Raw genomic sequence first — 57671 nt, 5'->3', positions numbered from 1 at the left:
AGATGAATCTATTTGATAATAATCCCCTATCCATCTAACTGCTCTCCCTTTACTTACTGATTTATTCATAATATCGACCGACTCTTCTCCACTTCTAACGACATATAATTCAGGCACTAATTGAGCAATCAATGGTGTTAACCGATCTAACTCTTCTTCTACTCCTCGAATAGAAAGCTTGATAATCGTTTGTTCTATATCCTTCAATTCGGAAATAATAGAGAAAGGTAGATTCAAAGTGTTAAACTGTTGAATTAAACCTAGATAAGCACCTTCAATCAAAAAGCCTTCCTTCGTTTCTACTAAATATGAAAGCTCCCACTCTTTAATCGTCTCAATAACATGATCGATATCGCATGTACGATATGTATTCTCCACCACAACTTGATTTGTTGCTCGTTCAATAATCGCCGCGCCGTTAAAACAAACCATAAACTTTGATAAGGGGAAAAGACTAGCTATTTCACGAGTCATTACTTGGTGACGCCCTGTAACAAGAACGATTTTATGGCCCTCTTTGGCAAGATGATTAACGACTGTCCTTGTATAATTGGTTACTTTCCCATGACCATTCAACAATGTCCCATCTAAATCAATCGCTATTAACTTCATTTCAATCCCTCTCTCCCTTGAATGTATGGTGAAGAAAGCAGGAGAGAATAATCTCACCTGCTCCTCCACATAATCAATCACACTAATTTGCCGCTTTCGCCGCTACTAGGTCTGTCCGTTTCTTTAAGTAACGTGTTAAAAATTCCATGCTAATAATCATCCCAAAAATCACAAGAGTAACTCCCATCACTTGATCGTATGCCATCACTCGGGACGCTCGGACAAGCTCCCATCCAATTCCTCCAGCACCAACTACACCAAGCACTGCTGCATAGCGAATATTTACATCAAATCTGAACACAGACCACGAAATAAATGCACTCATCATCGTTGGAACAATCCCCTGCATAATCACTTGAAACTGGGAGGCACCAGTTGCCTTTATCGTTTCAATCACGCTCGTATCAATATCCTCAATCGCTTCAGCATATACCTTTACAAGCATTCCCACACTATTAATAGCCAAGGCTAATATCCCGGGTGTTGGTCCAAGACCTACTGCAACGATAAAGAGAATGGCCCAAATTAAAGCCGGCACAGCCCGGACAAATGCAGCAAACCCTTTTACAACATAACTTACAGATATATGAGGAGATAAATTGCGCGCAGCTAGACAAGCTAAGACTGCAGAGAAGATAATGCCTAAAAGGGTTCCCATCACAGCAACATGAAGAGATTCTAATGCAGCTCCGAAAATATCAATGGGGTCATTTAAAGACGGAGGTACCATCCCAAGAATTAAATGCTGACTCCTCTCCCAGCTCTTGATAATACGTTCTGGTAAAATTTCCAATTGTAAAATACTATAGATAAATAGGACAACAGCTCCAAAACCAATAATCCGCTTTGTTAGTTGATCACGTTTTTTCTGATAGTCATTCATAAAATACGCTCCCTTACCTTCGCGGTTGTAAATTCAACGATTAAAATAAGCAGCCAGATAATCAAGATTCCAAGAGCAGCTCGTTGATACTGAAAAAGACTAATTGAGCTTTGCAAAATTGATCCAATACCGCCGGCTCCGATTAATCCAAGTACAGCTGCTTCGCGAATATTCAAATCCATTTTATAAAGAGACCACCCTACAAAACCGGCTTTAAATTGCGGCCAAACAGCTTGACCGACCACTTGAAACCAACTAGCTCCTGTCGCACGCACCGCTTCAATTTGGCCAGGATCAAGCTCTTCTAAAATATCAGCATATGCCTTTGCAAGAATCCCAATTCCAGATAAGCCAAGAGCAACAGTTCCGGCAAAAGGTCCAAGTCCAAAAGATGCAACCATTAATATCCCCCAAACTAATGCTGGTACCGCTCGTAAAAAGGCAATAATCGAGCGACTTATTACACCGATCACTGGGTGGAAAGTAAGATTCTTTGCAGCAAGAAAACCAAAGATTAGGGAAAAGAAAACAGAGAAAATCATTCCCACGTAACTCATCAGCACGGTATCAATTGCAGGTCCAATAAAAATCCCAATTGCTGAAAAGTCAGGAGGTAATAAATCGACCATGATGAAATTAGCAATATTCCCTAGCCCTGAATATAAGGAGGATAATTGAAAGCCTGTTTCATACCATGACCAAATGATAAGAGCCAAGATAACAGATAGAATGAGTAATTGATTGGATCTGACTAACTTTTTTCTTCTTTTAAGATCTTTATAAAGTTCATCTACTGAACGCCAATGTTTTTCTCTCGTTTTTAATTGCAACGGTTGAGCTGCTTCTAGTTTCTTAGCAGGTACACTCACCTTTTAAACCTCCTTTTAACGATATAGCTGTTCAGTCGTATAATCTGTCAGTTCTCTAGGTGTTCCGTCAAAGACAATTTCACCAGCTTTCACCCCAATAATACGATCAGCAAATTCTTTTGCAAAATCGACTTGATGCAAATTAACAATGGTTGTAATTCCGTCCTCTTTTCCGATTGTTTTTAAGTAACTCATGACTTTCTCAGAGGAAGAGGGGTCTAGACTAGCAATAGGCTCATCCGCTAATAAGAGATCTGGATTCTGTGCAATGGCTCTAGCAATTCCAACACGTTGCTGTTGCCCCCCTGAGAGATCTCCTGCCTTTTTAAATGCCTGATCCTCTAAGCCGACTCGCATGAGAATATCAAGCGCTTCCTTTGTATCTTCCTCACTAAAACGACCAAAGCCCCCTTTAAGAGAAGACATATAACCAAGACGTCCATGAAGAACATTTTGTACAGTCGTGGATCGTTTGATTAAGTTATATCCTTGAAAGATCATACCAACTTTACGCCTAATCATTCTGAGCTTTTTTCCTTTTGCCTCACAAATATTTTCACCACCAATGTAGACCGCTCCTGATGTGGGTTCATTTAATCGATTAATCGATCTAAGGAACGTACTCTTTCCTGCACCACTTGGTCCGATTATCGCAATCAATTCACCTTTATGAATGGTCGTATTAATCTCCTTTAAACCTACAGTGCCATCAGGATACACTTTCTTTAGATTCTCAATTTTCAATATTGCTTCAGCCACTGTTCTTTCCTCCTTGTGAATAGTTATAAAAGAAGAGGTGATGAAACACTTTCATGCTCATCACCTAGTCATTACATTTATTGCAAAAGATCCTCAGCACTCATTTCTAGAGCTTCCGCTGTTTCACGTATGACATCGTACATGCTATCATCGGCAGGCATATAATCAGAGTAACCACTTTCTTCTAAAAACTCTTTTGCATTAGGGTCATCTTTCATTTCATGAAATGCTGTGATGACAGCTTCACGTAGACTTTCTGGTAAATCCATATTAATTGCTTGTGGCCCGCGTGGAATAGGCTCTGACTCAGCAATAACTTTCAATTTATCAAATTTGGGGTGATCTTCTACTCGCTCATATACACGTTCAATACATACATCGCATACACCAGCTACTAGAACATCTCCATTTAAAATAGAATAGAGCGAGGCTTCGTGGCTACCAGAAAATGTGACGTATTCAAAATGATCATCAACTGTATCCATTGTTAAACCAAGGTGGTTAATCACCATTCCTTTAGGAAAAATATGGCCAGATGCAGAAGCTGGATCAGCATAAGCAATGGTTGTTCCTTCTAGATCATCAAGCGACTCAATTCCACTGTCTTCAAGTGTAATAAAAGTAGAGTGATACGTTGCAGAGTCCTCATCCTCCACTCCCATAGCAAAAGCTTCAGCGTTTGCGCGGTCATGAGCAAGCATGTATGAAAATGGTCCAAAGCCAGATGCATGCAGGTGGCCATTTCTCATTGCTTCAATTAAAGCGTTATAGTCATTCCCCACAAATAATTCAAATTCAATACCAAGTCGATTTTCCATATATTCGATCATCGGCTCAAATTGTCTAGTGAGTTCTCCTTGATCTTCTGTAGGTAAAATTCCATATACAAACTTTTCAGGCCAATCTGTTCGGTCAATACCATCAGATGCTTCCACCTCAGAAGATCCTGTCTGCGATTGACTGGTTTCTTCGCTCCCACCACATGCTGCCATAAAGGCAAGCGAGACTGCTGTAACTGACATACCTAACCATTTCCAAGCTCTCTTCATGATTCACCCTCCAACCAAAGTTTTCTTACAAGCCTTATGTTACAGATTGAAAATGAAGGGAGAATGAAGACAATGTTCTAGCTAAGTAAATAATATTCGAATTATTTTAACAATATAAAGAGATGGTAAATATTATGGTTTGTATACGTTTAACCCTTTACATTTATTTCAACTATTTACAATCTGTTTACTAGAAGATAAGTCACCTTATAAGAGCATAAAAAATACTCTATCAAAATCTGATAGAGTACTCTTCTACTTAACCTAATGTTTTCATATAATCATGCAGTTGATGAATAATCGTCGCTAATGTATCAAGTGTTTCTGCCACATTTTTAACTAAAGTCGTTTGTTCAGTCGTTAACCCTCTAATCGTAGATAAACTCTTAATCATTTGTCCGAGATTGTCTTTAATGACGGTAATGGATTGATTAATCTTATCTGAAGACTCTGCGGTTTCTTTAGAGATCGTTCTCACTTCATTTGCTACAACCGAAAACCCTTTACCTGCTTCTCCTGCACGCGCTGCTTCTATATTGGCATTTAACCCTAAAATATTTGTCTGCCTCGAGATCTTATTCATTAATTCGAGGATATGATTGACCTCTTCGGAATTTTCCTTCGATTTCTCAGATAGGTCATATAGCTGTTGATTAGTCGTTTGGAGTTGGCTAGCTTGTGAAATAATCTGCTCGATTAACTGTTGAATGCTAGCAGTAATTTCATTTAGTTTTTCAACATTTTTCTCCATCTTCATGAGTACTTCAATGTTATAAGCCATACCAATAGCGCCAATAACACGGCCCTCATTCATAATGGGTGTCGTTTTACCAAAGAAATGCATGCCGTATACCTCAAATGGAGGTCTCCCCATTCCACCTTTTCCATTCAATGCACTTTGGATGACCGGATCATCATTTGATACAGGATCTCCTGTTTTATTCCCAAGTACTAGGTTGGGATGGTCCAGCTGTAATAACCATTTATCATGATCACATATAGAAATCGCAATTTCTTCTTTAGCCGCTTCTTGGATATAAGGTGCTGCTGTTACGATCGCCTCTAAAATCTCTTCATCTGTTTTTCTCGCATTCAATTCCTCACCCCGTCTAAACAATCCCTACACACCGAAAGATATAGGTAAAAAGTTTTATATCTCTATTGATATCATTTCTAGCGAGGAAGTACAAGAAATAGCTCTAATCACTTTTAATTCTTTTGTTCGCTGTAAGGTGCCTGGACTACTTTATCTCGTTTTTTTATTGCAATTAATGAAATCATCTCAAAAGCAACTGCACTTGCTAAATAAGCCGTAATATCACCATGATCATAGGCTGGTAAGACTTCAACTAAATCAAATCCAACAATATTAAAGTTCGTTAAACTCCTCACGTACTCTAACGCTTCATGACTTGTTGGACCAGCTACTTCAGGCGTTCCTGTACCTGGAGCGTAGGCTGGATCAACAAAATCAATATCAAAAGTCACGAAAACTGGACGATTAGAACTCCCAACGCGGCTTTGAATTCTCTCAATCACATTCTCTTGGCCAAGTTTTCTCATCTCACGCATTGGAATAACTTCAAACCCTATGTCTCGTGCATCTTCAATACAAGTTGGACCATATAGTGGTCCACGCATCCCTACCTGAATTGAGTGCTCAACATCTATTAACCCTTCTTCAACAGCTCGCCTAAAAGGAGTACCATGCATATATTTCTCACCATAATAATGGTCCCAGGTATCACCATGTGAATCAAAGTGAACAAGGGATATTGGTCCATATACTTGAGCCATAGCACGTAAGTGGGCTAGTGAAATTGAATGATCGCCACCAATCATAATCGGGATGATTCCTTTTTGAAGAAGTGGAATGATTCCCTCTACAATTCGGTCATACGTTCTATGAATATTGCCTGGAATAACATCAATATCTCCGTAATCAACACCCGAACAATGTTCGAAAATATTAATTTCTTGGTCTGGATTGTATGGTCGCAATAAGACTGATGCATTTCTGACATGATCAGGGCCATAGCGTGCTCCGACTCGATTAGAAGCAGCCGTATCAAAAGGCACCCCTACAATAGCAAAATCGATGTCATCTGTTGTTTTAATATGCTCTAATCTCATAAATGTTCTTATCCCACAAAAGCGTGGGGATTGGGAGGAATCTTTCGGTTGATACTTCATTTTTTAAGCTCCTTACCGATTATTTAATGGTTGATGCTTTTCTTCAAGATAAGTGACAATCGCTTTTTCAAGCATGTTTAAGCCCTCGTCAACCTGTTGTTTTGTCACACTTAAAGGCGGTATCATCCGTATTACTTCTCCTTCATTTCCACAAAGGTAGAACAATACGCCTTCTTTTAAGGCCAAATCTAATATACGGAGCACAGCTTCCCCATCTGCTTTATTTGTCTTTTCATTAATAATTTCAATCCCAATCATTAAACCAACACTACGAACACTTCCAATCATTTCGTACTGTTTCTTCATTTCATCTAGTCTTTCTCTTGCAAAGGCCCCTACCACTTTTGCATTATCTAATAAGTGTTCTTCTTTCATGACCTCAACGGTTGCAAGAGCTGCTGAACATGCGATTGGGTTTCCCCCAAATGTCGTGCCATGACTCCCTAAAGGCCACTGTTGCATTAATGTATGGTTTGCCACTGTAGCGCTAAGTGGCAAACCGGAGGCAATCCCTTTGGCAATTGCCATGATATCCGGTGTCACACCAAATGTTTGAGCAGCAAACCATTCTCCCGTTCTCCCAAATCCAGTTTGTACTTCATCAAAGATGAGTAACATCTGATGGCGATCACAAATTTCTCTTATCTTTTTTAACCACGAAGCAGGAGGAATAATATAACCACCTTCACCAAGAACGGGCTCCAAAATAATGGCCGCTACTTCCTCAGGAGAGACATGATACTTAAAGAGCTTGGTAAAGTCTTCTTCTAGTAGATCAATTGCTTTTGCTTCAACCACTATTCCGCTCTCATCTAGTATTCTCGGATCATATGGATTAAAGTATGGAATTTGGTAAGTTAGCCCGTTCGGTTGAAGAAATTTGCGGTACTTACTCTTTGAAGTGCTTACACTAAGTGCACCTTGTGTTCTGCCATGAAAACACCCCGTAAAGGAAACGACATACGGTCGTTTCGTCACAAATTTAGCTAGTTTCAGTGCACCTTCAATCGCTTCTGTTCCACTATTAGCAAAAAAGAAACAATCAAGATCACCAGGAAGTACCTCAGCAAGCTCATCTGCTAAACGTAAAATAGATTCATATTGTATGACTCCAATTGGTCCGTGTGTAAGTGAATCAGCGGCTTCTTTGATTGCTTCAACAACTTTAGGATGACGGTGTCCAACATTTGTTACCGCAATGCCCGAGGTGAAATCTAAATACTTTCTTCCATCGACCCCGTAGTAATAACACCCTTCTTCTTTCACAACGGGCAGGTTCGGATGATCTTTTGCCATACTTGGAGCTAGACGTGTTGCTAGCTTTTCTCTAAGTTGACTCCAATCTTGAGACATCCTCTTCACTCCTTCTTTGTTTATAAATAGGTTTAAAAGAATAGAAAATGCGCCATGAGAACAATGATCGGCAACGTGATAATCGTGCGTTGAAAAAATACGATCACTAAATCTAGAAAACTTAAAGGTATTTTTGAACGAAGTAATAAGATCCCAATTTCAGACATGTATACAAGCTGTGTAAGAGATACAGCCGCAATGACAAATCTTGTTAACTCACTTTCAATGCCACTTCCAACTACTGCTGGTAAGAACATATCTGCAAAACCAACTAATAAAGCCGGAGCAGCTGCTTGCGCTTCTGGAATTCTCATTAACTCTAGGATTGGCACGAATGGATAAGACATATATACGAAAATCGATGTGTATTCAACAATTACTAGTGCAACCGTTCCAAGGGCCATAACAAGAGGGATCAATCCAAACCAAATATCTAATACATTTTGAAATCCTTTCCTCGCTACACCCGAAACACCTTTAACTTGTGACGCTTTAGCTACCGCCCTTTCTAATGCCCACTGTCTACTTGTCTTGCCTTTGGGGACATCCTCTGAGATTTGCTTGCCTACCTCTTCATAATACGTATCTTGCTTTCTTGAAAGTGGGGGAATCCTTGGACAGATAATTGCCGCAATTAGACCCGCTACCATAACCGTCACATAAAATTGAACAAACATATGATCAAGCCCAATGAAGCTAATAACCACTAGACTAAAAGCAATCGAAGCAACGGAAAAGTTAGTAGCAATGACAGCTGCCTCACGCTTTGTATAGTAACCTTCTTCATATTGTTTGGTTGTAATTAATACACCCACTGTTCCACTTCCCATCCACGAAGCAACCGCATCGATAGACGATCTACCTGGCAGGCGAAACAAAGGTCTCATAATATTTCTTAGTGATGTTCCGATAAATTCCATTAAACCAAATTCTAATAATAAAGGCATAAGTAGTCCTGCAAATAAAAACCACATTGTTAGAACAGGTACGAGTTCATAGAGCACGGTTCCACCAGTGAAATCATTCCAAATAAATGTCGGACCAACTTTCAGAATTACCATAACAGCAAAGCTCGCACCAGCAATCCTCATGACGAGCCAGAAACCACTAACATGAAATAAACCTTTTAAAAAGTCTGATTTCATTACCCATCTTGGTTCGGCAAATCTTGCTACCAGAGTTAACAAAACCGATAAAACAAGCACTCCTACCATAAAGCCAGGAAGGTAATCAGCCGTTAGGCCTTGAGCAGACTCAGCTAATATCCCTACCCCTATTGTCCACTTCCCTCCATAATTGATCGGGATTAAGAATAAGAATAGACCAAGCAAAGATGGCACAATGAATTTCATTTTATTCGCGGTAGTCATCGTTTCCTTTGGTTCAACTTCTGAAATCAAAAATTCCTTCTTCTCTAACTCCATACTCAACACCTCACCTTATCAGTATTTTTATTTTCATCCAGCTACGATCTAGTTGATGATCTAATAATGATTAATGCAATAAACATACCAATTCGTTAGTTAATTTTGTATTTATTGAGTTTTCTGACTACTGTAGGTTGACTAATCCCTAGATTCTTTGACATCCTAACGGTTGTTTTATATTTATTTTTGGCTTCTTGCAGCACTTCCTTTTCTACTTGCTCGATTATTTCCGGTAGAGTTTTTTCTTTATGAATAAAATCTTGTCCATAAGTTAAGTAATAGGTCTCTGGTAAATCTTTAATCGTTATAATTTCCGAAGTAGAAACGACGACCAACCTCTCAATCAAATTTATTAATTCTCTGATATTACCTGGCCATGGTTGTTTAAACAATTGTTGCTTCACAGCGTCATCTAAAATGCGACTTCGTTTGTACTTACTAGCAAATTCATTTACAAAATGGTCGATTAAAGGGAGTATATCTGTTGTTCTTTCTCTTAAAGGTGGAATACGAATAGGAACGACATTCAAACGAAAATAGAGATCCTCACGAAACTTTTTTTCTTTAACCAACTGTTCTAAAGGCTGATTCGTAGCAGCAATCAACCTGAAATCAACACTTCTTGGTTTTGTTCCTCCAACACGATAAAATTGTTTATCTTGAATAAAACGGAGCACCTTCACTTGCAGTGGTAGAGAAAGCTCTCCTATTTCATCTAGGAAAAGGGTACCTCCTTCTGCTAACTCAGCTAAACCGAGCTTTCCTTTTTTATTTGCACTAGTAAAAGAACCTGCTTCATACCCAAAGAATTCTGATTCAAATAGACTTTCAGGAATTGCCCCGCAGTTCACTTCAATAAAAGGTTTGTCCTTCCGTTCGCTCTCGCGATGGATTAACTTTGCTAAGTGAGTCTTCCCAACTCCTGATTCACCTAGTATTAATACATTTACATCTACTTCAGCCACTTGTTTCGCTACTGATAAACACTTCTTCATTTCATAAGAACTACCCACAAAACCGGTATTTTTCATCTGTTGATTCCTTAATATTTCTAATTCATTTCGAACTCGCTCCATCTCATCTTGCATTTCAGATAGAAAGTGCTTCATATTCACCATTTCTGTAATGTCATGAGAATAAGAAGCAACTCTGTGAACCTCTCCTTTCCCATCAAAAACTGGTACACCTGTAATAAGCAGTTTTCTCCCTTTATTCGTTGTTTGAATAACATTAACACGTTCTTTTTTCTTCAGTACCAGTGGAGTTACAATCGGTGTGAAGACCCCTTGTTTCTCTAATTCATAAACTGAAGCACCAATGATTTTTTGACCTTCAACCCCATATAAAGCCTTCGTTATGTCGCTAACATATATAATCCTCCCATCTCTATCTGTAACTAATAAATCATCCTTCAAAGCTTTTAATATTTCTTCACTCTCATTTACTTCTTCAAAAAACATCATGTTTCTCTCCTCTCATTATTCAATATTGAATAGAATGCATGTATATTTATCCTTATTTTCTGACTTTTATTTATCATACACCACATTATTCAAATATGAATAATAATTCTCATTTGAATAATGCGCACAAAAAACCCTTCCACGTTTAGTGAAAGAGTAACTCCTACACGTCATAATTTTCTAGAATTCCTCTCCTTATCATTTTCCATGATAGAATCTATTCGCTTCATCGACCTATCAATTCCAATTTTTGTAATCTTAGAGCAGGCACTTCTACAGTTTCTTTAATAACATAACTCCAATACAAATTGCGGATTTTTCCCTTTTACATGTCTTCAGTCTATGCAACTTCTTAATTTTTACGTACACTGTATTATTCTTGACGAAAAGGAGAGACGTTAAGAAGACACAACATTATCTTTTATCTTATTCTTCATTGTTGTTGTGTACATTTAACTCTCCACCAAACCCGTCATAACCTCCTATTTTTAGCGTCCTCATCAGGGCGCTTTTTTTGTTTTCAAAAAAGACCACTCCTCATAGCCGAGAAGTGGTCTTCATGATCATTGGTTAAATAAGCTTAAATTCCAACGGTCTGAGATTTTCTTTAATAAACGGATACCTGCAATACTATTATTATGTCGGTTAAGATCTGGTCCTAACACACCAATTCCCATTCTACCTGGGATTGAAGCAAAGATCCCCCCTGAAATTCCACTTTTGGCAGGTATCCCCACATCAACAGCAAATGCACCTGATTGATCATACATTCCACATGTCACCATAAATGTCTTCAATACTTTCACAACTTCTCGTGGTATAAGCTGCTCTCCTGTATCAAGGTCCACTCCGTAATTAGCAATCACTGCCGCAACGCGAGAAAGCTCTTCAATTGTCATCTCAATCGAAGTCATTCTCCAGTAAATCGGTAGTACATCCTCAAGCTCGCCATCGACATATCCACCATAGCGATTATAGTAGAAGAGGGCGCGGTTCAAGTCATGCCCTTCCGCTTGTACAATTTCAGGATTATAATCGATCTCTTCATTTCCAGCTAAATTCCTTGTTAAATCAAGAATTCTACTAAACTTATCATCAACTGATTTCCCTTTTATTTGACCAACCACTGCAATAGCACCTGCATTTACCATTGGATTTAATGGGCCACCATCTTCCTGCAACTCCATCTTACTTAATGAGTGATAAGGGTCACCTGTCGGCTCTTTACCCACATGCTGAAATAACTTTTCTTCTCCTTGATCCATTAAAGCAACAGCAAGTGAAATGACTTTAGACATGCTCTGGATCGAAAATCTACCTTCATCATCACCAGCCTTGATGCATCTTCCATCAAGCCCGGTGATCGCCATAGAAATAGCCCCATGATCCTCATTATCTACTTTCTCAATATAATCAGGGATTTTCCCATCCCTTGCGACTTGCTTTTCTTCTTTAATAATTTTCTCTAAATAATCTTTTATATCATCTTTTATTTGATTCATAACCAGTCCTCCCCTGTATACTTTCATTGATTCCCTGAACAGACCAGGCTTAACCAATTTTTTCAGGAAAAAGTCAGACATAATTCCGTTGTAAAAAATAGAACACCATCTATTTATAAGACTTTTTACTCATTTAAAGCTTGATAGGTTTATAGAATTTAAAAGTTGGCAAATATATAGGTAACAAAACAAAAAACAAATACAAAATATAAAACACTACATAAACAAGGAGGAGATATTCATGAGTTTAAAAGAGTACATTCAGTCGATTAATAATATGTTAGAGGATGCGAAGAAAGAGGTTGTTTCTACACAGAAGTAATCGAGAAACATAAAAAAGCCAAGAGATCCACTTTTGACTAAAGTTGATCTTTGGGCTTTTTTTTGTACTTACACCTTAACCCCGTACTTAATTGGTGCAATACTTTTTTTGGCATACCTACGAACGATTAGGAGGTGGTCTCTATAAAACAACTAGTAAAGAAAGACTTACACCAGCCTGATTTATGATTATATAAAAAGAAACTAAAAAAGCATTCAGATGAAAATCCTCTGAATGCTTTTTGTTTTTATTCACTTGTCTGTTTAGCAACTACGGCTACTCCTTGAACTATCGCATTCCATTCATCTGTAGACTCTAGCTTCACTTGAACTGGCAGCTCTTCGCCTTCACGATAACTTACTATCCAAATTCCTTCCTTACCAGGCAAGAAAAACGTAATGTTCTCAAGAAAAGGATCCTCATCAATTGATGGAATATGAAAGAAAGAAATATTGTGGAGAGTCCATGCATGATGATCTAGATCCGTTAAGAATGCTTGGAAGTGCATTTCTTCTTCTGGTGCTAGATCTGCGAGCATCTGTACCTTTTTTACCTGATCTCGGATACTGAGTAAGTCAAACGCCTCTTCAGATAGAGAAAACGTCCTTTGAACGTCTGGATTCTTCTCGCTAAATGCATAATAATCTTTGATCACCTGAGGCATTTCATCTACCGTCATATAAGCAAATTCATGAATAATATCGCGGTCGATTGAGTGAAGCAGCCATGTATCCCCTTTGATATGATGCAAGATTGCAGCATGTTGATTTGGCGCATCCGGAACACGAACCATATATTTTGACTCAACATAGGATTTGATAAAGGTCTGCATTTCCTCGCTTAATGGAATTTCCCCGCTCCGTTCAGCTTCTTCTACCCAAAGTTCTTTTACCATTAATTGATGAGCTGTAGCTTCCATCACAGCATCCCACTCTTGTTGAGTTTTTGTCCCTAATCCTGCCTCTAGAATTCCTTTTGCCACATTCGGAAATCCGGTTAATGATACAAGCAGCGCCAGCTCCTCAGTCGAACACTTCATTACAAAATTCATTTGCCTATAACACATCCTTTGGTATTGCTTTAAATTTCGATGTACTCAATCATTTGATTAGACACCATATAAGTATAGGATTTTTGCAGTTAACCAGTTATGTTACTAATAACGTTGATAAAAATAAGGACCTAATCCAAATAAGCTTTTCATTATTCCATTTGTGAGCTTTTGAAACCATGTCTCAGCCGGCCTAAAAACTCCCCACTCATAGTAATCAACCATAATAAAACCCAAAATAAAAACAAGTGTAGCATATGCTACTTGGGATAGAATGAATATCATCATGATGTTCTCTATCAAAGTGATGGTATCTTCAGTTAACATCTTCATCTCTTTTCTAAACTAACCTAACAAAATATTAATGATCCACGTCAATATATAATAAAGTACGATGCTTGTTAGCCCCATAAAGATTAATGTTATTGCAAATAGAAGTTTAGTAATGATCCAAGGATATTTAATGAGTCTTGCATAGAAATAAGGACCTGCTCCTATTGTTCCCTTCATAAAGAGATTAGTCGATTTCTGAAACCAATTGGTTGCTGGACGAAAAATCCCCCATTCATAGTACTCCATCATGACTTTTCCAAGCACCAATAAGGCAATACCAAAGCCAAACTGAGCTACAAAAACCATTGCAATAAATATTTCGATGTACTCAATTATTTGATCTGATAACATTTGTATTCTTCTCTCTTAATAAAACCTTAATTTTTTTCTTTCTAAGAACAATAGATTCTAAACCAAAGAAAACAGGTGAAGTACAAACATAACTATGATTCTTACAATATTAAACGCAATCAAAGCAACTATGCACATTCCGATAAAAGTAATCGCATATAGAACTTTTGCCGTTAACCATTTATACTTACTGTACTTATGATAAAAATAAAAACCTGCTCCGAACATACCTTTCATAATAAAGTTCGTGAACTTTTGGAACTTAGTTTCAGCCGGCCTAAAAACTCCCCATTCATAATACTCCACTATGACAGACCCTAAAATTAAAACTAAAAACGCATAACTAATCTGTGTGAGAATAGGCGAGGCAATAATAATGATTAAGTTTGATACTTCTGATTCCGTCATGATACTCTTCCTCGAAAGAATTCTAGAATATCTTTTCTTTCTTTATTAGTACAACTCAATCCCTAGCAATTTGACTAATGTTCTTAGAATCAGCCAAAGTAATCCGTATGCAACAAAGGCCCCTATACATATGCCGATAAAAGTAAAAAAGTATAGGACTTTCGCTGTTAACCAATTATGTTTCTTATAACGCTTATAAAAGTAGGGACCTGTACCAAAGAAGCCTTTCATAAAAACATTTGTGAGCTTTTGAAACCATGTCTCAGCCGGCCTAAAGACTCCCCACTCATAATAATCAACAATGACAAAGCCCAAAATTAACACTAAAAATGCAAAAGCAATTTGCGCTAGCACTGGAGATAAAAGGATAAACTCAATATTTTCTAAAGTCTGTTCTGACATCACTAGCGATAATCTCCTTTATAGAATTGTATAGCTTATTTAAACCAACTTCCAACCGTACTTGACTTAAAGGAATTTCCTATAGAATTCATACCAGATCCTATAGACTTCCCAATACTTCCGCCAAAATCTTTTACTTTATCTCCAGCGAAACTACTAGCTACCCCTCCAACAAGCCCTCCTACGGTTCCGCCCACGATAACACCTACCGGACCTCCAACACTGCCAATAACTGCACCAGCCTTAGCACCTACTGCAATTGCTCCGGTATCTGCAGCAATACCAGCAAGTACTCTTCCTGTTTTCTCAGATCTAGACTTATCTGCATTATTAGGATCGACCGCATCGGCTACATTAGCTGCAATGGAAACAGCCCCTCCAACAATCGGAATCCTTCTCCCTACACTTTGCAGCCCTTTGGCATCAAACACCTGCTTCACAACCTCTTTCGTTCCGGTTGTCATCCTTGATTGGAAGCTGGTTTGCAGAGTTGAACCTACAATGGAGCCGGTGTGGTTTTTCGGGAATCCAGCTAGGTGACTGAGCATATGCGATGGGCTGTTGTAGCTTGCTGCAAACCGCTGCAGCCCCTGGGCCATTGAATTCGTTGGCTGTGACCTTGAAAAGTCCAATAAAAATTTTGCCGTTTTTGAGCTGTGCTTGCTTTTACTCGTCCACGACTCATGCGCTCCTACTGAAAAGCGGTAATCACCTTTTAATCTTTGCATAAGAGGCGGTGTTTTTTTCGGGAGATAGCCAACCTCTAGCTTTCTAGTTAAAAATATCGTTGAAGTCGTCATTGCTGCTTGAGATCCTACTACAGCTAAATCTGAGAAACCGATTGTTCGATTAGCCGTATTAAAATAGTCTAGCACTTTTCCTACCCAGGAAGGTGATTCGTCTGTTTGTTGTAAACTTTGTTCAATGCTTTGGCCAGTTTTAGATAAGAGAGCCTCGTTAACCATTTTATAACTAGCATCATCCTTTAATTGACCAGATATAAAGGATGAAATCGTAAACCCTTGGTGTGCAAACATATTTGAGATAGTCATCAGGTATTGAGACATCATTCTTAAACTTTGTTCAACAGCCTGCAAGGAGTTGGTTTGTTCATAGTCGAAATGCATAATGTTCTCACTTGTCTCAGTGACATGTCTTTTCGTCTGATCAACATGCATCAGCACATCATCATCACTTAACCGGGGCAGTTGCACAATATCAGACACACGCTGCATAATTGAATTTGCTTGATCTGTGAGATACATCGTTGTGCTTCTAGTTTGCTCTAACCCTTGGTTTAATTCATCATCTAAAAATTGTTGATGAATGAAGCCATTCGGCGCTGGTTCAAAGGAATACATTGCTCCTTTGATCTGATCAAGAATTGTTGAATACTCATCAATGACCGCTTGAAATAACAGTAAAAATGGCTGGTGACATTCTTCGTAAAACGAACGAATAGCATCAGCACCGCTCCCTTTAAATGAATCTTGAAGTGATGTGAATGATTTTATTGCTTGTTCTATTTGTTGGATTTGCTCGCTTTGCTTCATTAGAGTGCGTTTTGTTTCTTCTATTGCTAAATCAAGTGCACTCACATCTAATACTTTCATTTCACACATCACCCACTTAAGATTTTTAAAAGAAGCGTTCTTTTAAACAATTTACAATTTATTTATAGATTTTCCCTTACATTCTATTTCTTTAGAAACCGTTAATTTTTCACCTTTTTAGCATCTTTTTAACTATAGCACGCTCAATTTATAAACCAATGGGTTAAATGGATTAAATTGTATAGAGAGGATATGACCATAGAACCAATTCATTTAAAGGACACGGAATATAGCACAAGTGTTCCGTACTTATTTGCTCACTTATTCGTTTTTGCTCGCTTAGACGTAAAAAAAGAGAGCCACCCGACTCCCTCTTTTCGTACGTTTACTTTATAGATTTTATTGATATGCCTTCATTAACTATAGTCTCTCTCAAATTTTGAGCAAAAGCCAAAGCATTTTCTCCGTCACCGTGAATGCAAACAGTATCCGCTTTTATAGAGATGGTGGAGCCATCTACAGCTGTTACTGTTCCTGTTTGTACCATTTGCAACACTTGCTCAATCGCTTTGTTCGTATCGTGAATTAAGGCATTTGTTTGCGTTCGGGGAGTTAACGTCCCGTCAGGTTGATAGGTGCGATCAGCAAATACTTCATTCGCAACGTCTAAGCCAAGCTTTGTCCCTTGCTTTGTTAATTCACTACCTGATAAGCCAAATAACACGAGAGATGGATCAGTATCATATACCGCTTTCGCAATTGCTTCTGCCATAACCGGATCTTTCGCAGCCATGTTAAACAGTGCTCCGTGTGGCTTCACATGCTTCATTGGTACATTATGGAGATGACAGAATCCTTTTAAGGCATTAATTTGATAAATAATGAAATGATAAATATCTTCTGGACTCGTTTGGATAGCTCGTCTACCAAACCCCATTAAATCTTGAAAACCAGGATGAGCTCCGATGCTCACCTTTTTTTCCTTTGCCATCTTAACTGTTTCAGCCATCACATTGTGGTCACCAGCATGATAGCCACAAGCTACATTGGCCGAAGAGATATAGTCTAAGATTAATTCATCCTGACCAATTTTATAAGCTCCAAAACTCTCCCCTAAATCGCAGTTCAAATCAACTCGTTTCATCCTCTCACTCCTATTCTTTCTTGATTATTGGAATAATTGTGGAATCATTTGAGTTAACGTATGGATTCCTAAATACGTCGTTAACAATACGATAATTGCACCAAATATCGTCATCCAAATTGGATGTTTGTAATCGCCGACGATCTTTGAACGATGTGCTGCTAGTAATACACATGAAAGTGTTAATGGAAGAATTAAGCCATTAAATGCTCCAGCTAAAATAAGTAATGTAACAGGACGGCCAATTAGTGCAAAAACAATTGTTGAGAACACAATAAATCCAATCGTCCAGTAATTTTTATTCTTTTCAATGCTTGAATGAAACGTCGTTAAAAAAGATACAGATGTGTAAGCAGCTCCGATAACAGATGTGATACCAGCAGCCCACAATACTAAACCAAAAATACGATAGCCTACTTCACCAGCTGCAATTTGGAAAACAGAAGCAGTAGGATTATCAGCATTCAACGCAAAGCCAGCTGAAACCACACCTAGTACAGCTAAAAATAAAATAAAACGCATAACAGAAGCAACAACAATCCCTGATACGGCAGTCTTTGTCACATGGCTAATATTTTCTTTCCCGGAAATACCCGCTTCAAGCAGACGGTGACCTCCAGCGAATGTAATATATCCACCTACCGTTCCTCCTACCACCGTAATCAATGCTAAGAAATCCAATTCAAGTGGAACAACTGTACGAAGTGCTGCCTCAGCGTATGGAGGGTTACTAACAAACATCACATACAATGTTAGTAAAATCATTAAAGCCCCAAGATAACGAACGATCTTATCCATCGCCACATTTGCTTCTTTTAAGGAGAAGATAAGGATACAAATAACTCCAGTCATAATGGCACCAACGGTTGTATCAAGCCCCATTAAAGCATTGACCCCAAGGCCACCGCCGGCTACATTTCCGATATTAAAGGCAAGTCCACCTAATACAATAAAAAAGGCTACAACGTACCCAAGACCGGGGAGAACAGCATTAGCGATTTCTTGACCTCGCATTCTTGAGACGGCAATAATTCTCCAAATATTCATCTGAGCTCCAATATCTAAAATAATGGAAGCAAGAATGATGAAGGCAAAGCTTGCAAGCAATTGTTCCGTGAATACGGCTGTTTGTGTTAGAAATCCAGGTCCAATGGCTGAAGTTGCCATTAAAAAGGCAGCCCCCATCATCGCACTTAATCGTTGTTTAGCTGTCATGTTTTCTTGTTGTTCTTCAATTGGATTTTGCTTCATTTTTTTCACCCTTTCATTTTCTTATTTGAAATAGCTCACTTCATTCTCAGATGTAGACAGCTACGAACTCGTTTAATACAATAAATAAAATAGATAACCCATAAATAAAGGAGCGTTTCTTTTGCAAAATATTAATAAAACCGTCGTAAAATCCATGAAGCTCCTAGATCTTTTTCGTACTCGTTCGTCGCTTACTCTAAATGAAATGGTTGAGTTAACCGGTCTTCCTAAAACTTCTACCCACCGTATGATTGTCTCTCTTGAAGAAGTAGGCTTGCTTCAAAAAGATCATACCGGAACGTATTCATTAGGCATGATTTTTCTTGAATTTGGTCAGCTTGTTTCTGATCGTATTGATTTAAGACAACTTGCTCTCCCAATAATGAAAGACCTACGTGATGAGATTGGTGAAGCCGTTAATTTAACCATTAAAGATCGAGCAGAAGCGCTATACATTGAAAAGCTTGACACATCGCATCCGGTTAGACTGTTCACAAAAGTCGGAAGACGTTCCCCTTTATATGCAGGTGCTTGTTCGCGAATTATCCTAGCTCATTTGTCCGAAGAAGAGATGGAGAATTATTTAAAAGGACAAGCCTTACTCTCTTATGGAGAAGGTACAATTACAGACCCGACTTTACTTCGTGAAGTATTAAACACCTCACGACTAGAAGGCTATACAGTGAGCCATTCCGAGCTTGAGAATGGAACAACTGCTCTGGCAGCTCCTATTTTTGATTACAAAGGGCAAATTGCAGGTGGACTTAGTATTGCAGGTCCTTCTGATCGTTTTGATGAACAACAACTTGCTAAGATGATTCAAAAGGTAAAAGCTTCAGCTGCGAAAATCTCGCATGCGCTTGGCTACAGATAACCCCCGTTTTACGGGGTCTTTTCATGTCTCTTTACTAACATTCCTACCCTAACGTCATTTAATTCCTTTTCAAGACCGATGTACAGTTCTTCTGCTTCCATTAAGCTTATTTTTTTAAACGCAATGGTATCACCGGGCTTTAATTGTGCGAGAAGCGGGATGTCTACATTAATGACTTGTCCCATTCTAGGGTAACCTCCCGTTGTTTGGCGATCAGCTAAAAGGATGATAGGGTTTCCATCTGCAGGTACTTGAACAGTCCCTAATGCTACCGCTTCGGATAGGACTTCAAATGTCTCATCTAGCTTCAATTCGGGACCTCGTAATCGATAACCCATCCGATCAGACTGAGGAGAGATCGTAAACGTTTTCGTGAAAAATTGCTCTTGTGAGTCTGAGTCGAATTGTGTATAGTGCGTTCCAGTGAGAACACGAATAACCGTTTCTTTCTTTTGTGGCTGAATTGAAGTTCTCACCCGCCAAGCCGGCGCATAAAATGATTTTTTTGTATCCCTCGAAAAAAGTGCTGTAAAGTGATCGGCAAGTGGTGATGTTTGGTTATTTAAAGATAGGATGTCTCCTTCTTTTAAGGTACGACCTTTATAGCCACCAATTTCCGCACGCAAATAAGTGCTTTGGCTTCCCATTACCTTCTCGGTATTAAATCCTCCAGCAAATGCTAGGTATGACCGGCACCCACTTATACATTTGCCGAACCTAATGACACTACCTTTTTTCACAAAAACCGGTCGCCATGAAGGTAGTTGATAATTCCCAATACTTGGTGAAAGTTGTCCTCCGGTAACCGCTAATAACGTATCTTGTTGAACCTCAAGTGTAGGACCAGCCATTGTGATCTCAAGAGCTGCCATTGTTTCGCTGTTTCCAACTAAGAGATTTGCCATTCGCAGTGCGTAAGCGTCCATCGCCCCGCTAACGATCACACCATATTTTTGATAGCCAACTCTTCCTAAATCTTGAATCGTCGTAAGTAGTCCAGGGCGAAGTACTTTTATACTCATGTAATCTTCTCCTTGTACTCGTTATATTCTGCTAAAGTGATTGGTTTGAACTGAATCTTATCACCCGGTTTCAATAAAGTAGGTGGATTATCATTGGGACGAAAAAGTTCTAATGGTGTGCGTCCTATAATCTGCCAGCCACCTGGTGTATCTAGTGAATAAACTCCCGTCTGCTCTCCTGCGATACCAACTGATCCCCTTGGAATAGACGTTCTAGGATTTGATCTACGAGGGGTTGCAATTTCCTTAGACATCCCGCCTAAGTATGGGAATCCCGGGGCAAATCCAATCATGTAGACAAGATAGTCACCTTTTGAATGGATATTAATGACCGCATCGGTAGTTAGATTATTATGTCTTGCAACTACCTCTAGATCTTCTCCATATTCTCCCCCATAACAAACTGGGATCTCAATCTCTCTAGTCTTTTGCACGACATCTCGTTCCATCTGATTCAGACCATGCTCTACAAAAGAATGCACGATTTCGTATGCAGAACGAAACTCAGCATCCCCTCTATTTTCTCGAACTATTATTGGGTCATAAAAAATGGTTACGCTTGTAAACGCAGACACATACTCAATAAATCCTTTAAAAGGAAATTGATCAAGATAATGATTAAATGCCTGCACTTCATTATGTATCGAAGAGTTAATCTCCCTTCCAAAGGTCACGATAATCGATGTATCACTTAACGGTTCAATCGTTCTATTTTGTTGTATGCCTCCCATATCAACCCTCCTATTCCACTATTCGGAACAACCATTCCATATTAATCATTTTAATTATTATAATTGTTTGACAATATAAAAGCAAATGCTTGAGGAACCACTACATTATCCCCTGTCTATTCATCCCCTATGTAGCTTTCATGCAAACAAAAAAGCCTTTCGATAGGTGAAAGACTCTATTCTTCAAGATATTGCTTCATTAAATAAAAAATTTGGTCTCTTAGTTGTTGATGTTCATTCATTAACTGGTGATTAGCCCCGCTTACTAAGATAATGTTACTTTCAGGAAGCTTTTGGTGTATAAATGCGCAGTTAAATCTCCAGTCGACTGTTCGATCCTCATCCCCTTGGATTACTAGAACGCTTTGGTCAGACTTTGAATACACCTTTACTTTCTGATTCCATAAAAAGAGCGCATTTAACCATTTGAGAGAGACTTGATGATGTTGCAATGGATCCTGTTTAACAAATGAGTGATACTCTCTATTGGAGGTGTTTTTTCGATAATACCGTTTCGTATGTTTAATAAATGAAGGGATCATTTTCTTCCCTACTATCGAAGCATGCCAGGCGTAAGAACGAATTAATGGAGCGAGCATCACAACTTTATTAAAGGTATGAGGTTGTTGCGTGAGGATATTCAATGAGATTGCAGCTCCTGTACTGTGTGCAACCAAGTAGGTTGGATGGTATTCGTTCATGACATACTTTTCACTAACTTCAACCAAAACTTCTTGGTAATATGAAAAATCATCAATGGAGATACGTTCACCACCAGAAAGTCCATGGCCAGTTAAATCATAGCTCCAGACATGATAGCCATTAGTGGTCAAAAAATTGATTAGGTGACTCATTGATCCTGTATGATCAAAATAACCATGAACAAGTAATATAGTCGCTTGATGTCTCTTTGGTTTAAAAGATTGCAGAAAAACTCTATGCTGATTAATCATTACATAGCCATAAGAGTGCTTAATATCGGTTAGCTTGACTCCGTAAAATGTTGTATATGTATCCATTGCTTCTTCCAATGCATCTTCTTGACAAGGAAAGGAAATTTCCGTTTGTTGGATGGTAGCTAATGCTTTTTCAATCGGCCTCATACCTATCCCCTCACTTAATCGCCTGTAATTGCTTAAGGCTCACTAAGACATGATCAATAAATTCCGGCAATTGCTCCATTTGTTCTTCATTAATTTTTGTTGGAAATGTAATAATAACCGTATTATGATAACTTGACCCTTGCTCCTGATAGTAAAATTCAAGCTTTTGTTTGATAGATTGCTCTAGCTCTGGTTTCCAGATTTCAGTTAATGTTTCTTCAATTTCTCGACACTGACGATCCACATCTTCCACTTCCAAGAAAAACTTCACCTTTAATTCACAGCCAATTGTTTGGTCATCCGACTCAAGAATCTCTGCCGCTAAATCCTTCACAGATGCCACTAAGTTAATTTCCACTTGTAGTTTGGAGCGTTCCCTAAGCGAGAATCGTAGCGCAAACTCCCGAGCCATCACAGCCATTTCAAGTCGATCAACTCTATTATGAATTTGAATTATTTGATCTAGGTTATCTAAGTCATAAATATGGTTTTCAATTGCCACTTTCAAGTTTTCAAAAATCGTTGGATCATACATCCATTTCCCTCAATTCTAGAAGTTTGTTCAAATCTTACCATAGTCGCTATAGGATTTCACCTTCGTTAAATAAACGTTTAATTAACGTAAAAATAGGTACTTACTCTCGACATAAGAGCAGTACCCGTTTAATCTACTTTGAAATATGTTGATTAAATTCCCTTAGAATGTCTTCTTTGATCTGATCTACTTTATTGAAATCCATCGCTTTAATATAAATGGCTTCAAGCTGATCTCTTAACATTTTGGCGTTTGCTAAATAGGTGATAGCTTCTTTCATTTTGTCCTTATACGATTTAGTCGTTCTTGCTATTTCCTCTGCGTACAACTCATCAGTACCTGGAGTGATACACTGTTCATATACGTCAACGATATGATCCCCCTCACGCTCCGGGAAGTATTCATGTGGGGCCGTGCTATCAAAGATTGCAATGCTTTTCTCTCTAATAATGACCATATCAAGACTATTTGGATCAAATCCACAGTGATAGACTTCAACATCAAATCCTTTTTCCTCACCAGCGGCTGCAATTTTCTTTAACATCGTTGATTTCCCAGAGCCTGCCCGCCCTTTAATAAAGTAACGATCTTGAATATCAGCTGTTAAGTTTTGAATATGATCTACTGCCCCTACTGGTGTAGCTGCACCTAGGAATCGATGTTTCACATTAGCATCTTTCCCTAGATTGTCGTCTCCGTAAAACAGATTGATTAGTTCTGTGGCGAGTTGATCAGCTTTGGCAAAATCCATATTGCTTATATATATGTCTTCAATATCATCGTGAGCTCGTAAGGAAGCAGCAAATGTATCATAAGCTGTATGGAAAGCATGAGAGATGTCGGCATTCAAGGTGAGAATCTCTTCTTTATGAGGCATTAATTTATCTGTATCCCACGCAACACCTAAATTCACATATTCTTCTACTACACCAGGCGCCTTCGGTTCAATCACATGTGGGGCCGTGCCATCAACTATTCCAATTCCGTATTTAGGCACAATGACACCATCGATTGAATTGGTATCAGAGGAGCAGTGTAAAAATTCAATATCAAATCCTTTATCGACCATTTCTTGGCCGATTGCCTTCATTAACGTTGACTTCCCAGTACCTGGACCACCCTTTAAAATAAACAATCGATCCAGTCCATCAATAGCCGAATCATAAAGGCTATAGAACCCCTTAGCTGTGTTCCCCCCAGCATAATAGTTCCGAATTGATCCCTTCACCAAATCACCCTCTCATAATCTTTTAATCAGTTTATGTAGGTGATCTAACAAAGGTTAATGCCTATTTGAGTGAATTTCGGTCTAATAACTTAAAAAGCACCTACACGCTAAGTGCAGGTGCCAAATTGCTTATTCTTCTACAGGGAACCAGCCAGGAGTGTTCATAATCGCACTCCAAAGAACATCCGGCACAACTAATTTTTCTTGATCATTCTTTGTTACGGTAGTCTTAATTTCAGACTCTCTGCCTGCTTGTACTTTTTCGACCCATTTAGGTTCCATAATTAACTCTCTTCCTAAGCTCACAAATGGCACTCCCGAATCTAGAGCTTCTTTTACTTCGTCTGGGGTTTTAAGCAATCCAACTCCGATAATTGGTACCTTGTCACCTACACGTTTCGAAATGAGGGTAACACGCGACTCCTTATCCTCTTCATCTCGAATCGAGCCTTGCCAGAAATCTTGAACAGAGATATGAAGATAATCAAGGTCCTGATCTGCTAATACATCCACAAATGTTAATGTATCCTCCATTGTAATCCCAGGGTTCTCCATTTCCTCAGGAGAAATTCTGTATCCTATAATAAACGGCTCTCTGGCATGAGTCGCTACTGTTTCTTTTACTGTCTCAATGACAGCAAGAGGAAACGTCATTCGACTCTCTACACTTCCTCCCCACTTATCGTTGCGACGGTTTGAGTGAGGTGAGAAGAATTGTTGAATGAGATACGTATTGGCACCGTGAATCTCTACTCCATCAAATCCAGCTTCAATAGCACGGCGAGTTGCACCTCCGAAAGCTTGAATAATCGTTTCGACCTCCGAATTTGTTAGTTCTCTTGGTGTAATCGCACCTGGTCGCAGAGCAGCCACGTCACTTGCACTTACAGGCTGATCTCCTACAAGTTCTTCTTTAGGAGCCATTCTTCCCGCATGGAAAATTTGCAGAATAGCTTTCGCTCCTTCTCCTTTAATCGTATCTGCTAATCTCTTTAAGCTTTGAATCATTTCATCTGAATCGGCACTAATTTCATTTTGAAATCCTTTTCCATCACGTGTTACGTAAGCAACAGCCGTAATAACCGCTCCTACACCACCTGAACGTTCTCTATAGTAATCTAATTCAGCATCAGTTACCTTTCCCTGTTCATCTGAAGCAAAGTTCGTCATAGGGGCCATCATTACTCTATTTTTCAGCTCTACCCCGCGTTTAAATGTATAGTTAGTAAACAAAGATTTATATTGTTCATTCATCTTACATTCCTCCTAACGATTAAAACCTTTTACGGTTTGTTCTATCATAAAGAGGTTTTATCTTACTTTCAAATATTTTGCTTAGCGAAATAAAACCAAAGAGATAACAAAAAATTCAAATAATTAGTGTAAAATGATCTAACATAGTTTATAATAGGCAATACATTATCAATTCAACGCTTTTAAGTGTTAAAGATTTAGTAGGGGGAGAGAAGATGAAAAAGAGAAAAATCTTATCAATCGTATCAACAGCTACTTGTTTACTATGGTTAACTGCGTGTGGGGGCGCAGATAGTGCTACATCTGAAGCAGAAGCTGCAGAAAACACCGCATCTGATGACGTGATTACTTTAAAAGTAGGACATATTGCACCACCTGAGGAAGCTTATTCCCTTGGTTTTGAGGAATATGCAGAAGCCGTTGAAGAAGCAACAGATGGCCAGGTACAATTTGAGATTTATGGAAACGGGGCGCTTGGTGGAGAGCGTGAATTACTCGAAGGCGTACAATTACAGAATCTAGATATGAGTGTCATCACAACGGGAGTCGTGACAAACTTTGTACCGGATGTCACTGCCATTGAATTCCCGTTTTTATTTAGAGATTTAGAGCATGCTTACAACACTCTAGACGGAGAAATTGGTCAAGAGTTGCTTGATAAAATGAGTGATGCCGGATTAAAGGGGATTGCTTTCTGGGAAAACGGGCAACGTCATATTGCCAACAATAAACATCCAGTACTTACACCAGAAGATCTTAAAGGCTTAAAAATGCGCACCATTGAAAGTGATATTTTACTAGATACATATAGCGCACTTGGAACGAATGCAACACCAATGGCTTTTCCGGAAGTATACGGAGGATTGCAACAGGGCGTTATAGACGGATCAGATTTCTCATACGGTGTGATTTGGAGTACGAATGTTTATGAGCAGGTCGACCACCTTACAGAAGCGGGTCTTTACTACGCATCTGCTACTCTTTTGATGAATGATGACTTATACACATCACTACCCGAAGACATCCAGGAAACGATTATTACTCTCGGGAAAGAGTTCGCCCAAACTCAAAGAGAGATTTCTCAAGGACTTGAGGAAGACCAAAAACAACAATTACTAGATAACGGAATTGAGATTGTTTCAGCTGAGGAACTAGATTTAGAGGCCTTCCGCCAACAAGTTGAGCCTGTGTATGAAAAATACGAAGAACAATACGGTGACATTTTAGAGAGGATTGCAAACGTAGAATAAGAAAAACGCCCCGTCTGACATGAGCTCAGGACGGGGCGTTTTTCTCGTTTCATTTCTAATTATCTTCAACAACTCTAGCTACAATCTTTTAACGTATAGTTTACAATCGTAGTAACGCCACATTTACTACAAAAGACATTTTCTATTAGTTGTTTCTGAAAGTCCTTTGGTATTTTCGCCCATTTTTGAGCGGCTTTAAAATCAATGACTGACATATTTTTCACCTTACTTCCTACCTAATGATCGTCAAAACACTCGACCACTATCCAAAAATATTTTGAATGAAGATTCGAACTACATCGGCCCCACCAATAATCGTACCGAGTGTACTACCTAAATTCGTTAACACAACAACGAGTAAAATACGGGTAACATTGTTTCGCCAGAATCCTTTTACAGTAAAGACATCATCCGATAAGCTCTCAAAATCTCCCACTTTAGGCTTTCGTATATAGGCTTCCACAATCCCAGCAAACCAACCGGCTGCAAGCAACGGATACAATGAGGTCAGCGGAGCTAAAACGAGTGCCGTTACAATCGTCAATGGATGACCAAACGCAACAGCTGCTCCAATAGCTGCAAAAGCACTATTCCATAGCACCCAACTTAAGGTTAGATTGGTTCCTACTTCAGGATTGGTATAAAAAGCATATCCAATCATACCTAGTATGAGCAGTGGAATCATCCAAGCAACAATGGTCGGAGCTACTGACTTTTTAGGTCTTTCATTTAATTTATCTAGATCATGGTCTTTCTTAATTTCTTCTTTAATTCCCGGAACATGGGCAGCCCCTAGAACGGCAACGACTTTATCCCCTGGTGCTTCTTTAATCTTTTGAGCAAGATACTGATCTCGTTCATCAATTAACGGCTTTTTAAGTCTCGGGAATGAGACCGTTAGATCATGTAGCATCGTGTTCAGCATATCTTCTGTCTTCAGACGCTCAAGCTCTTCTTCTGAAATCTCTTCATTGTTAAAAACACTATAAACGATCGACATTAGAAGCTTCGCACGGCCCCATAACCCGACCCCATGCCAAATTCTCGAGAAGGTAATTTGAATATTACGATCTGCAAGCACAAGATCTGCCCCTACCTCTTTTGCTGACTCAATACCCTGAATCATTTCTTGCCCTGGCTTAATATCAAATTGCTTAGCCATTCGTTTTTGGAAAGATGAGATAAATAGGTTCATTAAAAGGAGAGTCGCTTTCTTTTCCTTAATCACCTTAAAAATGTCCATATCTTTCCATTTACTGCCAGCTGTAACCGATTGATAACGCTGTTCATCCAATTCAATACATACCGAATCCGGTTGTTCAGCCTCAATGACTTGCTTTACTTCCTCAGCACTTTGCTTAGATACATGAGCTGTACCAATTAAGATAAGCTCCTTACCTTCTAAGTTTATCCTTGTAATATTCTGCTCGGACATATGTACCTTCCTTTTTATCCAATTCTACCAATTTGTTATTGCTTTATTATCTCAGATTCAAGGAGGAACTACAATTATTCAATTATGTACAACTGCAGAACTTCAACCTGAAAATAATAATTTACATTCCTAAACATAATTAGGTAGAGGTCTTTTTGGCATTCAAAGAGCCTTTACCAGTTTTGGTAAAGGCTTTTTTATACCTACGGAGGAAACAATGGATAATCAAAAACGAAACTATTCTTTTTCTCCTAAATACCTTCCATACACAAACATAATAACTGTAAAGAGTCCGAAGCTAATAATCAACACCGTTCCTCCTACAATGTAGAAGATGAGGCTGAATGTTTCTGGTGCCCATTCAGGCTTAAAGTAGTGCATCCACATGCCAAATGTCAATCCAAAGCTTCCGATCAATGCGGTCCAGACGTGTGCTGCGGCAAGCTTAGAATGCTTTGGAATAGCAAATACGGCATAGAAGATCGCAAAGGCAAATAATGAAAGCCAGCCCACTAGCAAAATGTGGGCATGAATGGCTCTAAATAACATGGAACCTGCTCCTGCCATATGACTTCCTAAAAATGTTCCAATTAACGCGTAAAGGGCTGAAAATCTTAGTAATACTTTCGTTTTATTCATTTTGACACCTCTTTTGTTTGTTCTTTTTTAGCCTTAGACGGCCACCAATTCCATTGTTTTAACAAGGTCACAAGCGCTGGAACAAGCATGCCTCGTACTAAAAAGGCATCAAGCAATATACCGATTGAGACAATAAAGCCAAACATAAATAACTCTAAAATAGGCTGCGTCATTAATACACCAAACGTTGCTGCTAGTATTAACCCGGCTGATGAGATTACACCGCCTGTTAACGCTACTCCACGTTTCGTTGCTTCTCTTATACTATAGCTTCTGTTCTCCTCCCGAATTCTTGAAATAAGCATGATGTTGTAATCGACTCCTAGTGCGACTAGGAAAACGAATGCATAGAGCGGAATCCGGTAGCTCATCCCCTCATACCCAAAAATAGTTTCAAAGAAAAACCAGCTTAGTCCTAAGGCTGAAGCATATGACAGTAGGATCGTCGCCATCATATACAATGGTGCAACTAGTGATCTAGTATGGAAAATAAGCATGACAAAAATAACAAGCGTGACCGTAACGATAATAACGAACGTATCCCAATTACTTAGTGCTCGGATGTCAGCTGATTTAGCTGTTTCGCCGCCTATATAGAGTTCATACTCGGCACCAAGTTCGCTTTCAAGGAGCAGCTCACCTCTCCTATCAATTAATTCATCCACTACATCAAGTGACGCCTGATCATAAGGGTTCATCCTTATGATCATATCAAACTTCAATGCTTCTCCTGTTTCATTTAGTACACTTCCTCCATGTTCACTCCCTTCTCTTATTTGCTCTCTATCAGGCAGAGAAGTCGAATCTACCCCATCAATTAGGAGGAGCTGTTCATTTAAAGCTTCAATGGAGTCAAGCTCTGCATCTGTTAATGAAAACCCTTGTTCTGCTTCTATTAAAATAGAGATCGGTGCCAGCTCTCCAGGAGGGAAACGTTCTTCTAGCTGTTCAAACCCTATTCTTGACTTCATATCTTCAGGGAACGATTGAATAATATTAAATGAGTACTGAGCATTAAACACATTAGACGCATTCACTAATAAGAAAATAAGCACTAAGCCACCTGCTAACAGAGGCTTTTTAGTCACAAAGGATCCGATCGCTGTCCAGAAGCGATTTTTCTCTAAAGTCTCTTCTCCTACTTTCGGAATAAAAGGCCAGAATGAACGGCGGCCGACGATCGTGAAGAGAGCCGGAATTAAGGTTAATCCTGCAAGCAGAACAATAGCAATCGTAATGGCAAAGATAAGCGAAAAGTTTTGATAAGGCCCATATTGAGCTAGTAACAAAACAAGCATCGCAGCAAATACCGTTCCTCCGCTAAAGAAGATCGGCTCGGCCACTTCTTTGACAGCAGCATTCATTGCTTCATGTTTATTTTCTCGCTTTCTTAGCTCTTCACGAAAACGTGAAAAGACAAATAAACTGTAGTCTGTCGTTGCTCCAAATAGGAGGATCATGACAATCGATAAGGATTGTGATTCAATCGTAAGTGCTCCTTGGGCAGCTAACATACCGAGCACTCGATCCACCACCTGATACACAACCGCAACAGCCACTAACGGAATAATAGCAAGCAATGGTGAACGATAGATCATAATTAACAAGATCAGAACTAATACAATGGTTGAAAATAATAAAACGAGATCGGCATTCGAGAAAATAGCAATTGTGTCTGAAGCAATTCCTGCTGGTCCAGTGATCATCAGCTTCCCATTATCAAGAACAGTTGAACTGTACTCTTCTATAGCTATGACAGTCTCATTGATTTCATCCATCTCAAGTTGTTCTGCAAGCATTAAAGGAAGGACAAGCGTCGTACCATCTTCTGATAAGAACATCTCCTTCGCATGAGCTGGAAACTGATGAAATGGTATAGCAGACTCTAACCGTTCTTCGGGGATTTCTTCGCCAATCCACTCACTTACTTGATCGACCTCTGTGAACGTAGATTCATCAAACCCGGATTCATTTTGAAAAACGAGTAAGCCGAGCATTCCCTTATCCTCAGGAAAATAGTGGTTAATTTTCTCTTTCGCAATTACCGATTGGGCCTCTTTTGGAAGGTCATTTTCACCAGTATTTACCGTGTAGTCTTTCGCAGAAGGTGCGAGACTCAGCACTCCCGCAATAATGACCCAGGCAAGTAAAATGATCCACACCCCTTTTCGGTTCGAGGCAAATGTAGCAATCGTTTTCATGTATTCTCCTCTTTTCTTTCAGCAAATTTCAAGCTTGTATAGTTTCTAGCTTCCTAACTTCAAATATAGATTATCATTCTAATATGAACACAAGATGAACAAAAAAAGGCCAGCTATAAAGCCAACCTTTTTCTATACTCCATCTTTCTTATTCGATTGCGGCAATGTAAACGTGAAGGTCGTTCCTAATCCAACCTCACTTTTAACATGAATGGAAGACTGGTGAAGCTCAATTATCGATTTAACGATGGACAATCCTACTCCCGTCCCGACTTTTTTGGAGCGAGCTTTATCAGATTTATAAAACCTCTCCCAAATGTAGGAGAGATCCTCCTTTTTAATGCCCTCTCCTACATCCTCGATGCTCACTTTCACGCTCTCACCTGCCTCAGTAATGTGAATGTATATAGGCTTATCGGGCGGCGAGTGATGGATGGCGTTTTCTATTAGATTGATAAAGACTTGTTCAATCCGGTCTTTATCAGCGAACACAAACACATCACCAGCTTCTTCCTCTAGTTCAATAAAGATCTCTGCCGATTGCAGCTGGGGCTCCATTTTTGCTGCAACAAGACGAGCTTGTTCACTCAAATTATAGGAGCTTGGCTTGATCGTTATATGACCATGTTGAAGCTGTGACATATCTAATAGATCATTTACCAGCTTGCTTAAACGTTCAGTTTCATTTTTCATGATCGCGTAATAGTGTTTTTTACGATGATCCGCGATTGTGCCATCAAGAAGGGCTGTTAGAAATCCTTTAATAGATGTGAGCGGCGACCTTAAGTCATGGGACACATTTGTAATAAAGTCCGTTCTCATCTGTTCAATATTCTCGAGCTCTTTTGCCATGTAATTAAAGGTCGTTCCTAACTGGCCAATCTCATCATTCGTAGCAACTCGTACATGTTGAGAAAAATCGCCTTTAGCTAATTGAAGGGCAATTTGATTCATCTCTCTTAACGGAGCCGTCAGCCTTCTTGAGATAAACCAGAGAATAAATCCTGTAAGTGACATAGTGATCGTGAAGGTTAAACCAATCATGATCAGCACTTGTTTATACTGATGATCTAATTCATAATACACCATGACCATGACATGAGGTGTGGGGGCATTGACATCAATCGGTTCGGCTAACGTATAAACAAGACGGTTATCCACCCACATCCCTTCAGCTAGTTCCCCTCCGCTAAGCAGGTCTTCAACCACATGTACATTGACTTTAAGCTGTGGGGCTTGATCATAGCTCGATTGATATACACGGTTTGCCTCTGAATTGTAAATAAAGATGCTATTATTCATTTGACTCAAACTGATGTCGAGTGAAGCATCAAGGACCTCCTCGCTCCAGCCTTCTGTTGCTGCCAGATCGAAATGTCCTTCAATCTTCGCTTTTGAATAATCAAACCCCTCTTTAAAGTCATCATACATATTCACATGAAAAAGATAGAGAAAGATTGAACTAAATAAGAAAAATGAGACAAGGATAATCACAAAATAGGTGACGAACAGCTTTGTAAAAATATTTTGATGTCTAATCATTTTGCTTCTCCATAAACTTATACCCTACGCCACGAATCGTTTTGATCGTCCATTTCGCATCAGCGTCTGTTAACTTCTCGCGAATACGTTTAATATGAACATCGATTGTTCTTGGATCTCCATCAAACGCATAGCCCCAAATCTCATCTAGTAGCTGCTGGCGAGTGAACACTTGATTAGGGTGACTGGCAAGATAATAAATCAAATCCATCTCCTTAGGCGGCATGATCATCTCTTTACTGCCAACAGCTGCCTTATATTGCTTCCTATCAATAATAAGCTCTGAGAGAGATATAATCTGTTCCTCATCATCTAACAGATCGGCCCTTCTCATAACCGCCTTCATTCTAGCAACCAATTCATTTGGATCAAAAGGCTTCACCACATAATCGTCTGCACCGATGTGGAGCCCTTTAATCTTATCCTGGCTTTCTCCCTTTCCCGTCAGCATAATAATAGGAATCTTCCGGTTATCCCTTCTAATGTCTCGGCACACTTCCCACCCGTTTATCTTGGGCAGCATAATATCTAGGAAAATAAAATTAGGATAAGAATCAAAATACGCTTCAAGACCTTCTTCCCCGTCATAGGCAACGAGCGTCAAATAGCCTAGTTTCTCCATATATAATTGAATCAGCTCAGCAATATGAAGGTCGTCCTCTATAATTAATACAGTTAATGCCTTATGTTTCATCTTCTTACCTCTGTTTATTTAGAATACGTGCTCACTCTATTATAACGAAGGTTTATGAACATAATATGAACAAGCTCTCTTACACACTTTCAGCAGTTGATTGCCTACTCATCTGTACTTTAGGCTTTGTTGCCTTATACCAATGCAAGCAAAGGATGAAAATAATGATGATATCAACAGCATCTCCGCCGTAATACATTAACATTCCTCCACTTTCCGCTTGGGCTCTTTCCACTCCTTGAGGAGGGTTAGCATAAATATATTTTGATAGAATCCCATGTCCTGCTAGTGCAAGGACCAATACTACTGAACGATAAAGATAGCTCCTTATATGAGGCATCGGATCGATATAGATCATCGACACCGTAAATAGATATCCAGCTAAAAAAACGTGGAAATGAATAAAGATATGAAGAGCGACAATCTCGTGCATCATCAGATAGAGGTCTGTCGTATAGAGAAGCCAAAGTCCTCCTACATTTAATAGAGAAGCAATAATTGGGTCTGTAAAAAACGCTGCTACTCTCGTTCGTAATACGTTTGTTACCTTTCTAGCAGCATGGGTAGGAAGTGTACGTAAGAACAAGGTCATAGGCGCTGCGAGAACCATGAAGAGAGGTGCGAGCATTCCCAAAAATAGATGCCCGGCCATATGCCAAACAAAATCCTCATGAGCAAGCTTAGCTAACGGACCTAGAACAGAAATGACCGCTAAAGCTGTTCCAGCCGTCCACAACCCAATTCGGTAGACGGGCCATTTTTTATGAGTATGATTAGATATCATGACAGCGGCCAAATATAAAATAAATAGTACAATAAAGGGAGAGGCTAAAATCCACTCAGCCAGGACAAACCGGGTCTGCTCCATAGCGTGTTGGTAATGATGATGACCTTCCATGAATTATTCCCCCTTTACTTGTCTTGATTGATTAGATCGCTTAACAAGAACAATACCAATAATGATCATGACAACTGCACCGATATTCCATACCAAATCATACACAATGACATTTTCTACATAGCGAATCTGGTGAATACGCATCACCTTATGCTGAATGATCCCATCATACAGCTGAAACACTCCGGCACCAAGAAAGATCCCGCCCCACCACCGTTTAATATTCACGGCATGACGCCGTCTCAAATCAGCAAATAAGAAAAGGCCGCCAATTGTTGCAAACCAACTAAAGGCATGAAATAACCCATCTGAGATCAACCCGATATCTGTAGTCGACAAATCGTAAAAATGATGCCACCGTAGCAGCTGATGAAAGACCATTTCATCAATGAAAGCAATGAGGCCAATTCCAAATAAGATCCCAGACCAAAGGTTCCGTCTCGAATAGTCATCCTTCTTAACATTATTCAAATCATTGGCTATACTCTTCTTCTCCATAAGAACCTCCTTAAAGACTATCAAGTATTCTAGCAATACACTCTCTATGTATTTATTACCATTTATATCATTATTAAACGAATGCTTTTAAAGTAATAGCTAACAGCCCCTCACCTGTATAGATAAAGGGCTGTTTTCTTTCTTTTTATTCACCATCTATTGGAAGGAGTCGTTTTTGTTTAGATTGTTCGGCTAAGATCGCACTTAAAACCTTTTGTATGCGGCCAGTCAGTTCTGTAGCATGTTCAGGGTTGGCTAAATTTCTTTCTTCAAACGGATCTTGAGTAAGATTATATAATTCAAATTCATCAGGCACTTGCTTTCTTGTTTGATCATCATCGAACTGAGGATTGTCAAAATATCGGGCATACTTCCAGATTTCCTTCTCGCTTCTCTTTCCGCTCGGAAGTTTAGCAATAACCGCTTCGATATGATTAGGCTGAAGAACTGACTGATAAGGCTCTCCTCTAGCGGTTGTTTGATTCAGTCCCTTAGTGACATCGTCATCCGTCATAAAGTAAAGAGGTTCATCTGCCTCTTGAAACGCCTCTGACCCTTTTATTAACGGGGTTAGATCCTTTCCAACTAAAGGCCTTACTTCTGTATGACTTTTTGCAAGCTTATCCTGCACCTTTTCTATCTTCACTCCTGATAACCCTAATAATGTAGGCAGAATATCAACATGACTCGTCAGCATATCCGTTTCCTCATCCTGCTCGAAAAGAAGCGGATTATGAATAATGAGCGGAACGTGGATAGATTCTTCGTACATGTTATACCACTTTTGATGCAATCCCCCATGTGCCCCTAGCAGCTCTCCATGGTCAGAGGTAAAGATCACAATGGTATCTTCATAAAAACTAGATTGTTTAAGAGCTTTAAAAACCTTTTTCATCTCTTGATCTGCTTTCTTTTGTAGGCTGTAATACAGCTGTCTGTAAAAATTATTGTCGATAATCGGCTGAAGGGCTCTGGGGTAAGTGTAACGATAGCTCTCCTGTGCTCTCGGTTTAGTTGATAATGACTCCTCTACCGTAGGAGCTGGCGGAATAAATGGCAGTGTCTGATCGACCTCAAAATGAAAAGCTGGCTGCACAGCCGTTAGTACACCGTACAAAGCGATATCATGAGGATTTACCAATGAACACATAACAAACCACGGCTTTTGTTCCTCTATTTTTTGACTTTTCTTATCTAAAGACTTTATCAGCTTCACCGTATCTTCTGCATAAACCTGATCACGCCCACTCATACCCTTAGCCGCAGAAGAAGCAGAGTTACGAGGGTCTGTTCCATGAGGTTCAGGTCCTATCCAGCTAGAAAATCCAAAAGCATCAAGGCGATTTGCTTGTTTATACATTTTTACCTTGTCTTTCACAGGGACCCCCGTATTTGTGTTATAGCTAGAATATGCATCATGAGTACCTGGAATTAAAATATCTTCATCCGATGCATGCCACTTACCTTTCCAAAAAGTATCATATCCCGCTGCGCGAAAATAATGCCCCATGGTCGGTACAGTATTAGGATCGAGCCAAAAAACATCTGGGTCAAATGCTCCCTTAGCGACACCAGTGGTTTGAGTGACTCCGTGCAGGGAAGGGTATTGTCCCGTATATAATGTGGTTCGACTCGGGGAACAGGCGGTACTACCAGCATAATGATTTTTAAATACCATCCCATTTTTACGTAACAGTTTTTGTGCTGTTAAGTTTTCTTCACACCATTTTTTTAATTCGTTCGTTTCATACACTGCGGGATACCGTTGCTGGTCCACCATTAAGATAAGAATGTTCGGCTTCTTTCTCTTCTTGTTTCTCATGTGATCGCCCCCTGCATGTTAACTCTTTTAAACGATGCAAACTTTATATACTATATGCTCTATTGGATAAAGGCAGTATCTATTTCTTAATTGAAATGGACGTTTAAAGAATAAGAAAAAACCTTATCACATGATGTGATAAGGGCGCAGTTTATTTCGTTTGATGAGCTTTGCTGTAAGTCTCTCGAAGCTCTACTTTTAAGACCTTGCCAGATGGGTTTCTTGGCAACTCATCGACAAATTTAATCGATTTTGGTTTCTTATAACTGGCTAACCTGCCATTACAAAATTCAATCACATCTTCACTTAAAATCGATACATCATCCTTTGGTACAACAATTGCCTTCACTGATTCTCCCCATACTGGATCTGGAACTCCAATTACCGCAACATCTAGAATATCTGGATGAGCATACAGCACTTCTTCTATTTCACGGTATTTACCCCTCCGCTGATCAGCATATCTTTTTTCCGGTCGACAATATAGTAATAGCCTTCCTCATCCTGCATCGCCATATCTCCTACAGAAAAATAACCATTCCAAAAGGATTCGTCTGTCGCTTCTGGATTATTATAATAGCGATCTAACAAATAAGGCGTCTTAAAATAAAGCTCTCCTACTTCCCCATGCGGTACAGGTTTCTTCTTTTCATCTAAAATAAGACATTCAACATAAGGAAACGGCTGCCCGACACACCCATCCTTTCTCTTAATATCTTTAGGTTTGATATTGAGTGTAATCGCCGCTTCTGTGGAACCGTAAAACTCATGAAGGTCTACATTTGAAAAGAAATGAAGAACATCGTGCTTCGTTTGGGTAGGTAGCGGTGCCCCTGCTGATATCAGGATCCTCATTGAGCTCGTATTATACTTATTTTTCGTTTCATTATCTACGTTTACTAGAAAATTAAACATCGTAGGAGCCATGAAAGTATTAGTCGCTTTATACTTTTCTACATCTGCAAGAAATTGTTCTGGATTGTAGGATTCTTCAACGACTACTGTCCCACCGACAATTAGCTGCATCATCAAGAATATCCAAGGTGCAGCGTGATAAATAGGGCCAGCCACAATATGTACATCCGATTCATCTATTTTATACTCGTAGGCTGCAGCCATCCCCGTCAGCATACGTGAGCGGTGAGAAATTACGACACCCTTTGGTTTGCCCGTCGTCCCAGAGGTGTAGCCAATATAGAGGGTATCCTTCTCGTCCACTTCAACATCCGGTTCAGCCGTTGAATTCCGTGATAGGAATGGTTCGTAGTTTAACAAGTTGCTCGCAGTCTCTTCCTTGCCTACAACTAACACCGTATCTAGCTGGGGCAGCTTTGGAAGTAATGCTTTAATATCTGCTACATATTCGGCAGTGGTAATAAACCCGCGGCTTTCTGAATTCGCTATGATATATTCCATTTCTGGACCGACTAAACGGTAGTTTATTGGAACAACAATGACACCGATCTTAGCGAGTCCTATAATTACCTCAATGTAGGCAGCATGATTTTTCATCATCACTGAAACTTTATCGCCTTTTTTGTAACCTTGTGATAAGAAAGCGTTCGCAATTTGATTTGTACGTTGGTTTACATCGTGATAAGTCAAGGTCTCACCTTTAAAAATCACGGCAGGCTTATCTTTAAATTTCTCAGCATTTTGCTTGAAAACAGATCCAAATGTAAGCACAATCTACACCCTCTCAAAGTAAATATTATGAATTATCACTCTTTAATTGTATATAATTTTCAGAATCCTAACAAGAAACATCGAATCAAGCACAAAAAAAGTCAGTGCTTCCTTCGATAAGAAAGAGTGCATCTGACTTTTAACAAAGCATTCCGCTATTTAAACCAACCCTTCTCTTTAAACCTCGAAATTGCTTCAATTCTGTTACCTACATCAAGCTTATCCAGTATGACTGAAATATAATTACGCACCGTACCATTTGTCAGATAAAGCTCACTTGCGATCTCGTTAGTGCTTTTCCCTTCAGCAATTAACTCCATGACCTGCTTTTCACGATTCGTAAGTGGATTTTTATCATCGTAAGCCAAATCGATTAATTCTGGGGCATAAATCCGCCTGCCGTCCATGATGATACGAATCGAGTTTGCTAGTTCTTCACTAGGACTATCTTTTAACAAATAGCCGCTCACCTCTGCATTTCTGGCCCGTTCAAAATAACCGGCGCGTGCAAAGGTGGTTAAGATAATGACTTTACATGGTTGATCGATCAGTTCTTCTGCTACATCAAGTCCACTTTTCATTGGCATTTCAATATCCATGATACAAATATCAGGTTGGTGCTGCTTCACTAAGGCTAAAGCTTCTTCACCGTTCCGTGCTTTCCCAACCACTTCCATATCTTCTTCCAAATCAAGTAAAGAACTGAGAGCCCCTAGCAACATTCGCTGATCTTCGGCAATTACTATTCGAATCAAGTCAATCCCCCCTATGTCCTTTGTTGAATGATATTTGGCACTCGAATATCAAGAGTAGTCCCATCTGATGCTGAGATGTCCACACTGCCATTTACAAACTCTAACCGTTCTCTAATTCCCCTCAGTCCATTTCCTTCCGTTGAACCCTCGTCCTCTGATATCCCAATGCCATTATCATGTACAATAATTTGAAGTTCTTCATCTAGCTCTTGGATCACTAATTTACAAGAAGTAGCCTGACTATGCTTAATGACGTTGGTCACTGCCTCTTTCAAACACATACTCACGACATTTTCGACTAATAAGGGGGTATTCGTTAATTTGGCATTCCCTTCAAAAATGAATTCCATTTGTGCTGCTTTTAAAATTTGCTGCATATGAATGATTTCATCTTCTAGCTTTGCCCCACGCATATCAGATACCATTTCACGAACTTCTTTCAATGCTGTCCTCGCTGTTTGATTAATATCACTTAATTCAACTTTTGCATTCTCCGGGTTGATCTCAATTAATTTCTTAGCCAAATCACTTTTTAATCCAATAAGAGATAATTTTTGACCAAGTGTGTCATGTAAGTCACGGGCAATCCGTTGCCGTTCTTCAATAACGATAAGTTGAGAGATTCGTTTGTTTGCATCTTCTAATTGTCCTTCCAACTTTTCACGTTTGTTTCGATTATACGAATTAATGGGCAACAAAATCACACCGATAATCGAAATAATAATAAAAGGAAATTGAGCAAAAAACAGTTCATTTTGAGTAAAAAAACTTAAGCTCGCTGCAATAATCGTTGTTAACAAGTGCGTGACATAAAGGGTGAAAAACCCCACTTTACTTTGAATATTCCCTATGAAAAAGGCGAGGAAAAGAGCAAAATAAACATACCCGTAAAATAAGCTCATACCAATACTGATCGCCATCTCAATTCCTACCCATAAATAGACGAGCCCACCTTTAGAAATAAACGATAGACGGTACGAAACAAAGAACAATAAGATCATAATAATACCAAAAATAATTTCGATAGCCGAAGATGACCTAAAGATGAAGTAGAATGGTAATAAACAAAAAATAATCCATACGTACACGCTTAGCCCCGTATTTTTCGGAAAGATATTATACCAACTTTGCATAATGACCTCCTTTCTTTATTTAGATGATACTTTTATCATACAATAATTTTCCTTTTTTTGTCCTTTTTAAGAAGCAACGAAAAACCATTCAATGGTGATTGAACGGCTTTTCATTGAACTATTTATTATTAGTTTGAAGGCTCGCTTGCCTCTTTTTCAACTCTACATTTGATTTTGCCTTAGGAAGTAGGTGTGCTACTTGTTTAAAACTAACAAACGTTTTACTTTTTTGGTCATATAGACGGAAACGAATCGATTGTAAACTTGATCCCACAGTAATCGTTGTCGCTTGTTGCAGTGGTGGTGTTGTTTCATGAACTTTTTCTAAGTTGTAATTCGGAACTCTAGGACTTAAATGATGTACATGATGGTAGCCAATATTTCCTGTCACCCATTGTAATACTTTTGGGAGTTTATAATACGAACTTCCATCTATAGCAGCTTTCACATAATCCCACTCTTCTTCATTTTCAAAGTAAGAGTCTTCAAATTGATGTTGCACATAAAATAACCAAATTCCAAGCGATCCTGATACGAATAAAATAGGTGTTTGAACAAGTAAGAACGCCTGCCAACCAATTAACCAGATGAGCACGGAATAAACAGCCACAACTGAAACGTTAATCAAATGTGTATTTAGTCTTTCTTTCTTTCTAGCATCTTTACGATTGAAGCGATTTGTAATCAAGAACAAGTAAAGTGGCCCCAATCCAAACATCACAATTGGATTGCGATAAAGGCGGTATGCCATTCTTTCCTTAAATGAGGCTGATACATATTCATCTACCGTCATAATCCACACGTCACCCGTGCCACGTTTAGCTAAATTACTGCTTGTTGCATGGTGAATCGAATGCTCACGTTTCCACTTTTCGTAAGGGAACATCGTAATGACACCCGTAATGGTACCAACTATATTATTAAGCTTTTTACTTTTAAAAAATGAACCGTGACAACAATCATGAAAAATAATGAAGATGCGAACAACAAATCCTGCTGCTACAACGGCAAATGCAAAGGTTAACCAGATTGAAATGGATAAACTTTGATACGCTAAAAACCATAATAAGAAAAACGGTGGAACCGTATTCAATATTTGTTTTAAGCTTGATTTAATATCTGATTTTTCAAATGGCGCAATACTTTTTTTGAGTTGAGATAACTTTGAATTACTACTCATGACTTCCCCCTTGATAACATCTTTAAATTTATTATGGGAACTATTTAATTAACTTAATCATAAAAGAAACAGATGCGGCAAAGAAGTCATGAACGTCAAGAAGCAGATATGACAGTTGTCATATCTGCTTGGTTATAAGCTATTAAAAAGAAGTGTATACGCTCCTCCTTATGCAAACGATTTATGCCACATACCATCATTTCTTCCCCTTGCAAAACAATCAATCCGGTTCAATCCCCATGACACAGCCCCTGGGGAAGAACGAATTCCTCCTTGTGGGGCTCCGAGGTTCTCCCAGTTACTCCACCTTGATCCGTTCCACCATTTATGCCACATTCGATTGTTCCTAGCTCTTACAAAACAATCAATTCGGTTAGGCGCCCAAGAAGAAACAGCCGGTGAGCCATCAAACCCTCCCTGTGGTGATCCGAGATCTTCCCACCCGCTCCACCTTGAGCCATCCCACCATTTATGCCACATTCGATTGTTCCTGCCTCGAACAAAACAATCAATTCGATTTGGTCCCCAAGAGACAGCACCTGGGGAACCATTTAATCCTCCCCTTGGAGCACCGAGATTTTCCCAGCTGCTCCACCTTGCCCCGTCCCACCATTTGTGCCAAAGGTTGTTATCATTCCCTTGTACAAAGCAATCTAATCGATTTGCTTGCCATGATGCCACAGCAGGTTTCCCTGTAAACCCAGGCCGAGGAGCTCCAAGATCTTCCCATTCTCTCCACCTTGAACCGTCCCACCATTTATGCCACATCGTATCCCTTCCAGCTCTTGCAAAACAATCAATTCGATTTGGTCCCCATGAAACGGCCTCCGGTGAGCTTCTTAAACCACCCCTTGGCGAACCTAGGTCCTCCCAATTATTCCACCTTGCCCCGTCCCACCATTTATGCCACATATTATTGTTGTTTCCTCGAACGAAACAATCAAGTCGGTTAGCCTGCCATGATGCTACAGTAGGTGACCCCCTAAATCCACGTGGAGGGGAACCAAGATCCTCCCACTCTCTCCAACTTTGACGCCAATCAAGATTGTGGCCCTCATGTTGATCATAATAAGTCGGAGTATACGGCTGATGTGTGTATGGATTATTTTGAAACTCGTATCCTTGTTGAAGTGTGTATGGGTTGGATTGCAGTTGATACCCTTGTTGAAATGGGTATGGGTTATATTGCGGTTGATCATCGTTTTGGTATCCATAACCCTGCTGCCATTGAGACGAATGGTAAGGACTGTTCCTATACCAATGTGTATACGATTCTGGTTGAAACTCATTAACCATCTTACACATCCCCCCTCGTATTGTTTTACTTATTCAGATTATGACTATACGAAGATGTACCATGACAAAAACACTTCACTAATAAAATTTACGTAAATTCAGTGACACCATTCACTATGGGCAGAAATGCAAAAAAGACACCCTACATGGGCGTCATATTTTGCATATAGTGTTCGATGTCTATTGCCCTTTAATCATTTTCCGTACCCCAAATCGCAACATTTTGATTCTGCAGCCCGAAGTTATGACCATTCCACCCTAAAGTGTTCAGGACATACCCAAGAGAGTCTGCATTGTATCTCCCTGCTATTTTTTGATAAGCAAGTAGCTCATACACACCATCTGAATTAAAATCGATTGGATATAGACCACTTAAAGGATTGACAAAACCGCTGATCGGACTGAGAAGCAAACCGTTTTCATCATATATTTCATTTAAATAATCACTATCTCGAGTTGAGATATCAATGATGTATTTTGTATTATTTATGAGGCTAATGACTTCGACTTTATAATAATCTTGGTACGTGACTTCATATTTATACTGCTCATTATACACATTAAAATCAAAAAGTAGTTGAGCCATATTATCAAGGTAGGAATAAATGAAATGATACATAATCGCTCCGCTGCCGCCCGTATTAATACTTATAAAAATATCATCAACTCCGTTTCCGGTAAAATCGCCTAAAAACAAAGTAGGTTCATAGCCCGTATTATCACTAAGTGCGACACTCGACATGTAGCCTGTACTCCCGTCTTGAACAACTAGAGTGATATCCTGTATAAAAGGACTATCAGGCGTTTGTATACCAGTGAGATATACTTGATCGATAACACCGTCTCCTGTTACATCTCCCTCTGCATAAGCTACAACTTGCACTTGACCATTGGTAACCCTAGAATAATACATATTATACGCCTCTCCCCCTGCTAGACTCCTATCCTTATCCTATGGGCTATATGAAATATTGCTACTTGTTTGGGTAAATATTGTACCTTTAATTTTTATCGATTACATACTTCTAATCGATTCGGGTAAGAATAATGTTTTCTACAAAAAAACCTCTAAAACCCCGGCAAATATAAAGCCTAGCATTTGTTCAAACACGGACATGTGATACAATATTCTCTATTACACAGTGTATGATGGAAAAACATTCTATACACAATTCATAATAAGAAAAGGCGTGAAAAAACATGGAACATACTTCTTCCAATTTTATACGAAATATCATAAAAGAAGACTTGGACTCCGGCAAACGAAACCATGTTATGACTCGTTTCCCACCAGAACCAAATGGTTACCTACATATCGGACATGCTAAATCGATCGTCATTAACTTTGATCTAGCAGATGAATTTGATGGAAAAACAAATTTGCGCTTTGATGACACGAACCCACTAAAAGAGGATTCAGAATATGTCCATGCCATTAAAGAGGATGTGAAATGGCTCGGCTATAATTGGGATGGCCTCTTTTTCGCTTCAGATTATTTCAAAGAGATGTATGAGAGAGCGGTCTTGCTTATTAACAAAGGAAAAGCATATGTCGATGACCTTTCAGCTGATGAAATCCGTGAATACCGAGGAACATTAACAGAGCCCGGGAAAGATAGCCCTTATCGCAGTCGTTCAATTGAGGAGAACTTAGACTTATTCGAGCGCATGCGTAAAGGCGAGTTTGGAAACGGGGAAAAAGTATTACGTGCAAAAATTGATATGAGCTCACCTAACATCAACCTAAGAGATCCTGTTATTTATCGTATTTCTCATACAACACACCACAACACTGGGAATGAGTGGTGCATTTACCCAATGTATGCCTTCGCTCACCCATTAGAAGATGCAATTGAAGGTGTAACTCATTCAATCTGTACAACAGAATTTGAAGATCAACGCCCTCTTTATGATTGGATCATTGAACAATGTGAAACCCAAAGTGTACCGCAACAAATCGAGTTCGGCCGCCTAAACATTACAAATACAGTTATGAGTAAACGTAAATTAAAGCAGCTCGTTGATGAAGGATTTGTAGATGGCTGGGATGACCCGCGTATGCCAACGATTTCTGGTCTTAGAAGAAGAGGTTATACACCTGAGGCAATCCGTACATTTGTCCGTGAGACTGGTGTTTCAAAAGGATGGGGAGCAGTAGACTCTCAAATGCTTGATTACTTTGTACGAGAGGACTTAAAATTGAAAGCTCCCCGTACAATGGGAATCCTTCGCCCGTTAAAAGTAGTCATCACTAACTATCCAGAAGGACAAGTTGAAATGCTTGATGCGGAAATCAACCCTGAAAACCCAGATATGGGAACAAGACAAATCCCATTTTCAAGAGAAATCTATATTGAACAAGAAGATTTTATGGAGAACCCTCCAAAGAAATACTTCCGCCTCTTCCCTGGTAACGAAGTTCGTCTAAAGCATGCGTACTTCATTAAGTGTGAAAACGTCGTCAAAGATGCGGACGGAAACGTGGTTGAAATCCATTGTACGTATGACCAAGAGACAAAGAGTGGATCTGGCTTCACTGGTCGTAAAGTAAAAGGAACATTGCATTGGGTCGAAGCAACTCAAGCCGTTCCAGCTGAATTCAATCTATTCGAGCCACTTCTACTGAGCGAAACGCAAGAAGAAGTAGAAGAAACAACAGAACCAGCAGAGGAAAAAACGTTCTTAGATCAAGTAAACCCTAACTCTCTTGAAGTACTAAAAGGCTTCGTTGAACCGAATATGAAAGACGTAAGTCCACAAGAGAAGTTCCAATTCTTCAGACACGGCTACTTCAATGTCGATCCAAAAGAGACAACGAAGGGTCACCCTGTGTTTAACTTAATCGTTTCATTAAAGAGTTCATTTAAGCTTTAATCACCCTTAGATAAAAGGGAAAAAGACCTGCAATTTCGATTGCAGGTCTTTTCTTTTCGTATGTGGAGTTTATTTTAAGTTAATAGTAGAGATTGTCCTAGCTCAAACGAACAACTATTTTGCTAACGTCACCCTTACGAACGGCAACTGCTAGGCCCCCCACTTTGGATTGATTCCTAAATTCTAAAATGAAATTTCTTTCGAGTTTTTCTAAGTGAAAAAGCTCTTTATCCCAACCTACTTTCTACCATAATTCCCCTTCCCCTTAAGTTTTTGCTATACTTTTAGTGAAAGTGTGGTGAATTCGTTGTTTAAAATATTTTTAATTGAAGATGATACTTCTCTTTTTAAAGAGATTAAAGACCGGCTTATAGATTGGGAATATGAAGTGTATGGGGTCCGGGACTTTCAAAAGGTGATGGAAAGCTTTGCTGAGGTTCAGCCAGACTTAGTCATCATCGATATCCAGCTTCCGAAATATGATGGCTTTCATTGGTGTCGGATGATTCGGGAACATTCGAATGTACCAATTGTTTTCTTATCTTCACGTGATCATCCTACCGACATGGTAATGTCGATGAATTTAGGTGCAGATGATTTTATTCAGAAGCCCTTTCACTTTGAAGTACTAATCGCAAAGATTCAAGCGATTTTGCGCCGTGTTTATAACTACAATACTGGCACATCGGAACTAAAAACGTGGATGGGTGCAACGATTGACTTGGAAAGAAGTCGTATAACGAATGATGATGGAATGATTGAACTTACCAAAAATGAGATATTTATCTTAAAGCTGCTTGTTGAGCGTAAAAATAAAATCGTCAGCCGAGAAGAGTTAATAAACTTATTGTGGGATGACCAACGCTTTATTAGTGATAATACGTTAACTGTTAATGTAAACCGGCTCCGCAAGAAACTAACTGAAATTGGTCTGGGAGCAGGAATTGAAACGAAGGTTGGTCAAGGGTATATGGCCATTGAGCAGGTGAGGAAATGATCAAGACCTTTATCAGGGAGAGAAGAAGCTGGATCTTTTTGATTGTTCTTTTGCAGCTGCTTGCTTTATTGATGGCTTACTTAGATCCCTCTCTTTCGCTTGGCTCGATATACTATTATGTATTTCTGGCCTTCGTTATTTCATCGATATTTATCGTAATACGATATTTCAAGGAAACGTCCTTTTTTAAAGAGCTTGACGCGCGGGATTCTACGACTGATATGACAAGTCTACCTGAACCAACCAGCCCATTTGAATCATTGATATATGAGCAAATTACCTCTCCTATTGAACAAATAGAAAAAGAAGCCTCTTGGAAGCACCTTCTCCTTGAACAAGAGAAGGACGAGCTGCTTTCTTGGATTCATGAGGTGAAAACACCATTAACTACTCTGCGATTAATCATTGATCGTACTGATGATCCTACGCTAAAGTCAGAGCTCATGCATGAGTGGTTACGAATTCACTATTTGCTCGATCAACAGCTGCACCAAAAGCGGATACCTTTTATTGAAAATGATTTATTTATTGAAAAGGTTGAACTTGAACCGCTTCTTTATAGTGAAATTCATACGTTACGGTCTTGGTGCTTAAAGAAGGGAATTGGTTTTGATGTTGAATTAGCTTCATCAAAAGTGCTCACAGATGCGAAATGGCTGTCTTTTATCCTCCGTCAGCTTTTAACAAATGCTGTTAAATACAGCGAGGAAGGATCAGAAATTACGATCCAATCATTTGTGCAAAAAGGGCAAACGACCCTATCTGTAGCTGATACCGGCCGCGGCATCGACCCACGAGACCTTCCAAGAATTTTTGATAAAGGTTTTACGTCTACCATTCAGCAGCACGATCAGCATGCAACTGGCATGGGCTTGTATTTAGCAAAAAAGGCCGCTCCCCCGCTTGGCATTCATATTTCTGTTCAGTCAACTATTGGCCGCGGGACAACCTTTACCCTTACCTTCTCAAAAGAAAATCAATATCTCCAGATTCAAGGCGTGTGACAAAAATGTCACTCGCTTTTGCCTTTTTGTTAGGAGAATCAAAGGACTCTATGTGCCAGACTTTATACAATAAGAGTATCTTAACAGGTGGAGGAAATGTGATATGACAATACTTGAAGCTAGAAAAATTCATAAAAGCTATGGAAATAAATTTACGAAGCAAGAAGTTTTGAAAGGAATCGATATCAGCATTGAAAAGGGTGAGTTTCTAACAATCATGGGTGCATCTGGCTCAGGGAAAACCACTCTTTTAAATGTATTATCAACGATTGACCGTCTAAGCCATGGTTCACTTATGATCAATGGAGAGGAACTAACGAAGAGCAAGGAAAAGAAGCTAGCAGAATTTAGAAAGCATCATTTAGGGTTCATCTTTCAGGACTATAATTTGCTAGATACATTAACCGTTAAAGAAAATATAATGTTACCTCTCTCAATTACGAACACTGCTAAAAAAGTAGCACTCGAGAAATTCCAATCAGTAGCAGCAGAGCTTGGAATTGAAGGAATTGCAGATAAATATCCTAATGAAATCTCAGGAGGGCAAAAGCAGCGAACATCTGCAGCGCGCGCGTTTATTCACCAGCCGAGTATAATATTTGCTGATGAGCCTACAGGTGCTCTTGATTCAAAATCAGCGTCTGACCTTTTAGGTAAATTAAGCAGCTTAAATGAAAAGCGAAAATCAACGATTGTGATGGTGACACATGACCCTGTTGCAGCCAGCTACAGCAGCCGCGTCATCTTTATAAAAGATGGCCAAATTTACACCCAACTAAATAAGGGAGAAGAGAGCCGCAACACCTTCTTAAAAGATATTATGAAAACACAAGGAGTGTTAGGCGGGGTGCACTATGAGCATTAATCAGCTTATTATTCGCAGCTTTAAGAAGAATATAAAGAGCTATTATCTATATGTGTTTGCACTCATGTTTAGCGCCGCACTCTACTTCGCCTTTGTCACTTTGCAGTATGACCCTTCAATGGATGAAGCATCCGAATCGCTTAGAGGGTTAGCTGCCATACAGACAGCATCCGTTCTTCTTATTGCGATCGTGACCGTATTTCTACTATATGCAAATAATTTATTCATCAAAAGACGTAGTAAAGAAATTGGGCTGTTTCAACTGATCGGTATGACAAAGAATCGTATCTTCATGATTCTTAGTGCTGAAAATTTAATGCTTTATTTCGGCTCGTTATTAATTGGGATCTTTATCGGCTTTGCCGTATCGAAATTAGTCGCGATGACCTTACTTAAAATAACGGGGGTGGAAGCTGTTGCCTCTCTTTACTTTTCAGGCAATGCTTTCATTCAAACACTGCTCGTATTCGGTGCTATTTATCTTTTAATCATGCTGATGAACTATCTGTTTATTAAGCATCAAAGCATCCTGTCTCTGTTTCAGATCAAAAGTAAAACAGAAGGCCGGGTGAAGAGGATTTCATTAGTTGAAATCTTAATTGGAATCCTCGGTATCACGTTGATTGCAACTGGTTATTACGTATCTGCGAGGCTTTTTGATGGAAGCTTTGTATCTATGAACTATCTATTTTTTGCGATGATCTTTATTTTGGCATCAGTTATTATCGGGACTTACTTTTTCTACAAAGGCTCAGTCCGATTTATAGCCAACCTCATTAGAAAGAATAAGAGTGGATACTTAAACATTAATGAAGTGATGTCGCTATCGTCAATTATGTTCCGCATGAAATCAAATGCGATGCTGCTCACGATTATCACAACGGTATCTGCTCTTGCTATTGGTCTCCTGTCATTAAGCTATATCTCGTATTATTCTGCTGAAAAAACAGCGGAGAGTACAGCTCCTGCCGATTTTACGTTTATCACCACAGAGAATGCAGAAGCTTTTGGTGAGGTATTACAAGAAAGCGGAATTACTTACAGTGAAAAAGTGATTGATGTGATCCAAATGGAAGTAAATGTAGAAGAAATTGTGGGAAGAGATATGGAGAACTTTCAATTTGATACGGGTAAAATGACCATGTCTGTGATTAGCGACCGTCATGTGGAAGGGATTGATGTTAGCGAAGGCGAAACGACATTCTCAGGGTTTAGTGATGCGATGCAAGCTCTGCTAAACTTACAAGATTCAGGTACACTCACCTTTCATGGACTCACTGAAGCAGTCGAGCAAGAGTATCTAGGATTAGCGAAAGAAAGTGTGCTTCCTCACTATTTCACATTTGGATTGCCAACAGCGATAGTCGATGATGCGACATTTACAAAACTCGCTAATGACATGAATCCAGATATTCAACTTGAATCCTCGATCTTTGTAGGATTTGCATTAGAGGATAGGGACACCGTGGGAGTAGCGGATGAATTATTTAACAGCATGCCGTTCAGTGAAGACTACGGCTATGCCTCTCAATACTCAGAAGTGCGCCAGCAAAAAATGAACATGGGACTTATCATGTTCATCGTCGGATTCCTTGGACTTACCTTTTTAATTACCTCAGGCTGTATTCTCTATTTTAAACAAGTGGAAGAAGGCGACGAGGAACAACCAAACTACAAGATTCTTAGAAAATTGGGTTTCACAGAAAAAGATCTACTAAAAGGTATACTAGGAAAGCAGCTATTTAATTTTGGTATCCCTTTAGTTGTTGGACTAGTGCACAGCTACTTTGCCGTCAAATCAGGCTGGTTCTTCTTCGGCACCGAGCTATGGACACCAATGATCATTGTGATGGGATTATATGCAGCAATGTATTCGATTTTCGGTGTCTTATCGGTTCTTTATTATAAGAAGGTTATTAAGATATCACTTTAATCAAGGAAGAAGCTCCAGGAGGTTGGTCCTGGAGCTTTTTTTGAGTTATTTAAAGAAGTTTAAAAATCAGCCAGCGCTGAAATTACCGATTAAAATCTCCTTACCACACATCCTTTACATAACGCCCTTCTTGTTGAAGATCATCTAACCACTTTTGAGCGTTTGTATCTGATTCATTTTTAATAGTGACATAATTGCTTTTTAATGTTTGTTCTACGTCCGGTGCCATCCTACTTCCTTCCCCACAAATATAGAGGTAGCCTCCTTCTTCATCAAGCAGTCGAATTAATTGGCCGGCGTTTTCATTCATCAGATCTTGTACATACGTTTTAGGCCTGTCTTCCATACGGGAAAATGCGGTATGCAGGGAAACGATGCCTTCTTTCTCATACTCTTTTAATTCCGAGTCATATAAATAATCATGCTTCTCGTGACGACTTCCAAAGTAGAGATGTGCTTCTCCAAGCTCTGTGCCTTCTTTTTTCAATGCATCTCTCGCTTGTATAAACCCTCGGAATGGGGCAATCCCTGTCCCTGGTCCAACCATTATCACAGGAGAGCTAGGTTTTTCTGGCAGCTTAAAGGCACGTTGAGTTCTAAAGAAGATCACTACGTCATCGCCTTCTTTAAGTTCCATCAAATAATTGGAAGCTACCCCTCTGTATTCTCCATTTCCACTATATGCGTCTCCTCTTACCACACTAACCGTAATACTTACTTGATCTCTCTGGACACTTGGGGCGCTCGAGATAGAGTAATATCTAGGTTTTAACGGTGGCAATAAAGATAAAAAGTGCTCAAATTCAATCTCACATGCATCATACCTTTCTAGGAAATCAAGCATAGAGACTCTTTTCTTAGAAACTTCAATACGAAAGTGCTCATCTTCTAGCAACTGCTCTAATTCGATTTTATGAGGAGGACAAGTCGTTTTAGACGCCATTTCTACTACTTGTTGTTTGCTAGCAGGTTCTTGTAATTCAACACTGTAGCTAAGAAGATCTTGGATACTTACTGGTTTTCTTTTTGGTAAATGGGCTAATTTGCGTCCACTCCCTTGTAAAATCACTTTTTCTGTTCCCTTCAAGTTAAAACGTTTTAAGACACGCTCAACCAAGAAATGATTATTTTTTGGGATGATCCCCAAGTGGTCACCTTCGCGATAATGCAACCCTTTCGGAACAGCTATTTCAAGGTGACGGGTGAAGCGCCCGCTTTCCTCACTTTGAAGTTCACGATTTTCTAGAACAGTGCTTTCCTTTGTTAAATGATTATTTGCTATTGAGGCCTCAGCAATTCCACTCACATATTGAAGCTCAAGACGCGTCCCTTGATTCCATAGATCTTCCTTCAGCTCGATATCAAGTTCCTTTAGAACAGCAGGCCACATGGCTCCGTGCCACTCCTCGAACTCCATTTCAAAATCAGCATTTGCGTTCCCCTCACCACGCTCATATACTCGTATAGCTCCTTTTCGTTCTAACTGTTGGTCAATGAGTACAGGTACTTTTTGATACGTACTTGCCCAATTAGTATCGCCACACCCGAATACAGCGTACCTCACCCCATCAAGTGAAGCATCAGTCTGATCGAGCCATTCTATAAATTCCTCGGCATTTTCAGGTGGCTTTCCGTTGTAAGAGGCTGACACAATAAGAACAAGCCCTTCCTTAGGCAAACTTCCTTTAAACTCATTTAAAGTCGCTACATTACAATCGAACCCTTGCAGGCGACCAGCCTCTGCTAAATCTCTTGCTACTCCTTCTGCGGTACCCATCACGGAACCATATAAAACGAGTAAAGGAGTCCCGTGATTATTTTTCTTTGCCTTTTCTTCTACCGGCTGAGTTTCTCTTTTTTTAACAGTACGTTTAGGGCTAGGCATCATGATGTCTTTTCTTTCACGTACTTGTGTTTTTATTTTAAAGTCATGAGGCTTTAGAGTTAATGTTTCTTTAACTTCAAGTTGGTAATCAGTATGGTCAATAAAGTCAAATTCTCTTAAAAGCATACCTAGTACCAGTGTTGCTTCATGTAAAGCAAACTGTTGTCCAATACATGCTCTTTTCCCATTACCAAATGGTTTATATGCATTCTCAGGCACTTTAGTAGGATCTTCAAACCTCTCCGGTTTAAATACATCTATATCCTCTCCCCAGGCTTCCTTATCTCGGTGCAGAGCAGAGAGGAGAACATTGACTGAATCGCCTTTTTTGATTTGATATTCTCCCTGAAGCGTTGTATCTTCTAGTGCATAAAGGGAAAACGCTGGTGCTGTTGGCCAAAGGCGTAAGGTCTCCTCTAAAATCATTCGTATATATTTAAGCTGACGCACTTGTTGATAGCTTGGTAGTTCATGTGTTAGAACCGTTTCCACTTCTTCTTGTGCTTTCTTTAATTTATCTTCATTTTTCAGCAAGTAATATACTGCAAAAGAAAGAAGTCCACTTGTTGTTTCATGACCTGCGATTAAGAATGTAATCATTTGATAGCGTATATTCTCATCATCTAACCCTTCTCCAGTTTGAGGATCTACTCCTTCAAGCATTCGAGATAGGAGGTCGCCCTTGTCGATCTCATCTGAGCGTTTGCGGTCAGCAATTAATTTATCTACCAGTTCATACATCGTATCAATATCTTTTTTAAATGTGTTCTTCTTTCGAATACTTAATTTATCTTGTATTTCAAGGCGATGCAATTGATTCATTGCTTCATCAAGCGCACTAACCATACTTTCAATAAATGGGTGATTTTTTTCAGTATAAAAACTATTAAACCGATAGTTAAACCCACATAAGCCGATGGTATCAAGGGTTAGACGTGTCATATCTTCAGGCACATCAATTTCTTCATCCTCATTGAGCCTTGCCCATTTTTGAATTAATTGAAGTGCAATATCGAGCATTTTATCGTGATAGCCTTGCATCGCTCTTTGACTAAAACTAGGCAACAATATATTATGAGCTTTCTTCCAATTATCTTCATGCGTCCAACTCGTGAATAACCCATCTCCAGAAAATTCTCTGACATTTCGCAATGGCTTCCATACGTTTTTGGCAAATCTGCTCTCATCACTAACCTCTTCGACAATCTTGTGTCCAGATACATACAATGTATCTCTTCCAGGAAGCTGCATTCTAAAAATAGGCCCATACTTAGTAGCTAACTTAGAAAACGATTGTGTAGGGGCATCAAAATTGATCTGAGGTAAATTTAATAACTGCCCGTAAGTACGGGGTTGTGGTATTTCGTTTCTTGTTTTAAGTTTTTTCATTTATTCTCTCTCCTTCTTAATAATTAAAACGGAATGAATATTCATTCCGCTTAGTGTAAAGAAATAGCATCCCAACAACATTTTTTAAATTCATCCATTAGATGGTCTGTAGCAGAAAAATGACCACGTTGAATAAATTTGTAATACCCTAAAAAGGCCCCAAATACCATCACTATTAAAACATATGAGGGCAGCGGCTTGATTAATCTTTCTTTCTGACCTTCTTTTATAAAAGAGTTAAAAAGTTCTAGAAGGGACTGGTAACTTTCTAGACTTTTGGCATCTAAACAATGATTATTGCTGTGAGAATCAATAAAATAAAGAGCTTGTAAATGTTCCTCTGCATAAGAAACCATTGCAAAAAAAAGATGGTTAAACTTTGTTTGAATCTCTGCTTCTTCAGGCGGATAATTATTTAATATTGTCTGTTTTAACTTTTCAATGTATTCCTGAAATAGCTCATTAACCAACGTTTCTTTGTTCTCAAAATAGCGATAAATTGTTCCTGCTCCTACCTTAGCCTGATCTGCAATCATTGGAATTGTAGTAGCATGAAATCCTCGCTCCGCAAATAAATGGACTGAAGCTTCTAAAATCTGAGCGCGCTTATCTTTTTGCATAATAAACTCCTTTATTTATTTCGTACAATAATGATATTCACTCATTCAACAAAACAAAATAAGTGAAAATAAGAAAAAGTTACCATAAATTAAGTTTTCCAACATAGCTTTTAAGCACTAGAGTTCAACCTTTTATTTTTCTGGTCTTACATCTTCACCCTTCGGAGGTATGTGCTTATTTATGTTGCTTGTAGAGCTTATAACGAGTGCCTGAAAAATAGATTGATAATACTCCAATTCCTTTTTGGTCTTAGCACGTTTGATATTCAATTTTGTCCTTCTTAGAAGTTCAATTTCCTCTGATCTCAGAACATTTAAAGGAGCGAACTTTCTGCCCATTCTCTTAACTCCTTTTTTCTAACTTACATCACTAACCTACATTTTAACACTATGTTCCAAACGTTGAGTTGATAATTCTTTTTTCGACAATAATACACATACTAAAAATCATGCATATACCATTAGGATAAGCACGCTATAAATACTCAATTTTTTAATAAAAAGGTGCTCAGAAAAAGGTAACTCTGATAATTTTAGACTGGATTTTCATCTTCGAAAAATAGACTGAGTTCACTCCATACATCAAGATCCCCCTCATTATAAGAAGACCATTTACTAGGGTCATACCCTTTTTGATGCCTCAGTCCTTTGGATGATTTCTGATTAGGAGCTGGAGGAAGTAAGATGCATATGGTGCCACCGCGTGATTGCCAAAATAATCTTCTATAATTCCCAAACTACATAACTTTAATATGTCTTTATACTTAAGGATTCCTTGCTGAACAATAAACCCATTCCCCTCCAAAATGGAGACAAAATCATTAACATTTCCTCGTCTCTCATCATCCCTGCCACTCCACGTACTGTTATCCATTTGATTCATCCCTTCTCAGTGGAAGCTAAAAAATACTCCGTATGAATGTATGAGTGGAGTGCGCAGTAGTGCTTTTCATAATAAGGTTGTACATAAGAAAAAGAGCCGTTTCATGTTGAAAGGCTCTTGCTCTTAATTTCCTTGTATTTTAAATGGGACACTTCTACTGTTCCTGCATTCCATCAAGATTCTTTGACTCAAATTGATCAAGCAATTCACGCACTGCATCTGTTGATGCTGTGTTCATTAGCTCATTTCTTAATTGACTCGCCCCTCTAAATCCTTTGACATAAATCTTAAAAAAGCGATGAAGAGCCTTGAACGGACGCAGCTCTAAATGTGAGTATTTATCATAGAGATCTAGATGCAACCTTAAGAGATTTAGCAATTCCTTGCTGCTATGATTTTTTGGCTCCTTTTCAAAGGCAAATGGATTATGAAAAATACCACGCCCAATCATCACACCATCAACACCATATTGCTCAACAAGCTTCAAGCCAGTTTGACGGTCAGGAATATCTCCATTGATCGTCAATAGTGTATGTGGTGCCACCTCGTCACGCAGTTTTTTAATCTCTGGGATCAACTCCCAATGAGCATCCACTTTGCTCATTTCATTTCTTGTACGCAGATGAATAGAAAGGTTCACAATATCTTGCTTAAATATGTGAGTCAGCCAGTCCCGCCATTCGTCTACTTCCGCAAAACCAATCCTTGTCTTTACACTTACAGGCAATCCACCTGCTTTTGCTGCCTGGATCAATTCGGCAGCCACTTCATGACGATGAATCAGCCCGCTTCCTTTCCCATTCTGAACCACATTAGGTACAGGACAGCCCATATTAATATCCAGACCTTTAAAGCCAAGCTCCGCCATCCCAATACTCATTTGACGAAAGTATTCAGGCTTGTCCCCCCATATATGAGCTACAATCGGCTGCTCATCTTCTGTAAAAGTCAAACGCCCACGCACACTTTTCATCCCATCCGGGTGACAATAGCTCTCGCTGTTGGTAAACTCTGTGAAAAACACATCAGGTCTAGCCGCTTCACTTACTACATGACGAAAAACAACGTCCGTCACCTCTTCCATTGGTGCCAGTATAAAAAAAGGTCGAGGTAAATCAGCCCAGAAATTTTCTTTTTTATTTATATTCAAATCCATCTTTATATTCACATCCATCTTTATATTCAAATACTTTCATGATGGGGTATCAGACCAACCCATTATCTCAAATTCAAAAGTAGAATGTCCTAGTTTCTTATAAATTTATACCATGCTTAAACACGTTTTATCAAACTGAACGCTAATCTTCATGTTAACTTCACAATCTTTCTACCACAAAAAAGAGTTCTTGCTAAATCCAACCATAAGCAGCATTCAACTATTCGAGTTTAAACAAGGAAAATTGGAAGAATACTGACTCGGTGGTTAACAAAAAAACCGAGAGTGCAAAAGGTTTTTTTGCGATCTCAGGGTCGGGTTAGCAAAAGTTTAATTTAAGGTTATTTGTTTAAAACAAGTTGCGCTACACACTCCACATGTGTCGAATGTGGAAACATATCCACCGGCTGCACTTCTTTTGTCTTATACCCACCATCTTCTAACACTCGCAGGTCGCGCGCTAGGGTTGCTGGATTACAGGATACATAGACGACGCGCTTTGGCTTCATGTTTAAGATCGTTTCAAGAAGCTTTTCATCACAGCCTTTACGCGGTGGATCGACGACGATGACATCTGGGCGGATGCCTTGTGCATACCACCACGGCATGACGTTTTCTGCTTCTCCTACTGCAAAGTCGACATTTGTGAAGCCGTTAATTTCTGCATTTTTCTTTGCATCTGAAATCGCTTCTGGCACAATTTCAACGCCGTATACATGCTTTGCTTTTTGAGCGAGAAACAGAGAGATCGTTCCAATGCCACAATAGGCGTCGATGACCGTTTCGTTTCCTTTTAAATCGGCGTATTCTAATGCTTTATCATACAGCACTTTCGTTTGGTCTGGGTTGACTTGGTAAAATGAGCGAGCTGATATCGCAAAGCGGATGTTTCCTATTGAGTCATAAATGTATTCGTCTCCCCATAAGATAATCGTTTGATCACCGAAGATGACATTTGTGCGCTTTGGATTAATGTTTTGTACAATTGACTTCACTTTAGGAATCGCTTGTTGGATATCTTCTATGATGTTCTTCTTATTTGGCAGCTCCTTACCTCTTGTTATGAGGACGACCATGATATCTCCTGTTTGTTTGCCGTAACGTGCGACAACGTGACGAAGGGTACCTCGATGCTTGTCCTCATCATAGCCACGAATGCCATATCTCTTGGCAATTTCTTTGACAATGCTTACGACTTCATCATTTTCTTGATGCTGTATTAAACACTCATCCATGTCAATAATGCGATGGCTGCGCTCTTGATAGAAGCCTGCGATCAGTCCCCCTTCCTCTTCTCCTACAGGTACTTGCGCTTTATTGCGGTAGCGCCACGGATCGTTCATACCAAGGGTTGCATGTACAGG

Annotated in this window: 51 protein-coding genes (2 of these 51 cut by a window edge); 7 read left to right on the top strand and 44 right to left on the bottom strand. The window is 39.3% G+C overall.

The window, feature by feature from the left end; genetic code table 11:
• From RYX56_RS15460 to RYX56_RS15370, 19 genes are all read right to left on the bottom strand, one after another.
• Window positions 1–669, bottom strand: partial view of an HAD family hydrolase gene (locus tag RYX56_RS15460; RefSeq protein ID WP_317122954.1) — the 5' portion only. 219 nt of this gene lie to the left of the window's left edge; the window shows 669 of its 888 coding nt (coding positions 1–669); it begins with the start codon at window positions 667–669; its stop codon lies off the left edge, out of view.
• A 25-nt stretch (window positions 670–694) separates the two neighbouring features.
• Window positions 695–1495 (bottom strand): phosphonate ABC transporter, permease protein PhnE, encoded by an 801-nt coding sequence (gene phnE, locus RYX56_RS15455; protein ID WP_317122953.1) that lies wholly within the window; start codon window positions 1493–1495, stop codon window positions 695–697.
• Complete coding sequence (gene phnE / locus RYX56_RS15450; RefSeq protein WP_317122952.1) at window positions 1492–2364, bottom strand: phosphonate ABC transporter, permease protein PhnE; 873 nt, start codon at window positions 2362–2364, stop codon at window positions 1492–1494. The genes phnE (RYX56_RS15455) and phnE (RYX56_RS15450) overlap by 4 nt, the downstream gene beginning before the upstream one ends.
• 15 nt (window positions 2365–2379) lie before the next feature.
• Window positions 2380–3123, bottom strand: coding sequence for a phosphonate ABC transporter ATP-binding protein (phnC, locus tag RYX56_RS15445; RefSeq protein WP_317122951.1), 744 nt, complete (start codon window positions 3121–3123; stop codon window positions 2380–2382).
• 77 nt (window positions 3124–3200) lie between these two features.
• Window positions 3201–4172 (bottom strand): phosphate/phosphite/phosphonate ABC transporter substrate-binding protein, encoded by a 972-nt coding sequence (locus RYX56_RS15440; protein ID WP_317122950.1) that lies wholly within the window; start codon window positions 4170–4172, stop codon window positions 3201–3203.
• 259 nt (window positions 4173–4431) lie between these two features.
• Entirely contained in the window at window positions 4432–5268 is an 837-nt protein-coding gene (locus RYX56_RS15435) for a methyl-accepting chemotaxis protein (protein WP_317122949.1), read from the bottom strand.
• A gap of 113 nt (window positions 5269–5381) precedes the next feature.
• Window positions 5382–6365 carry an agmatinase gene (speB, locus tag RYX56_RS15430; RefSeq protein ID WP_317122948.1) on the bottom strand — a complete coding sequence of 328 codons (984 nt, stop codon included), beginning with the start codon at window positions 6363–6365 and terminating at the stop codon, window positions 5382–5384.
• Window positions 6366–6377: 12 nt separating this feature from the next.
• Window positions 6378–7718, bottom strand: coding sequence for an aspartate aminotransferase family protein (locus RYX56_RS15425; RefSeq protein WP_317122947.1), 1341 nt, complete (start codon window positions 7716–7718; stop codon window positions 6378–6380).
• Window positions 7719–7750: 32 nt separating this feature from the next.
• Window positions 7751–9142, bottom strand: a complete 1392-nt coding sequence (locus tag RYX56_RS15420; RefSeq protein WP_317122946.1) for a YjiH family protein — start codon at window positions 9140–9142, stop codon at window positions 7751–7753.
• 95 nt (window positions 9143–9237) lie between these two features.
• Complete coding sequence (locus tag RYX56_RS15415; RefSeq protein ID WP_317122945.1) at window positions 9238–10608, bottom strand: sigma-54 interaction domain-containing protein; 1371 nt, start codon at window positions 10606–10608, stop codon at window positions 9238–9240.
• Window positions 10609–11171: 563 nt separating this feature from the next.
• The gene (gene glsA, locus RYX56_RS15410) at window positions 11172–12110 is read right to left on the bottom strand and encodes a glutaminase A (RefSeq protein ID WP_317122944.1); all 939 of its coding nucleotides are present in this window, start codon (window positions 12108–12110) and stop codon (window positions 11172–11174) included.
• Window positions 12111–12679: 569 nt separating this feature from the next.
• Window positions 12680–13483, bottom strand: coding sequence for a YfjC family protein (locus tag RYX56_RS15405; RefSeq protein WP_317122943.1), 804 nt, complete (start codon window positions 13481–13483; stop codon window positions 12680–12682).
• 105 nt (window positions 13484–13588) lie between these two features.
• The gene (locus RYX56_RS15400) at window positions 13589–13810 is read right to left on the bottom strand and encodes a hypothetical protein (protein ID WP_317122942.1); all 222 of its coding nucleotides are present in this window, start codon (window positions 13808–13810) and stop codon (window positions 13589–13591) included.
• Window positions 13811–13828: 18 nt separating this feature from the next.
• Window positions 13829–14167 (bottom strand): hypothetical protein, encoded by a 339-nt coding sequence (locus RYX56_RS15395; protein ID WP_317122941.1) that lies wholly within the window; start codon window positions 14165–14167, stop codon window positions 13829–13831.
• 57 nt (window positions 14168–14224) lie between these two features.
• Window positions 14225–14575 (bottom strand): hypothetical protein, encoded by a 351-nt coding sequence (locus RYX56_RS15390; RefSeq protein ID WP_317122940.1) that lies wholly within the window; start codon window positions 14573–14575, stop codon window positions 14225–14227.
• A gap of 45 nt (window positions 14576–14620) precedes the next feature.
• Window positions 14621–14980, bottom strand: coding sequence for a hypothetical protein (locus RYX56_RS15385; protein ID WP_317122939.1), 360 nt, complete (start codon window positions 14978–14980; stop codon window positions 14621–14623).
• Window positions 14981–15012: 32 nt separating this feature from the next.
• Entirely contained in the window at window positions 15013–16590 is a 1578-nt protein-coding gene (locus RYX56_RS15380; protein WP_317122938.1) for an LXG domain-containing protein, read from the bottom strand.
• A gap of 325 nt (window positions 16591–16915) precedes the next feature.
• Window positions 16916–17674, bottom strand: coding sequence for a LamB/YcsF family protein (locus RYX56_RS15375; RefSeq protein WP_317122937.1), 759 nt, complete (start codon window positions 17672–17674; stop codon window positions 16916–16918).
• Window positions 17675–17698: 24 nt separating this feature from the next.
• Entirely contained in the window at window positions 17699–18925 is a 1227-nt protein-coding gene (locus tag RYX56_RS15370; RefSeq protein WP_317122936.1) for an NRAMP family divalent metal transporter, read from the bottom strand.
• A 121-nt stretch (window positions 18926–19046) separates the two neighbouring features.
• Here RYX56_RS15370 and RYX56_RS15365 point away from each other — a divergent pair, with 121 nt between their 5' ends.
• Complete coding sequence (locus RYX56_RS15365) at window positions 19047–19799, top strand: IclR family transcriptional regulator (RefSeq protein WP_317122935.1); 753 nt, start codon at window positions 19047–19049, stop codon at window positions 19797–19799.
• Between the two features lie 8 nt (window positions 19800–19807).
• On the opposite strand, the gene RYX56_RS15360 is transcribed toward RYX56_RS15365, so the two are convergent.
• The 6 genes from RYX56_RS15360 to RYX56_RS15335 all read right to left on the bottom strand — a co-directional run bounded on the left by RYX56_RS15360 (window position 19808) and on the right by RYX56_RS15335 (window position 25672).
• Entirely contained in the window at window positions 19808–20821 is a 1014-nt protein-coding gene (locus tag RYX56_RS15360) for a 5-oxoprolinase subunit C family protein (RefSeq protein ID WP_317122934.1), read from the bottom strand.
• Complete coding sequence (gene pxpB, locus RYX56_RS15355; RefSeq protein WP_317122933.1) at window positions 20818–21552, bottom strand: 5-oxoprolinase subunit PxpB; 735 nt, start codon at window positions 21550–21552, stop codon at window positions 20818–20820. The genes RYX56_RS15360 and pxpB overlap by 4 nt, the downstream gene beginning before the upstream one ends.
• Before the next feature lie 176 nt (window positions 21553–21728).
• Complete coding sequence (locus tag RYX56_RS15350) at window positions 21729–22655, bottom strand: alpha/beta hydrolase (protein WP_317122932.1); 927 nt, start codon at window positions 22653–22655, stop codon at window positions 21729–21731.
• A gap of 10 nt (window positions 22656–22665) precedes the next feature.
• Window positions 22666–23190 carry a hypothetical protein gene (locus RYX56_RS15345; RefSeq protein WP_317122931.1) on the bottom strand — a complete coding sequence of 175 codons (525 nt, stop codon included), beginning with the start codon at window positions 23188–23190 and terminating at the stop codon, window positions 22666–22668.
• 133 nt (window positions 23191–23323) lie between these two features.
• Window positions 23324–24418 carry a PRK06851 family protein gene (locus tag RYX56_RS15340; protein ID WP_317122930.1) on the bottom strand — a complete coding sequence of 365 codons (1095 nt, stop codon included), beginning with the start codon at window positions 24416–24418 and terminating at the stop codon, window positions 23324–23326.
• Between the two features lie 129 nt (window positions 24419–24547).
• On the bottom strand, window positions 24548–25672 hold the full coding sequence (locus tag RYX56_RS15335) for an NADH-dependent flavin oxidoreductase (protein ID WP_317122929.1): 1125 nt from the start codon (window positions 25670–25672) through the stop codon (window positions 24548–24550).
• Window positions 25673–25887: 215 nt separating this feature from the next.
• On the opposite strand from RYX56_RS15335, the gene dctP reads away from it, so the two are divergent.
• Window positions 25888–26922: a TRAP transporter substrate-binding protein DctP gene (gene dctP / locus RYX56_RS15330; protein ID WP_317122928.1), complete on the top strand. Its 1035-nt coding sequence runs from the start codon at window positions 25888–25890 to the stop codon at window positions 26920–26922.
• A gap of 262 nt (window positions 26923–27184) precedes the next feature.
• Here dctP and RYX56_RS15325 read toward each other — a convergent pair whose 3' ends face one another.
• From RYX56_RS15325 to RYX56_RS15255, 15 genes are all read right to left on the bottom strand, one after another.
• Window positions 27185–28357, bottom strand: coding sequence for a TraB/GumN family protein (locus RYX56_RS15325; protein WP_317122927.1), 1173 nt, complete (start codon window positions 28355–28357; stop codon window positions 27185–27187).
• Between the two features lie 237 nt (window positions 28358–28594).
• Window positions 28595–28996, bottom strand: coding sequence for a hypothetical protein (locus RYX56_RS15320; protein WP_317122926.1), 402 nt, complete (start codon window positions 28994–28996; stop codon window positions 28595–28597).
• A complete protein-coding gene (locus RYX56_RS15315; RefSeq protein ID WP_317122925.1) occupies window positions 28993–31197 on the bottom strand; it encodes an MMPL family transporter in 2205 nt (734 codons plus the stop codon). Before RYX56_RS15315 ends, RYX56_RS15320 begins: the two co-directional genes overlap by 4 nt.
• 132 nt (window positions 31198–31329) lie before the next feature.
• Window positions 31330–32739, bottom strand: coding sequence for a sensor histidine kinase (locus tag RYX56_RS15310; RefSeq protein WP_317122924.1), 1410 nt, complete (start codon window positions 32737–32739; stop codon window positions 31330–31332).
• Window positions 32732–33433, bottom strand: a complete 702-nt coding sequence (locus tag RYX56_RS15305) for a response regulator transcription factor (RefSeq protein WP_317122923.1) — start codon at window positions 33431–33433, stop codon at window positions 32732–32734. Before RYX56_RS15305 ends, RYX56_RS15310 begins: the two co-directional genes overlap by 8 nt.
• A gap of 79 nt (window positions 33434–33512) precedes the next feature.
• Window positions 33513–34331, bottom strand: coding sequence for a cytochrome c oxidase assembly protein (locus RYX56_RS15300; RefSeq protein WP_317122922.1), 819 nt, complete (start codon window positions 34329–34331; stop codon window positions 33513–33515).
• A 3-nt stretch (window positions 34332–34334) separates the two neighbouring features.
• A complete protein-coding gene (locus RYX56_RS15295; RefSeq protein WP_317122921.1) occupies window positions 34335–34829 on the bottom strand; it encodes a DUF2243 domain-containing protein in 495 nt (164 codons plus the stop codon).
• 145 nt (window positions 34830–34974) lie between these two features.
• Window positions 34975–36651 (bottom strand): sulfatase family protein, encoded by a 1677-nt coding sequence (locus RYX56_RS15290; RefSeq protein ID WP_317122920.1) that lies wholly within the window; start codon window positions 36649–36651, stop codon window positions 34975–34977.
• A gap of 151 nt (window positions 36652–36802) precedes the next feature.
• The gene (locus RYX56_RS15285; RefSeq protein ID WP_317122919.1) at window positions 36803–37072 is read right to left on the bottom strand and encodes an AMP-binding enzyme; all 270 of its coding nucleotides are present in this window, start codon (window positions 37070–37072) and stop codon (window positions 36803–36805) included.
• Between the two features lie 5 nt (window positions 37073–37077).
• Window positions 37078–38337, bottom strand: a complete 1260-nt coding sequence (locus RYX56_RS15280) for a class I adenylate-forming enzyme family protein (RefSeq protein WP_317122918.1) — start codon at window positions 38335–38337, stop codon at window positions 37078–37080.
• 155 nt (window positions 38338–38492) lie between these two features.
• Entirely contained in the window at window positions 38493–39092 is a 600-nt protein-coding gene (locus RYX56_RS15275; protein ID WP_317122917.1) for a response regulator, read from the bottom strand.
• 11 nt (window positions 39093–39103) lie between these two features.
• Window positions 39104–40225 (bottom strand): sensor histidine kinase, encoded by a 1122-nt coding sequence (locus tag RYX56_RS15270; protein WP_317122916.1) that lies wholly within the window; start codon window positions 40223–40225, stop codon window positions 39104–39106.
• 118 nt (window positions 40226–40343) lie between these two features.
• Window positions 40344–41405: a Delta(5) desaturase DesA gene (desA, locus tag RYX56_RS15265; protein WP_317122915.1), complete on the bottom strand. Its 1062-nt coding sequence runs from the start codon at window positions 41403–41405 to the stop codon at window positions 40344–40346.
• A 168-nt stretch (window positions 41406–41573) separates the two neighbouring features.
• Window positions 41574–42701, bottom strand: coding sequence for a PLL family lectin (locus tag RYX56_RS15260; RefSeq protein ID WP_317122914.1), 1128 nt, complete (start codon window positions 42699–42701; stop codon window positions 41574–41576).
• 190 nt (window positions 42702–42891) lie between these two features.
• Window positions 42892–43614: a YybI family spore inner coat protein gene (locus RYX56_RS15255; RefSeq protein WP_317122913.1), complete on the bottom strand. Its 723-nt coding sequence runs from the start codon at window positions 43612–43614 to the stop codon at window positions 42892–42894.
• A gap of 287 nt (window positions 43615–43901) precedes the next feature.
• Here RYX56_RS15255 and RYX56_RS15250 point away from each other — a divergent pair, with 287 nt between their 5' ends.
• The 5 genes from RYX56_RS15250 to RYX56_RS15230 all read left to right on the top strand — a co-directional run bounded on the left by RYX56_RS15250 (window position 43902) and on the right by RYX56_RS15230 (window position 50374).
• On the top strand, window positions 43902–45575 hold the full coding sequence (locus tag RYX56_RS15250; RefSeq protein WP_317122912.1) for a glutamine--tRNA ligase/YqeY domain fusion protein: 1674 nt from the start codon (window positions 43902–43904) through the stop codon (window positions 45573–45575).
• A 307-nt stretch (window positions 45576–45882) separates the two neighbouring features.
• On the top strand, window positions 45883–46572 hold the full coding sequence (locus RYX56_RS15245) for a response regulator transcription factor (RefSeq protein ID WP_317122911.1): 690 nt from the start codon (window positions 45883–45885) through the stop codon (window positions 46570–46572).
• Window positions 46569–47576, top strand: coding sequence for an ATP-binding protein (locus RYX56_RS15240; protein ID WP_317122910.1), 1008 nt, complete (start codon window positions 46569–46571; stop codon window positions 47574–47576). Before RYX56_RS15245 ends, RYX56_RS15240 begins: the two co-directional genes overlap by 4 nt.
• Before the next feature lie 103 nt (window positions 47577–47679).
• Entirely contained in the window at window positions 47680–48441 is a 762-nt protein-coding gene (locus RYX56_RS15235) for an ABC transporter ATP-binding protein (RefSeq protein WP_317122909.1), read from the top strand.
• Window positions 48431–50374 carry an FtsX-like permease family protein gene (locus RYX56_RS15230; RefSeq protein WP_317122908.1) on the top strand — a complete coding sequence of 648 codons (1944 nt, stop codon included), beginning with the start codon at window positions 48431–48433 and terminating at the stop codon, window positions 50372–50374. Before RYX56_RS15235 ends, RYX56_RS15230 begins: the two co-directional genes overlap by 11 nt.
• A gap of 100 nt (window positions 50375–50474) precedes the next feature.
• Here the strand turns inward: RYX56_RS15230 and RYX56_RS15225 are convergent, their stop codons facing one another.
• From RYX56_RS15225 to rlmD, 4 genes are all read right to left on the bottom strand, one after another.
• Window positions 50475–53648 (bottom strand): bifunctional cytochrome P450/NADPH--P450 reductase, encoded by a 3174-nt coding sequence (locus tag RYX56_RS15225; protein WP_317122907.1) that lies wholly within the window; start codon window positions 53646–53648, stop codon window positions 50475–50477.
• A 50-nt stretch (window positions 53649–53698) separates the two neighbouring features.
• Entirely contained in the window at window positions 53699–54268 is a 570-nt protein-coding gene (locus RYX56_RS15220; protein ID WP_317122906.1) for a TetR/AcrR family transcriptional regulator, read from the bottom strand.
• Window positions 54269–55305: 1037 nt separating this feature from the next.
• Window positions 55306–56307 carry a tRNA dihydrouridine synthase gene (locus RYX56_RS15215; protein ID WP_317122905.1) on the bottom strand — a complete coding sequence of 334 codons (1002 nt, stop codon included), beginning with the start codon at window positions 56305–56307 and terminating at the stop codon, window positions 55306–55308.
• Between the two features lie 341 nt (window positions 56308–56648).
• Window positions 56649–57671, bottom strand: partial view of a 23S rRNA (uracil(1939)-C(5))-methyltransferase RlmD gene (rlmD, locus tag RYX56_RS15210; protein ID WP_317122904.1) — the 3' portion only. 354 nt of this gene lie beyond the right edge of the window; only the last 1023 of its 1377 coding nucleotides appear in the window; the start codon falls outside the window, past its right edge — the gene reads right to left on this strand; the stop codon is at window positions 56649–56651.

Source organism: Alkalihalophilus lindianensis, assembly GCF_032843265.1.
Taxonomy (GTDB): Bacteria; Bacillota; Bacilli; order Bacillales; family Bacillaceae_D; genus Alkalihalophilus; species Alkalihalophilus lindianensis.
This window is presented reverse-complemented; position numbering and strand designations above follow the sequence as displayed.

Bases quoted from the DNA above. Each gene is read 5' to 3' on its own strand.
- RYX56_RS15215 (WP_317122905.1), bottom strand. From the start codon at position 56,307: ATGGATTTGAATATAAATAAAAAAGAAAATTTCTGGGCTGATTTACCT.
- speB (WP_317122948.1), bottom strand. From the start codon at position 6,365: ATGAAGTATCAACCGAAAGATTCCTCCCAATCCCCACGCTTTTGTGGG.
- RYX56_RS15320 (WP_317122926.1), bottom strand. From the start codon at position 28,996: ATGAATAAAACGAAAGTATTACTAAGATTTTCAGCCCTTTACGCGTTA.
- desA (WP_317122915.1), bottom strand. From the start codon at position 41,405: ATGAGTAGTAATTCAAAGTTATCTCAACTCAAAAAAAGTATTGCGCCA.
- RYX56_RS15395 (WP_317122941.1), bottom strand. From the start codon at position 14,167: ATGTTATCAGATCAAATAATTGAGTACATCGAAATATTTATTGCAATG.
- dctP (WP_317122928.1), top strand. From the start codon at position 25,888: ATGAAAAAGAGAAAAATCTTATCAATCGTATCAACAGCTACTTGTTTA.
- RYX56_RS15270 (WP_317122916.1), bottom strand. From the start codon at position 40,225: ATGCAAAGTTGGTATAATATCTTTCCGAAAAATACGGGGCTAAGCGTG.
- RYX56_RS15425 (WP_317122947.1), bottom strand. From the start codon at position 7,718: ATGTCTCAAGATTGGAGTCAACTTAGAGAAAAGCTAGCAACACGTCTA.
- RYX56_RS15370 (WP_317122936.1), bottom strand. From the start codon at position 18,925: ATGAAGCAAAATCCAATTGAAGAACAACAAGAAAACATGACAGCTAAA.
- RYX56_RS15405 (WP_317122943.1), bottom strand. From the start codon at position 13,483: ATGAATTTTGTAATGAAGTGTTCGACTGAGGAGCTGGCGCTGCTTGTA.
- RYX56_RS15415 (WP_317122945.1), bottom strand. From the start codon at position 10,608: ATGATGTTTTTTGAAGAAGTAAATGAGAGTGAAGAAATATTAAAAGCT.
- RYX56_RS15290 (WP_317122920.1), bottom strand. From the start codon at position 36,651: ATGAGAAACAAGAAGAGAAAGAAGCCGAACATTCTTATCTTAATGGTG.
- RYX56_RS15420 (WP_317122946.1), bottom strand. From the start codon at position 9,142: ATGGAGTTAGAGAAGAAGGAATTTTTGATTTCAGAAGTTGAACCAAAG.
- RYX56_RS15345 (WP_317122931.1), bottom strand. From the start codon at position 23,190: ATGTATGATCCAACGATTTTTGAAAACTTGAAAGTGGCAATTGAAAAC.
- RYX56_RS15305 (WP_317122923.1), bottom strand. From the start codon at position 33,433: ATGAAACATAAGGCATTAACTGTATTAATTATAGAGGACGACCTTCAT.
- RYX56_RS15255 (WP_317122913.1), bottom strand. From the start codon at position 43,614: ATGTATTATTCTAGGGTTACCAATGGTCAAGTGCAAGTTGTAGCTTAT.
- RYX56_RS15390 (WP_317122940.1), bottom strand. From the start codon at position 14,575: ATGACGGAATCAGAAGTATCAAACTTAATCATTATTATTGCCTCGCCT.
- RYX56_RS15225 (WP_317122907.1), bottom strand. From the start codon at position 53,648: ATGAAAAAACTTAAAACAAGAAACGAAATACCACAACCCCGTACTTAC.
- pxpB (WP_317122933.1), bottom strand. From the start codon at position 21,552: ATGGGAGGCATACAACAAAATAGAACGATTGAACCGTTAAGTGATACA.
- RYX56_RS15325 (WP_317122927.1), bottom strand. From the start codon at position 28,357: ATGTCCGAGCAGAATATTACAAGGATAAACTTAGAAGGTAAGGAGCTT.
- RYX56_RS15350 (WP_317122932.1), bottom strand. From the start codon at position 22,655: ATGAGGCCGATTGAAAAAGCATTAGCTACCATCCAACAAACGGAAATT.
- RYX56_RS15230 (WP_317122908.1), top strand. From the start codon at position 48,431: ATGAGCATTAATCAGCTTATTATTCGCAGCTTTAAGAAGAATATAAAG.
- RYX56_RS15295 (WP_317122921.1), bottom strand. From the start codon at position 34,829: ATGGAGAAGAAGAGTATAGCCAATGATTTGAATAATGTTAAGAAGGAT.
- RYX56_RS15315 (WP_317122925.1), bottom strand. From the start codon at position 31,197: ATGAAAACGATTGCTACATTTGCCTCGAACCGAAAAGGGGTGTGGATC.
- RYX56_RS15300 (WP_317122922.1), bottom strand. From the start codon at position 34,331: ATGGAAGGTCATCATCATTACCAACACGCTATGGAGCAGACCCGGTTT.
- RYX56_RS15375 (WP_317122937.1), bottom strand. From the start codon at position 17,674: ATGAAACGAGTTGATTTGAACTGCGATTTAGGGGAGAGTTTTGGAGCT.
- RYX56_RS15400 (WP_317122942.1), bottom strand. From the start codon at position 13,810: ATGTTAACTGAAGATACCATCACTTTGATAGAGAACATCATGATGATA.
- glsA (WP_317122944.1), bottom strand. From the start codon at position 12,110: ATGAATCAAATAAAAGATGATATAAAAGATTATTTAGAGAAAATTATT.
- phnE (WP_317122953.1), bottom strand. From the start codon at position 1,495: ATGAATGACTATCAGAAAAAACGTGATCAACTAACAAAGCGGATTATT.
- RYX56_RS15440 (WP_317122950.1), bottom strand. From the start codon at position 4,172: ATGAAGAGAGCTTGGAAATGGTTAGGTATGTCAGTTACAGCAGTCTCG.
- RYX56_RS15260 (WP_317122914.1), bottom strand. From the start codon at position 42,701: ATGGTTAATGAGTTTCAACCAGAATCGTATACACATTGGTATAGGAAC.
- RYX56_RS15310 (WP_317122924.1), bottom strand. From the start codon at position 32,739: ATGATTAGACATCAAAATATTTTTACAAAGCTGTTCGTCACCTATTTT.
- RYX56_RS15240 (WP_317122910.1), top strand. From the start codon at position 46,569: ATGATCAAGACCTTTATCAGGGAGAGAAGAAGCTGGATCTTTTTGATT.
- RYX56_RS15250 (WP_317122912.1), top strand. From the start codon at position 43,902: ATGGAACATACTTCTTCCAATTTTATACGAAATATCATAAAAGAAGAC.
- RYX56_RS15360 (WP_317122934.1), bottom strand. From the start codon at position 20,821: ATGAGTATAAAAGTACTTCGCCCTGGACTACTTACGACGATTCAAGAT.
- RYX56_RS15235 (WP_317122909.1), top strand. From the start codon at position 47,680: ATGACAATACTTGAAGCTAGAAAAATTCATAAAAGCTATGGAAATAAA.
- RYX56_RS15335 (WP_317122929.1), bottom strand. From the start codon at position 25,672: ATGAATGAACAATATAAATCTTTGTTTACTAACTATACATTTAAACGC.
- RYX56_RS15380 (WP_317122938.1), bottom strand. From the start codon at position 16,590: ATGAAAGTATTAGATGTGAGTGCACTTGATTTAGCAATAGAAGAAACA.
- RYX56_RS15220 (WP_317122906.1), bottom strand. From the start codon at position 54,268: ATGCAAAAAGATAAGCGCGCTCAGATTTTAGAAGCTTCAGTCCATTTA.